At 41.0% G+C, this 57,671-nt stretch carries 48 protein-coding genes (2 of these 48 cut by a window edge); 27 read left to right on the forward strand and 21 right to left on the reverse strand.

Translation table 11 applies throughout. From position 1 onward, the window contains the following. Window positions 1-359 carry the 5' portion of a DeoR/GlpR family DNA-binding transcription regulator gene (locus ACWICE_RS18220; protein ID WP_175486313.1) on the reverse strand. Its footprint begins 406 nt before the window's first position, so only the first 359 of its 765 coding nucleotides appear in the window; it begins with the start codon at window positions 357-359; the stop codon falls past the left edge of the window. Between the two features lie 153 nt (window positions 360-512). Here ACWICE_RS18220 and ACWICE_RS18225 point away from each other — a divergent pair, with 153 nt between their 5' ends. The 10 genes from ACWICE_RS18225 (at window position 513) to ACWICE_RS18270 (ending at window position 13,822) form a co-directional block, all read left to right on the forward strand. Next, a complete protein-coding gene (locus ACWICE_RS18225; protein ID WP_313259936.1) occupies window positions 513-1,781 on the forward strand; it encodes an MFS transporter in 1,269 nt (422 codons plus the stop codon). A 28-nt stretch (window positions 1,782-1,809) separates the two neighbouring features. Further along, the gene (locus ACWICE_RS18230; RefSeq protein WP_185210472.1) at window positions 1,810-3,204 is read left to right on the forward strand and encodes an FAD-dependent oxidoreductase; all 1,395 of its coding nucleotides are present in this window, start codon (window positions 1,810-1,812) and stop codon (window positions 3,202-3,204) included. Between the two features lie 10 nt (window positions 3,205-3,214). Beyond that, window positions 3,215-4,141 carry an endonuclease/exonuclease/phosphatase family protein gene (locus tag ACWICE_RS18235; RefSeq protein ID WP_313259934.1) on the forward strand — a complete coding sequence of 309 codons (927 nt, stop codon included), beginning with the start codon at window positions 3,215-3,217 and terminating at the stop codon, window positions 4,139-4,141. Window positions 4,142-4,284: 143 nt separating this feature from the next. Beyond that, entirely contained in the window at window positions 4,285-5,538 is a 1,254-nt protein-coding gene (locus ACWICE_RS18240) for an MFS transporter (RefSeq protein WP_454298948.1), read from the forward strand. A 35-nt stretch (window positions 5,539-5,573) separates the two neighbouring features. Further along, window positions 5,574-6,584: an NAD(P)-dependent oxidoreductase gene (locus ACWICE_RS18245; protein ID WP_454298949.1), complete on the forward strand. Its 1,011-nt coding sequence runs from the start codon at window positions 5,574-5,576 to the stop codon at window positions 6,582-6,584. Between the two features lie 2 nt (window positions 6,585-6,586). Then, window positions 6,587-8,035, forward strand: a complete 1,449-nt coding sequence (locus ACWICE_RS18250) for an FGGY-family carbohydrate kinase (protein ID WP_454298950.1) — start codon at window positions 6,587-6,589, stop codon at window positions 8,033-8,035. Next, complete coding sequence (locus tag ACWICE_RS18255; protein WP_454298951.1) at window positions 8,036-9,469, forward strand: FGGY-family carbohydrate kinase; 1,434 nt, start codon at window positions 8,036-8,038, stop codon at window positions 9,467-9,469. Next, entirely contained in the window at window positions 9,470-10,066 is a 597-nt protein-coding gene (locus tag ACWICE_RS18260; protein WP_454298952.1) for a histidine phosphatase family protein, read from the forward strand. Between the two features lie 24 nt (window positions 10,067-10,090). After that, on the forward strand, window positions 10,091-10,966 hold the full coding sequence (locus ACWICE_RS18265; RefSeq protein ID WP_454298953.1) for a glycerophosphodiester phosphodiesterase family protein: 876 nt from the start codon (window positions 10,091-10,093) through the stop codon (window positions 10,964-10,966). A gap of 186 nt (window positions 10,967-11,152) precedes the next feature. After that, on the forward strand, window positions 11,153-13,822 hold the full coding sequence (locus ACWICE_RS18270) for a DUF3857 domain-containing protein (protein ID WP_454298954.1): 2,670 nt from the start codon (window positions 11,153-11,155) through the stop codon (window positions 13,820-13,822). Between the two features lie 236 nt (window positions 13,823-14,058). Here ACWICE_RS18270 and rimK read toward each other — a convergent pair whose 3' ends face one another. The 5 genes from rimK to purH form a co-directional block, all read right to left on the reverse strand. Next, complete coding sequence (gene rimK, locus ACWICE_RS18275; RefSeq protein ID WP_185210464.1) at window positions 14,059-14,994, reverse strand: 30S ribosomal protein S6--L-glutamate ligase; 936 nt, start codon at window positions 14,992-14,994, stop codon at window positions 14,059-14,061. Between the two features lie 39 nt (window positions 14,995-15,033). Further along, complete coding sequence (locus ACWICE_RS18280; protein ID WP_185218196.1) at window positions 15,034-15,465, reverse strand: ATP-dependent zinc protease family protein; 432 nt, start codon at window positions 15,463-15,465, stop codon at window positions 15,034-15,036. An 8-nt stretch (window positions 15,466-15,473) separates the two neighbouring features. Beyond that, window positions 15,474-16,652, reverse strand: a complete 1,179-nt coding sequence (locus ACWICE_RS18285) for an AIR synthase related protein (protein WP_454298955.1) — start codon at window positions 16,650-16,652, stop codon at window positions 15,474-15,476. Window positions 16,653-16,793: 141 nt separating this feature from the next. Continuing rightward, window positions 16,794-17,405, reverse strand: a complete 612-nt coding sequence (locus ACWICE_RS18290; protein WP_185210461.1) for a hypothetical protein — start codon at window positions 17,403-17,405, stop codon at window positions 16,794-16,796. A gap of 121 nt (window positions 17,406-17,526) precedes the next feature. Next, complete coding sequence (gene purH, locus ACWICE_RS18295) at window positions 17,527-19,053, reverse strand: bifunctional phosphoribosylaminoimidazolecarboxamide formyltransferase/IMP cyclohydrolase (RefSeq protein ID WP_185210460.1); 1,527 nt, start codon at window positions 19,051-19,053, stop codon at window positions 17,527-17,529. Between the two features lie 140 nt (window positions 19,054-19,193). Between purH and ACWICE_RS18300 the strand changes: the two genes are divergently transcribed. Further along, entirely contained in the window at window positions 19,194-20,381 is a 1,188-nt protein-coding gene (locus tag ACWICE_RS18300; protein ID WP_454298956.1) for an esterase, read from the forward strand. A 242-nt stretch (window positions 20,382-20,623) separates the two neighbouring features. Here ACWICE_RS18300 and purN read toward each other — a convergent pair whose 3' ends face one another. After that, complete coding sequence (gene purN, locus ACWICE_RS18305; protein WP_185210444.1) at window positions 20,624-21,199, reverse strand: phosphoribosylglycinamide formyltransferase; 576 nt, start codon at window positions 21,197-21,199, stop codon at window positions 20,624-20,626. A 135-nt stretch (window positions 21,200-21,334) separates the two neighbouring features. Between purN and ACWICE_RS18310 the strand changes: the two genes are divergently transcribed. The 3 genes from ACWICE_RS18310 (at window position 21,335) to ACWICE_RS18320 (ending at window position 23,205) form a co-directional block, all read left to right on the forward strand. After that, a complete protein-coding gene (locus ACWICE_RS18310) occupies window positions 21,335-21,832 on the forward strand; it encodes a TlpA family protein disulfide reductase (protein WP_454298957.1) in 498 nt (165 codons plus the stop codon). Window positions 21,833-22,327: 495 nt separating this feature from the next. Next, on the forward strand, window positions 22,328-22,756 hold the full coding sequence (locus ACWICE_RS18315) for a helix-turn-helix transcriptional regulator (protein ID WP_185210442.1): 429 nt from the start codon (window positions 22,328-22,330) through the stop codon (window positions 22,754-22,756). A 74-nt stretch (window positions 22,757-22,830) separates the two neighbouring features. Continuing rightward, a complete protein-coding gene (locus ACWICE_RS18320) occupies window positions 22,831-23,205 on the forward strand; it encodes a RidA family protein (protein WP_185218191.1) in 375 nt (124 codons plus the stop codon). A 337-nt stretch (window positions 23,206-23,542) separates the two neighbouring features. On the opposite strand, the gene ACWICE_RS18325 is transcribed toward ACWICE_RS18320, so the two are convergent. Genes ACWICE_RS18325 through ACWICE_RS18340 form a run of 4 tightly spaced genes read right to left on the reverse strand, consistent with a single transcriptional unit; the run spans window position 23,543 to window position 27,664 of the window. Continuing rightward, window positions 23,543-24,979, reverse strand: coding sequence for a serine hydrolase (locus ACWICE_RS18325; RefSeq protein WP_185218190.1), 1,437 nt, complete (start codon window positions 24,977-24,979; stop codon window positions 23,543-23,545). A gap of 20 nt (window positions 24,980-24,999) precedes the next feature. Further along, window positions 25,000-25,743 (reverse strand): LytR/AlgR family response regulator transcription factor, encoded by a 744-nt coding sequence (locus ACWICE_RS18330; protein ID WP_185210439.1) that lies wholly within the window; start codon window positions 25,741-25,743, stop codon window positions 25,000-25,002. Beyond that, entirely contained in the window at window positions 25,740-26,780 is a 1,041-nt protein-coding gene (locus tag ACWICE_RS18335; protein ID WP_185210438.1) for a sensor histidine kinase, read from the reverse strand. Before ACWICE_RS18335 ends, ACWICE_RS18330 begins: the two co-directional genes overlap by 4 nt. A gap of 8 nt (window positions 26,781-26,788) precedes the next feature. Next, window positions 26,789-27,664: a LiaF transmembrane domain-containing protein gene (locus ACWICE_RS18340; protein WP_185210437.1), complete on the reverse strand. Its 876-nt coding sequence runs from the start codon at window positions 27,662-27,664 to the stop codon at window positions 26,789-26,791. Window positions 27,665-27,933: 269 nt separating this feature from the next. Here ACWICE_RS18340 and ACWICE_RS18345 point away from each other — a divergent pair, with 269 nt between their 5' ends. From ACWICE_RS18345 to ACWICE_RS18395, 11 genes are all read left to right on the forward strand, one after another. Continuing rightward, on the forward strand, window positions 27,934-28,272 hold the full coding sequence (locus ACWICE_RS18345) for a DUF3276 family protein (RefSeq protein WP_093098970.1): 339 nt from the start codon (window positions 27,934-27,936) through the stop codon (window positions 28,270-28,272). Between the two features lie 259 nt (window positions 28,273-28,531). After that, the gene (locus tag ACWICE_RS18350; RefSeq protein WP_454298958.1) at window positions 28,532-30,652 is read left to right on the forward strand and encodes a DPP IV N-terminal domain-containing protein; all 2,121 of its coding nucleotides are present in this window, start codon (window positions 28,532-28,534) and stop codon (window positions 30,650-30,652) included. Between the two features lie 116 nt (window positions 30,653-30,768). Beyond that, the gene (locus ACWICE_RS18355) at window positions 30,769-31,557 is read left to right on the forward strand and encodes a hypothetical protein (protein ID WP_185218188.1); all 789 of its coding nucleotides are present in this window, start codon (window positions 30,769-30,771) and stop codon (window positions 31,555-31,557) included. Between the two features lie 13 nt (window positions 31,558-31,570). Continuing rightward, window positions 31,571-32,731 carry a 1-deoxy-D-xylulose-5-phosphate reductoisomerase gene (locus ACWICE_RS18360; RefSeq protein ID WP_254529859.1) on the forward strand — a complete coding sequence of 387 codons (1,161 nt, stop codon included), beginning with the start codon at window positions 31,571-31,573 and terminating at the stop codon, window positions 32,729-32,731. 38 nt (window positions 32,732-32,769) lie between these two features. Further along, window positions 32,770-34,080, forward strand: coding sequence for an RIP metalloprotease RseP (gene rseP / locus ACWICE_RS18365; RefSeq protein ID WP_185210433.1), 1,311 nt, complete (start codon window positions 32,770-32,772; stop codon window positions 34,078-34,080). Between the two features lie 287 nt (window positions 34,081-34,367). Next, window positions 34,368-35,468 carry a glutamine-hydrolyzing carbamoyl-phosphate synthase small subunit gene (gene carA, locus ACWICE_RS18370; RefSeq protein WP_254529861.1) on the forward strand — a complete coding sequence of 367 codons (1,101 nt, stop codon included), beginning with the start codon at window positions 34,368-34,370 and terminating at the stop codon, window positions 35,466-35,468. A 317-nt stretch (window positions 35,469-35,785) separates the two neighbouring features. Then, window positions 35,786-37,084 (forward strand): phosphopyruvate hydratase, encoded by a 1,299-nt coding sequence (eno, locus tag ACWICE_RS18375; RefSeq protein WP_454298959.1) that lies wholly within the window; start codon window positions 35,786-35,788, stop codon window positions 37,082-37,084. A gap of 220 nt (window positions 37,085-37,304) precedes the next feature. After that, window positions 37,305-37,610, forward strand: a complete 306-nt coding sequence (locus tag ACWICE_RS18380; RefSeq protein WP_185218184.1) for an FtsB family cell division protein — start codon at window positions 37,305-37,307, stop codon at window positions 37,608-37,610. 639 nt (window positions 37,611-38,249) lie between these two features. Further along, a complete protein-coding gene (locus ACWICE_RS18385; RefSeq protein ID WP_185218183.1) occupies window positions 38,250-41,432 on the forward strand; it encodes a SusC/RagA family TonB-linked outer membrane protein in 3,183 nt (1,060 codons plus the stop codon). Window positions 41,433-41,449: 17 nt separating this feature from the next. Then, window positions 41,450-42,949, forward strand: coding sequence for a RagB/SusD family nutrient uptake outer membrane protein (locus ACWICE_RS18390; protein WP_313259901.1), 1,500 nt, complete (start codon window positions 41,450-41,452; stop codon window positions 42,947-42,949). 112 nt (window positions 42,950-43,061) lie between these two features. Beyond that, entirely contained in the window at window positions 43,062-43,211 is a 150-nt protein-coding gene (locus ACWICE_RS18395; RefSeq protein WP_185210427.1) for a hypothetical protein, read from the forward strand. Between the two features lie 441 nt (window positions 43,212-43,652). Here ACWICE_RS18395 and ACWICE_RS18400 read toward each other — a convergent pair whose 3' ends face one another. The 6 genes from ACWICE_RS18400 to ACWICE_RS18425 form a co-directional block, all read right to left on the reverse strand. Further along, window positions 43,653-44,354 (reverse strand): FkbM family methyltransferase, encoded by a 702-nt coding sequence (locus ACWICE_RS18400; protein WP_185210426.1) that lies wholly within the window; start codon window positions 44,352-44,354, stop codon window positions 43,653-43,655. A 46-nt stretch (window positions 44,355-44,400) separates the two neighbouring features. Beyond that, complete coding sequence (locus ACWICE_RS18405) at window positions 44,401-45,765, reverse strand: pyridoxal-phosphate dependent enzyme (protein WP_185210425.1); 1,365 nt, start codon at window positions 45,763-45,765, stop codon at window positions 44,401-44,403. Between the two features lie 49 nt (window positions 45,766-45,814). Beyond that, window positions 45,815-46,654 carry an AMP nucleosidase gene (locus ACWICE_RS18410; RefSeq protein WP_185210424.1) on the reverse strand — a complete coding sequence of 280 codons (840 nt, stop codon included), beginning with the start codon at window positions 46,652-46,654 and terminating at the stop codon, window positions 45,815-45,817. A gap of 68 nt (window positions 46,655-46,722) precedes the next feature. Continuing rightward, on the reverse strand, window positions 46,723-47,973 hold the full coding sequence (clpX, locus tag ACWICE_RS18415) for an ATP-dependent Clp protease ATP-binding subunit ClpX (RefSeq protein ID WP_185210423.1): 1,251 nt from the start codon (window positions 47,971-47,973) through the stop codon (window positions 46,723-46,725). Between the two features lie 5 nt (window positions 47,974-47,978). Then, on the reverse strand, window positions 47,979-48,680 hold the full coding sequence (gene clpP / locus ACWICE_RS18420) for an ATP-dependent Clp endopeptidase proteolytic subunit ClpP (RefSeq protein ID WP_093098991.1): 702 nt from the start codon (window positions 48,678-48,680) through the stop codon (window positions 47,979-47,981). Between the two features lie 41 nt (window positions 48,681-48,721). Next, complete coding sequence (locus ACWICE_RS18425; protein ID WP_185210422.1) at window positions 48,722-49,192, reverse strand: type I restriction enzyme HsdR N-terminal domain-containing protein; 471 nt, start codon at window positions 49,190-49,192, stop codon at window positions 48,722-48,724. 72 nt (window positions 49,193-49,264) lie between these two features. On the opposite strand from ACWICE_RS18425, the gene holA reads away from it, so the two are divergent. After that, entirely contained in the window at window positions 49,265-50,272 is a 1,008-nt protein-coding gene (gene holA, locus ACWICE_RS18430; protein ID WP_185210421.1) for a DNA polymerase III subunit delta, read from the forward strand. Window positions 50,273-50,276: 4 nt separating this feature from the next. Next, window positions 50,277-50,843 carry a hypothetical protein gene (locus ACWICE_RS18435; RefSeq protein WP_185218180.1) on the forward strand — a complete coding sequence of 189 codons (567 nt, stop codon included), beginning with the start codon at window positions 50,277-50,279 and terminating at the stop codon, window positions 50,841-50,843. A 335-nt stretch (window positions 50,844-51,178) separates the two neighbouring features. Here the strand turns inward: ACWICE_RS18435 and ACWICE_RS18440 are convergent, their stop codons facing one another. The 4 genes from ACWICE_RS18440 to ACWICE_RS18455 form a co-directional block, all read right to left on the reverse strand. Beyond that, on the reverse strand, window positions 51,179-51,502 hold the full coding sequence (locus ACWICE_RS18440) for a hypothetical protein (RefSeq protein WP_454298960.1): 324 nt from the start codon (window positions 51,500-51,502) through the stop codon (window positions 51,179-51,181). 456 nt (window positions 51,503-51,958) lie between these two features. Further along, window positions 51,959-55,129 carry an efflux RND transporter permease subunit gene (locus ACWICE_RS18445; RefSeq protein WP_185210419.1) on the reverse strand — a complete coding sequence of 1,057 codons (3,171 nt, stop codon included), beginning with the start codon at window positions 55,127-55,129 and terminating at the stop codon, window positions 51,959-51,961. A gap of 28 nt (window positions 55,130-55,157) precedes the next feature. After that, the gene (locus ACWICE_RS18450) at window positions 55,158-56,312 is read right to left on the reverse strand and encodes an efflux RND transporter periplasmic adaptor subunit (RefSeq protein ID WP_185210418.1); all 1,155 of its coding nucleotides are present in this window, start codon (window positions 56,310-56,312) and stop codon (window positions 55,158-55,160) included. Window positions 56,313-56,357: 45 nt separating this feature from the next. Next, window positions 56,358-57,671, reverse strand: the 3' portion of a protein-coding gene (locus ACWICE_RS18455; RefSeq protein ID WP_185218179.1) for a TolC family protein. Its footprint extends 18 nt past the window's final position; 1,314 of the gene's 1,332 nt are visible here — the last part of the coding sequence; its start codon lies beyond the right edge, outside the window; the stop codon is at window positions 56,358-56,360.

Raw genomic sequence — 57,671 nt, forward strand, 5'->3', positions numbered from 1 at the left:
ACCGTAAGCATGTGTGTGGATTCAATGTTTTTGGCTAGGGTGAACACGGTTGTGCCGGATCCGATCATGATGGAGTCGTTGTCTTTGATCAGTTTGATCGCGGCCTGTGCTATGCGCTGTTTCTCCTCGCTGTTGATGGATTCCTTCACCATGATAGGGCGATCGATAGCGTAAGGATTGCTGTTGGAAGCTCCTCCTTTGATCCTGAATAACAGGTTTTTGTCTTCTAGTACTTTAAGGTCCTTTCGGATCGTTACGCTGGAAACCTTCATGGTTTCGCAGAGCCAGTCTATCGTAATTTTCCCTTTTTCCTTTAAGCTTTTTAGAATGAATTCGTGTCTGTCTGTGATATTCATCATAATTCATTAAAATAAGTTAATATAATAGCAAATATAGTCAGCATTTCTGTACTTGCCTATTCTTTTTTTTTATTTAAAAATGTTTTTTTTGTATTCATTTATTCCTACATTTGAATTCATAACTGGTATTATTTTAATAACCGAATCTAATTTATGTCGAAATTTACGTTGCCTATTCCAGCCACTAAAAGGAGATGGTATATCATAATTGTCATTTTTTTAGCCATTGTCTTCAATTATTATGATAGGCAGATTGTGTCGATCTTGAAGCCTATGCTAAAGGACGAGTTTGATCTGGGTGACGATGGATATGCCTTGGTGATCAATGTTTTCACGGTGTTCTATGCCTTGATGTATCCGGTGTCTGGTTGGTTAGTGGATAAATTCGGCGAACGGAAGGTGATGTTGGTCGGCATATTGGGGTGGTCAGTTGCATGTTTGGGAGGTGGTTTTTCAAGGACTTTTGGTTCTTTCCTGTTTTTCCGAGGGATGCTCGGCGCTGCAGAACCTACAAACTTTCCCGCTCAGTTGAAGGTGATCACGGTTTGGTTTTCAGGAAAATTGCGTGCTACGGCAAATAGCTTATGTGTTGCGGGAAGTTCGATAGGGGCGATCATTGCGCCGCCTTTGGTTGCTTGGCTCGCCATGCGCTATAATTTCCATACGGTATTTATCGTTGCCGGGGTTGTAGGCTTGATCATTGCCCTTTTATGGTTCCTGATCTATACGGAACCGCCAGCAGAGATCCGTAAGGAAGCGATCGGTGAGGCGGATGCTCAATCTGCCGGATACGGTTTCTCATGGGGGCAGTTATGGAAGACCAAGACCTTGTGGGGGATCCTGTTGATTCGTTTTGTGAGTGATCCCGTTTGGTATTTCTGTCTTTTCTGGTTGCCCGGCTATCTACAGGAAGAAAGTGGATTGACCTTGGCGCAGATCGGTATGTTTGGATGGATTCCATTTTTGGTGGCCGATTTAGGAGCTATTGGCACTTCTGCATGGTCGGATAAAATGGTCCGCAAGGGCAAGGAGCCTTTGTTGGCCAGAAAAATTATGTTGAGTAGCATTGCAGTATTGGCACCATTGTGCTGTTTGACGGCCTATGTTTCCAATCCTTATCTCACCATTCTGATCTTTTCCTTGGTTGCCGTGGCTTGCTTAAGCTGGTTGTTTACCATTTCAGTGGTGATAGCCGAGGCTTTCCCTGTAAAGAATGTAGCTTCTGTTTTAGGGATCGCAGGTGGTTTTGGTGCATTGGGAGCAGTTCTGTTCAACTATTTCGTTGGTCAGATGATGGGATCGCTGGGTGCAGGGACCATTTTTATAGCAATGGCATTTATGCATCCCATTGCGGTATTGATTCTTTGGACCATGGTCAAAAAGGAGAAGCCCAAGGAGGCTGTATTAGTAGAGAATAATTAATTAAAAAATATTACAACATATTATTGTTATGGGAGAAGTTAAGAACATTTTGGAGCCTGCAAGAGAGACTCCTGTTCGTATGGAAGTTGATGTTTTGGTTGTTGGCGGCGGTCCTGCCGGTATTATTGCTGCTCAGGCTGCTGCATCAGACGGGTTAAAGGTTGCCTTGATTGACAACCGTAGCTTTGTTGGTGGGAATATGACCATCGGTTTACCGATCCTGGGTTTCTTGGGACAAAAAGGAAACCAGATCATCAAGGGTCTTCCACAGAAGTTTATAGAACGCTTGAAAGAAGTGGATGCAGCCTCAGAACACCGTCCATGTCCACTGCACATGAGCTTGACCTTAGTGGAACCGGAAGCAGTGAAAAATGTTGGCTTGAAGGTTTTGGAAGAAGCTGGCGTGAAAGTACTGCTTTATGTTTTCTCTGCTGGTGTTGTGATGGAAGGCGATGAGCTGAAAGGTGTAATCATTGAGAGCAAATCTGGAAGAGAGGTCATTTTGGCGAAAACGGTCATTGACTGTACCGGAGATGCTGATGTTGCCTATAAAGCAGGGGTGGAATGCGAGCAAGGAAACGATGTTGGTGGTGCCCAGCCTCCGACCTTGATGTTCTGTATGGCTGGAGTGGATACCGATAAATTGCGGATGTCCATTGCTGAAGAGCCAAGAACTTATTTGACTGACTTTATACCAGCGGAATACTTTGGGCAAAACCATCAGTTTATCGTGGTTGGTCTTAGGAGTGTGATGGAAAAAGCACGTCAAGCTGGCTATCACCTTCCGGTTGAACGTACGATTTTGATCACCGGTCTTCGTGAAGGAGAGGTTTGGGTAAATATGTCCAGGATCAATGGAGTAGATGGAACTAATCCAGAAAGTTTGACTTTTGGGGAGATTGAAGGTCGCAGACAGGTGGAAGAGATTCAACGTTATTTGGTGGATTTCGTTCCCGGGTTTGAAGACGCACATTTCACTAAAATGGCTCCATTCCTGGGAATTCGTGAGACTCGCCGTATCGTTGGAGATTATGTGATGACTGCAGATGATATCTTGACCTGCCGTCGTTTTGATGATGCCGTTGCTGTGGCAAGTTATCCATTAGATATCCATCATCCTGAAGGTGGTGGCTGTACCTTGACCTGGTGTGGCGATAGTTATGATATTCCATACCGTTCTTTGGTACCTAAAAAGGTAAAGAATTTATTGGTGGCTGGGCGCTCGATTTCAACGACGCATGAAGCTATGTCTGCCATCCGTGTGATGGCCCCATGTATGGCGATGGGGGAAGCGGCGGGGCGTGCGGCTAAACTAGCGGTTCGTCATGGCGTAAGCCCGGCAGATGTCAATGTGGAAGAGCTGAGGGCAGAATTGATCAATTCAGGGGCATATTTAGGAGAAGACCTAACGGCTACCGTTTAAAAATAATACAATGAAACGTTCCGAAATATCCAATCGCAGGGAATTCTTTAAGAAAGTAGGTTTGTTGTCAGCAATGCCATTATTGGCGAAGCTGGATTTACAGGCTGCTGTTGCTCCTGCACAGGGTGATCAGATTAAGGTGCTGACTTGTAATATCCGGGTTGATCTAGAGGAAGATGCCGCAAAAGGCTTAGGCTGGAAAGATCGCCGAGATGCCTGTTTGGCAATCATTAAAAAGGAGAAAGCAGATTTAATAGGTTTTCAAGAGGTTTTGAAAGGTCAGTTTTTGGATCTCAAGGAAAACCTGAAAGATTACTTTGCTTTTGGATTTGATGGCCCTGAAATGGATCAGTTTAAGGAAGGTTATCATGGCATTGCCAAGAACCCTATATTGTTTTCCAAAAAGAGATTTGATCTGTTGACAGCCAGTACCTATTGGCTGTCGGAAACCCCCTTAAAGGCAGGAAGCCTTTCCTGGGGTTCAGCAAGAGCGAGGAACGCAGTGTTTGTAAGGTTGCTGGATAAAAAAACTAATAAGGAAATCCGTTTAACAAACCTGCACTTGGACCATGTCAGTAATGAAGCCAAGGAAGGGCAGATCAAGGTGGTGCTGGATGAGGCTGCGCAATATCAAACTGACTTTCCGCAGATCTTGACCGGGGACTTTAATGTGGGGATGGATTCTAAGGTTTATCAGGATGTTATTGATGCGGGATGGAAAGATTCTTATGTGCAGGTCCGAGGAAATGAAGTCCCTGAGGGTACAACCCATGGATTTAAGGGAAATGACCCGAACAGGAAGAAGTCCAAGAAAATTGACTTTATCTTCCTGAACGGACCTTTGAAGGCCGTAGACACAAACATCATCAAGGATAGCTATAAAGGCGTTCTGCCAAGCGATCATTATTTTGTGAGTGCCGTATTGGCGTATCAATAAAGAAACGATTCAAATAAACAGCAAAAAAAGAACAGTTCATGGTACTGTTCTTTTTTTAGGGTGAATAGGTTTAATTATGTTATATTTTGTTTATTTTTATTTTACTTAAACACAAATTTCAATTTAAACCTTAACTAAATTTAATGGCACAGCAAAGCACAATGGATAGACTAGGTATACCTAGTCATTTAAAATGGGGTTACCTTGGTATACTTATCTTCATGATGGGTGATGGGGTAGAGCAGGGATGGCTCAGTCCTTACCTTGTCAGTCATGGCATGAGTATGGAGCAGTCGGCGGCTCTCTTCACAGTATATGGAATTACCATTGCAATCTCTTCCTGGTTTTCTGGCGTATTGGCAGAGAGTTATGGACCGCGTAAATCCATGTTCATGGGTTTGCTGTTGTATCTGATCGGGACCGTAGGTTTTGTGTCCATGGGAATGGCCAAATTGGATTACAATGCCATGCTGTTATTCTATGCCATCCGAGGCTTTGGCTATCCTCTGTTTGCCTATTCCTTTATGGTCTGGATCAACTACCGTAGTCCAAACAATATGTTGGGCAGAGCAGTAGGTTGGTTTTGGTTTGTGTTCACTGGAGGGCTGAATGTGCTGGGAGCCTACTATTCGAGTTGGGCATTGGACAAAATGGGTTATGAAAACACACTTTGGTCTTCTATACTGTGGGTCTTGATAGGTGCATTTTTTGCACTGGTCCTGAACAGGGATAAGTTTGAAACAAAAGCTTCCAAAGGTTCAAAAGCTCAGGAGTTGATGAATGGACTGACCATTGTCAAAAAGGAGCCCAAGGTATTGATCGGAGGAATTGTGAGGGTAATCAATACGACTGCCCAGTTTGCATTTCCGGTGTTCTTGCCGATGTATATGGCAGAACATGGATTCAATACCAAAGAATGGTTACAGATCTGGGGAACCATTTTCACGAGTAACATTGCATTTAACTTAATATTTGGATTTGTAGGCGATCGTTTAGGCTGGCAACGCACCATTATGTGGTTTGGTGGCGTTGGCTGTGCGATTACCACGGTCCTTTTCTATTATTCGCCGGTATGGTTCGGAGGAGCCTATTGGGCGGTAATGGCGGCAGGTATAGCTTGGGGAGGGCTTTTGGCCGGCTATGTTCCTTTATCCGCATTAGTGCCTTCATTGGTGAAGGAGGATAAAGGAGCAGCAATGGCCATCCTGAACCTTGGAGCTGGACTGCCAGTTTTTGTGGGGCCAGCGATCGTAGGATTGTTGATCGGCACCATTGGAAGTGAGGGGGTGATTTGGGTATTGGCTGTATTATATCTGATCAGCGCAGTATTGACAAAATTTATCACGATTCCAGAAGGAGAGCTGAGGGAATCGGAGAAAGAATTGAATACCGTATAATTAAAGAATTTAGATTAAAAATAGAATAACAACCTATGAAAGTATTGCTAACTGCGCCTTATGAGAACGAAAAAGCTTTGAATGAATTGAAAGGTCTTTTTGATGAAGTCATTTACCGTTCATGGAAACCAAATGGACGCGCCTATAATCCAGCAGAACTAAAAGCGTTATTGAAGGAGACAGGGGTTGATGCCTTGATTTCCGAACATGATGAAATCTCAGAGGAGGTATTGCGTGAGAACCCGAACTTGAAATTTGTCGGCATATGCCGTGGTACCCCATCGAATATCGATTTGAAGGTCGCTACAGAATTAGGTATTCCCGTATTCAATACTCCGGCAAGGAATGCACAGGCAGTCGCAGAGATGTTTATTGCTAATGTCATCACTTTGATGAGAAATACCGTTCCGGCTATCGATTGGTTAGAAGGAAAAAACTGGGGAGAAGGCGCACATACTTCTTATTTACAGTTCAAAGGAAATGAGCTTGCAGGGAAAAAGGTCGGTATGGTCGGATTTGGTGCCGTAGGACAGCATATTGCAAGGATGTTGGTCAACTTTCCTTGTGAGATCTATTATTTCGACCCTTATTTTACAGACCCTAACAGAGATTTCAAAAAGGTTGAATTAGAAGAACTGTTCGCTACATGTGATGTGGTAGGAATCCATTTGCCCGTTACGCCAGAGACTACAGGAATGATAGACAAGAAATATCTTTCATTGTTGAATAAAGATGCGATTTTTGTGAATACAGCGCGTGCGACGGTTGTCAATCGTGAAGATTTATTGGAAGTGATCGAAGGTGGGCAAATCCGTGGTGCCGTTTTGGATGTATTCTACAATGAGCCACCCGATGAGATTGACTACAAGATGATCCTGAACAAGAATGTCATTGCAACGCCGCATATCGCTGGTGCTACCCATGAGGTAGAAGACCACCACGCATTTATCATGAACAACAACCTTAGGGAGTTTTTCCATAAGGGTAATAAATCTATCAAACAGCTTGTCAACAAAGCAGTTTTAGAGAACACATCAATTAGCTAAACATGGCAACAAAAGAAGCTTATTTAATCGTCGACATCGGCACAGGAAATGCACGCGTTGCAATCTGTGGTATCGATGGCGAAATATTAAGTATCAAAAGAGAAAACGTTCATTACGAAACGGATACTCAATATGAAGACTCCATCTTCTTCAATCCTGAAGAGCTGTGGTCACAGATCCTGAAGCTTTCGAAAGAAGCAATGGCAGAATCTGGAGCGGTGAAGATCAATGCTATCACAGCAACTAGCCAAAGGGAAGGTATTGTGGTGGTTGACCAAGAAGGAAAGCCATTGCTCGGCATGCCTAATATCGACCATCGAGGAAGAAAATGGGAAATCGACTTACAAGATAAAGATCTGGTCTATGATCTTTCTGGTCGTTACCCTACATCATTATTTTCTGCTTTCAAGCTTGTCGGAGTAAGGGAAGTATATCCAGAACTATTTGAACAGATTGCCTGTGTCATGAGCATCAGTGACTGGATCCAATTCCAGTTTTCAGGGGTTGCAGGATACGAGCATTCTCAAGCTTCTGAAACCTTGTTGTACGATGTGGCAAAGAAATCATGGTCCCAAGAATTATTGGATCAATTCAACCTTTCCTCCAGCATCTTACCAGATTTGAAAGATTCAGGATCGATCCTGGGCGATATCAAAACAGACGTCTCGACCGCTTTTGGTATCAATCCAGCGGCAGTAGTAGTTGTTGGTGGAGGGGACACCCAATTGGCCATCCGTAGTATGGAACCTTCGGCTAATGACGTTGTCATCGTTTCGGGTACGACTACACCAATCATTAAGATAGTCGGTAGCTATGAAAAAGATGCCGAGCAGCGGACTTGGACCAGCAGGCATATCGATGCGGATAATTTTATCCTAGAGGCCAATGCCGGCGTGACAGGGCTTAATTATCAACGTCTGAAGGAGATTTTCTATCCGAATGAGGGCTATGATGTCATTGAAAAAGAATTAGAAGATGCAACCTATTCGCAGTGTGTGGCTTCGTTAGGTTCTTTGATTGCAGATGAAGAAGAACCCTTGACCAAGGGAGGTTTTATCTTCAATGCACCGGTATCCCATCAATTAACTCGCGGGAGCTTTGTTTTTGCGATTTTATGGGATATTGCCTGCAGTATCTATGAGAACTATAAGTTCCTGAGTGTGGTCTCTCCACACCAAGAGTCCTACATCTGGGCTTGTGGCGGCGGGGTGGAGAGCCGCAAACTGCGTCAGTTTATTGCCAACCTGTTTGGAAAGAGCATCAAGATCAGGGATACCTTCCGCCAAGCTTCCGTGCTGGGTGGTGTTTTCCTCTGCAATGATGCTTTAGGTGTCAAGAACGTGAGTCCGGAGTTATTGGAAGAGATACACCCGAAAGACCATGAGGAGTTTGAAAAACTATATCAAGAGTGGAAAAATGCTCGTAAAACCTTTAAAGAAGTAGTTTCCTAGATGAGTACATATTTTTTTGGATTAGATGTCGGGACCCAGGGAGCGAGGGTCGTTTTGGTGGATGAGAAAGGTGAATTGTTAGCTTCTGATTCCCGAAAATTCCAATTGGATGATAAATTCCGTGAGGAGCAATCGCCGCAGCTATGGTGGAAAGATTGTAAGGAGATGTTATCCAAGCTGATCCAGGAACTTCCAGATAACATTGACAAAAAAGATATCCTTGCTATCTCCGTTACCTCAACATCAGGAACGGTCATACCTTTGGATAACCAGAACCAACCCTTACATTCCGCCATCATGTACAGCGATCCCCGGTCAGCTGAACAGGGAAAGCGAATCAAAGCGATCGCAGAAAGAAACGTGCCACATGGCTATACCGGATTCAATGCATCCAGCGGAATCAGCAAAATGCTTTGGTATATCGAAACCTATCCTGAAAAGGTTCAGGATATCGCACAATGGATCCATGCTTCAGATTTCCTCGTAGGGAAACTTTGCGGAAACTACCAAGTGACCGACTATACCAATGTGTTGAAATCCGCTTATGATCTGGAGAAACTGGAATGGCCTACTTATGTAACCGAAGAGATCGGCCTAAAAGGAGAGTGGTTACAGGAAGTAGTACCCTCAGGAACCGTGGTGGGATCACTATTGCCAGCCTTGGCTGAGGAATGGGGCATTCCCGAAATCAAGGTGGTCGTGGGCATGACTGATGGCTGCGCTACACAAATGGCTTCAGGAGCTGTCAAGCCTGGTACTTGGAACAGCACGATTGGAACAACCCTTGTAATCAAAGGCGTAACGAAAAACAACGTCGTAGATCCATTAGGCAGATTATACAGCCATAGACATCCAGAAGGTTATTGGATGCCAGGAGGAGCCAGCAACACCGGTGCAGATTGGATTTCTCTACAGTTTGCAGAGGGGTTAGAAGAACTCAACCAAGAAGCTTCGCACCTGATCCCGACCAATGAGTTGGCTTGGCCACTACTCCAAGAAGGAGAGCGATACCCCATTATGGCTTCCCATGCCAAGGGATTTGCTCCCGACAACATCAGTCGCGAGAAGCTGTTTGCCGCAAATCTGGAAGGAGTAGCTTTTATAGAAAAATTAGCATACGATATTATCGAAGAGCTTTCAGGAGAAAAGATCGATGCGGTTTATTCTGCAGGAGGAGGCAGTAACAGTGATGTCTGGTTAAAGATCAGGGCTTCTGCGCTGAATGTGCCCATCTACAAGTGCAAAGAGGCAAGCGGTGCCTTTGGTGCAGCTATCATGGCCGCTTCCAATACCTTTTACCAGACCTTGACCGAAGCATCAGAGCATATGACAGCCATTGAAAAAATGGTGGATCCAGATCCTCAGTTGCATGCTTCCTACCAAGTACAGTACAAAGACTTTAAAAATAAATTGAAAGATTTAAACTATTTATAGATGATAACAATCTGTCTTTTGAGACACGGAGAAACTGCCTATAATGCAGAGGGTAATAAATATTGCGGACGGACTGATATTCCTTTAACGGAAAAAGGTCTTTCCCAAGCCAAGCGTATGAATGAGCTGCTTAAGGAATACAGTTTTGATCAGATCTTTTGTTCTCCATTGCAACGAGCGAAAAACACCGCGGAGATTGCTTCCGGAAGACCCGATGTGGTTCAAGTCGATGAACGCTTGATTGAAGTCGATTTTGGCCAATGGGAAGGCAAGCGATCTGAAGATTTCATTGCCGAAGATCCAAATTCATGGTACAACTGGTTGTCAGATCCAGCAAGCTTTGAAGCTGGAAGGACGGGTGAAAATGCAAGCCAAGTGATCAATCGTTTGGAGAGTTTCTATGCTGAGCTGTTGGAGAAATATGATGGGCAGACCATTTTGGTGGTCGGACATAATGGAGTGAACAGACTGTTCATGGCGCAACAGCTGGGTATGCCTTTAAAGAACTATAGAAGGATCGTGCAAGAGAACTCTGCATTGACCTTGATAACATTAGATAAACATTCAGGTTTCAATTTGTTAAAATTGAATGCTTAATTTTAGAGCTTCAACAAAAACCCTATGAAGAAATCCCATTTAGTCCTATTTACTTTGATAGCTATGATGCAGGCTGCTCCTGCATTTTCCCAAAAACTGCACAAACTCAATTTCAAAACTGTTGAGGAAATGTATGAGTACTTCAAGTATCAACCAGGAAAGAAGATTATCTCCGGACATCGGGGGACCATTGAGGACCAGATGCCAGAAAATTCCATTCCTTCCATGGAGGCAGTCCTAAAGCATACCTCCGCGATCTTTGAGGTTGATCCTCGTTTAACCAAGGATGGCGTGCCTGTCATGGTACATGATGCCACGTTGGAACGTACGACCAGCGGAAAGGGAAAAGTAGCTGATTTCACATGGAAAGAGCTTCAGGCATTAAAATTAAAGGATCATCAAGGCAACCCTACCAAGTATAAGATCAATACTCTGGAGGAAATGATCAAATGGGCTAAAGGCAAGACGATCTTAAATCTGGACAAGAAGGATCTCCCGATGGAAATGACGGCTGAAATCATCCGCAAGCATAATGCCTATGCTTGGGTTTGGGTTACAGTTCACAATGTGGAGCAGGCCAAGTTCTATTTGGATAAAAATCCCAAACAATATCTGTCCATGCACATCAAGACAGAAAAGGATTTAGAAGCCTTTAAGGCCTCGGGGCTTCCTTACGATCGAATGATCGTTTATATCGGACCTGAGATCAAACCTTCGAACCAAGCCATGTACACTTTCTTTAAGGAAAAGGGCGTGTTATGCATGATATCAACAGCACCTACATACGATAAGTTGGCAACGGTTGAGGAGCGTGCTGAAAAGTATAGGGCTGTTTTTGCAGACGGAGCAACTGTTTTGGAATCCGATCTGCCGATTGAAGTTAGCAAAGCCTTAAAATAACCTAGGATTAATTAAGTTTATAGATTGAGGAAACCGGTACTGGTTTCCTTTTTTGTTTTATAATGATTCTAGCGCTTATTGATAATTAAACCTGTTTAAGTTGTTGTTTATCAGTCGTTAATAATTTTTGTTTACCGGATGAAGCATCTTGAATAATCAGTATCTTCGTTTACTGATTATTAACACATGAGAAAACCAATTTTTTTAACCGTTCTCCTATTACTGGTTTGCAGCACTGTTTTATGGGCCCAATCGGCAGTAAGCATTAGCAAGGCCAATCTTCCTACTTGGTTGAGAGCAAGCCAAATGAAGCCCCAATCCATCGATTTGAATGATATCAGTATGGGCTATTATTTTGAATTGATCGAAAACCAATATAATCTGCAGAACCAGACCCATTTCAACAGGACCATCAAAGTCGTTAGCGAGGCAGCGGGAGCCGAAAATGCGGGGCAGGCGAGCGTCAGCTTTGATCCCACGTACCAGAAATTGGTTATCCATGAACTTAATGTTATTAGAGATGGTAAAGTATTAAATCGCTTGGATCTTTCTAAATTCAAGACTGTAGCCGTCGAGACTGAACTTTCGAGAATGATATACAATGGTATTTATTCCGCAGTTGCTGTTTTGGATGATGTCAGGAAAGATGATAAGATTGTGTTTTCCTATTCCCTAATCGGTTTTAACCCCGTATTTGAAGGGAAATTTGCGAACACCTATTATTTAGAAGGTACCGAACCAAATGGTCTGTTACACCTAGTTTATATTGTTCCTGAGGGCCGTATACTAAATATCCGAAAACAAAAGGGTGCAGCAGTCGAGAAAAAGCAGATAAATGGTAATTTAACCTATTATTATTGGGAGCAACCCATGAATGCGTCCGAAGAAACGGGATTGTATACACCCAGCTGGTTTGATAATACCCCTCGTGTTGAGGTTTCTGAATTCTCTACTTGGAGGCAAGTTGCAGATTGGGCGAAGAGGATCAATCCGATCCCTAATATTAAAACCGGCTCAGCTTTGGATAAGGAGGTGCAAAAACTTTGGCAGGAGGCTGGAGGAGATAGTCTGAAATATTTTGAGAAAAGCCTGGACTTCGTTCAGAACTCCATCCGTTATATGGGAATTGAATTGGGCGAACATTCCCATCGTGCTCATCTTCCTGAAGTGGTCTATAATCAACGATATGGGGATTGTAAGGATAAATCACTGTTATTGGCTTCCATGCTCAAGAGCAAGGGAATAGGGTCTTCTTTGATATTAGCTAATACCTATCAGGACAAGGAATTGGATAAAGTACAGCCGAACCCATTTGCGTTTAACCACATGGTATTGGCAGCAGTGCTGGACGGTAAAATGATTGCTGTCGATCCAACGATCAGTGATCAAGGAGGATACATTCTGAATCGATATTTTCCCTATTACGGTAAAGTCCTATTCCTTGAAAATGGAACTAAGCTTTCCGAAGTAAGAAAGCCGATACCTAACAATGCTTATTTTGTGAAAATTGTTGATGTCATTCAGATCTTGGATGATGGTAAAGCCAATCTTAAGGTCACAAGTACCTATTATGATCATGAGGCAGAGCGTATGCGCACATTACTGAAAAGCTCCGCAAAGAACCAGTTGCAACGAGAATATGAGGACTATTTCCAAAAAATTTATAGAAAGGCTAAAAATATCAGCCCATTGGACATAAATGATGATCTAGCCAACAATATCTTGACTATTAAAGAAGAATACCTCTTGGAAGATTATTTCCTGCAAGAGGACTCACAAAATGCAGCGCCAGCATATTCTAAATACATTTATGATCGTTTGCCAAACGTAGAAGATGGCACACTGGAACCAATTTCATTGAACTTTCCTATGAATGTGAATCATGAAATCAAGATTGTCAACAAGAACAATAAACCCTTAGGCTTTTTCCAACGTGAAGAAAAGGTGCTTGATCGGCAAGCTTATTGGTATTCAAGATCCCAGTCTTTCGATAAGGATACCCTCATGGTTTCAATTACCTTTCGCAGTAACGATTCTTTTGTTCCCATGGACGAGGTTCAGCAATACGTGGATGATTTCAAGGTCATGGACGATGGATTGAGTTATTCCTATTTTGTGGATAATAATGATGAGCTTGTGATTGGCTCAACGGGTGCCATTCAATTTGTCAAGATAAATTTTGGGGCACTTTTGATGTTTATTGTCATCCTTGCTGGTACAATTTACTTTTTGTTGAAGAAATTGGTGAAAACAAAACCAACTGGATTAATCAATCTATATCATGAGTATGAACAGAGAGAAATTGGCGGTTGGTTAATCATTCTGGCAATCAAGCTCGTTGTTGCGAACTTTGTCTTGCTAGGGTTGTTCTTCGTCAATTTTTCTCCAATCAGTAATTCGCTATGGGCTATGCTTGAAAATGCAGGGAATGCCTATACTTATTTACTGCTCTATTTAATGTTTTACCTGGCTTTTTATGCTGTATATTTAGCTTCTAATATCTATTCCTGTATATTGTTTTTTCAACGAAGAGATATCTTTCCACAGACCTATTTTATCGTGAATATTGGAGGGTTGGTCATCATGATCTTATCAAATTTCTCATTTTCCCTTATTTATCCAGATGGCTTGGTCTGGGGCTTTATGAGTCCTGGAGACCTCTGGACAATTCTCATAGTCATGGCTTGGTCTATTTATCTGGTGGTTTCAAAAAGAGTTAAACGAACCTTTACGGTACCTTATCAAAAAGATAGATATTACTACTTAGGTGAAAATGAAACATCCAATTCGGAGCCATCATCTGAATCAGAAAATCCATCCCCGGAAAACTATGGACCCCATCCCTTGAATAGTTAGAATAGGAGAGTTTAATATGCGTTATAGGGGTTTGTAATTTTTGGTTAATGTTGCGGGCGTATGCGATAATCCCCCAAGAAGGATAATGCATTTATTGTGCAATATCCCCCTCAATCTTGGCCAATCCTCATATCCCTTTAATCCTGGTTCATACCTCGATCTTGGTCCATCCTCTTATCCCATTAATCCTGGTTCAAAAGACATAGGTCTATTGTCTTTTGTCTCTTGTCTTATGTCTAAAGATTACTTTCCTTTTTGATTTTCCTTCTGGTCGTAATCGGTTTAGCCAATTGTTTGGCTTCATACTGTCTTTCCAGATATTTAATGATCTCTCCGGCGATATCCTTTCCGGTTGCCTGTTCGATTCCTTCGAGGCCAGGGGAGGAGTTTACCTCTAAGATCAATGGTCCACGTGCTGAAGGTAGCAAATCCACACCCGCCACGGTCAATCCCATAGCACGGGCAGCTGCAATAGCAGTTTCCCTTTCTGTCCTGGTTAATTTAACAACTTCAGCGGTACCACCACGGTGTAGGTTCGAGCGGAATTCACCCTCTTTGGCCGTTCTTTTCATGGCACCTACAACCTTGCCGTCTACTACGAAAGCACGGATATCGGTACCTTTAGCTTCTTTGATATATTCTTGGATCAAGATATTGTTTCCGAGTCCGTAGAAAGCTTCAATTACTGATGAGGCAGCTTTTTTAGTTTCGGCTAATACAACTCCGATCCCTTGCGTCCCTTCCAATAATTTGATGACCAATGGAGCACCTCCAACCATGGAGATCAGGTCGTCCACATTTGAGGCTGTCCTGGCGAAACCCGTGATCGGTAAACCAAGGCCAGCACCTGAAAGGATCTGCATGCAGCGCAGTTTGTCCCTTGAGCGAGTGATCGCTTGGGACGGGTTGGCTGAAATGACACCCATGACCTCAAACTGGCGGACAATTGCCGATCCATAGAAGGTTACTGAAGAACCAATTCTAGGGATGACAGCGTCAACCTCTGCAATATCTTGACCTTTATAATGAATGGATGGTTTTGCTTGTTGTATGCCTACATAGCATTTGCTATGGTCGATCACTTCGCATTCGTGACCTCTATTTATGGCGGATTCTACCAGTCTACGGGTAGAATATAATGACCTATTAGTCGATAATACAGCTATTTTCACAATTCTTTATTTGTTAAACAGATAACGATGTTATGAGTTTTATATGATGTTTGTTGCTAAGTTTTTTTTAGATACATCGACCAAGAATTTCCCCGTAATAAAATTACGTCCCAATAGCATGGGGTAGGACATGGCGGATCGATTTCGAAAGGACAATTTGATATCATATAGCTCGTTAAACATACGAATCTTGGTCAAAAAGATATAGCGTATCTCCGATTGTCCAAAAGAACTTTTTACTGTCCTTTCTCTGTGTACAGGGAAAGTCAGTTTCAGGGTTTTTTCACTGTCTTCGTTTGGCCTGATATAGGCGGTAATGTAAAGGTGGCCAGCTTTTTTTACCACTTCCATTTCTTCGCAATGTAGAACAGAGGTTTCAGCGCCGGTATCCGTCTTTGCGTGAATATTGTATAGACCTAGTTCCGGTAGGTCAATGGTTTCTGTTCTGCCAATGGTTTTTTTACCTCTCACTGCCTAGTCTATTCGTATACAAATTCTCCAAAAGGTGAACGGATGGTCACTTTTTTCTTGTCTGCAGCTTCCACACGACCAATAATCTGGGCAGGGATACCAAAAGATTCAGAGATCTTGATGATATCAGCAGCGATTTCCTCAGGAACATAAAGTTCCATACGGTGACCCATATTGAATACTTTATACATTTCTTGCCAATCGGTGTTGGATTCTTTCTGGATCAATTCAAACAGTGGCGGAATTGGAAAAAGATTGTCCTTGATAACATGAACATCGTCTACGAAATGCAGCACCTTTGTCTGAGCACCTCCTGAACAATGTACCATACCATCAATCTGGCTACGGTATTTGTCCAAGATCTGTTTGATCACCGGTGCATAAGTGCGCGTAGGCGAAAGTACTAATTTTCCGGCACTTACTTCTTCTCCTGTTTCAGTTTTAACCATGTCAGTCAATGCCTTACCTCCAGCAAAGACTAAGTCATAAGGAACAGCAGGGTCAAAACTTTCAGGATATTTCTCGGCAATGTACTTACTGAACACGTCATGGCGGGCTGATGTCAGACCATTAGATCCCATACCACCGTTATATTCTTTTTCGTAAGTAGCCTTTCCATAAGATGCTAAACCGACAACCACATTGCCATCTTTGATCTTATGATTAGAAATAACATCTTCACGCTTCATGCGGCAGGTCACGGTGCTATCTACGATGATAGTCCTCACCAAATCGCCCACATCAGCTGTTTCTCCACCTGTAGAGTAGATGCCGATACCCAATTCACGTAATTCAGCAAGGATTACCTCGGTACCATTGATGATTTCGGCAATCACTTCACCTGGAATCAGGTTCTTGTTTCTGCCGATGGTCGATGAAAGAATAATATTGTCAATAGCCCCAACGCATAATAGGTCGTCCAAGTTCATGATAATGGCATCTTGCGCAATGCCACGCCAAACGGATGCATCTCCGGTTTCTTTCCAATAAACATAGGCTAAGGAAGATTTTGTTCCGGCACCGTCTGCATGCATAATGTTGCAATATTGCTCATCAGCTGCTAGAATATCTGGAACAATCTTACAGAAAGCTTTCGGGAATAATCCCTTGTCAATGTTTTTGATTGCGTTGTGTACATCCTCTTTCCCTGCGGATACACCTCGTTGGTTGTATTTTAAATCTGACATCTTGCTGCAAAAATAAGCAAACCTCCCGATTATAGCGAAAAATTTTCGTTTAGAGAGGTTTGCAATTCGACATCTTCCTTTTAATGCCCGATAATCATAGTTGACAGAAGCTTCCTGAGACCTGTAAATACCTTAAAAACCTTATTCCGAGATCCCTTTCGGGTCGTAACCATTGTCCTTGACCTTGATTAATTGATTGAACAAATGCAACATGAGTGTATCTGTCCTTGGATCTTCCTTCAGGTATTTTTCATTTTCCTTATCGGTTGCAATGAGATTGAACAATTTATCGTTCATAAAATAATACCGTACCTCGCCCGCCTTTTTGGTTTTGTCCATGTCAAATTTCGGGTCTATGATATGTGTATTGTAATTGTACTGCTGCTCAAATACGAAAGACAGCTTATCATCTTTCAGGTACATGTCCTGCAAGGAATAACCACCTTCACCATAGTTCCTCGCCTTGATAAGTTCTAATTTGTTGTTCTTGAAGTAATATGTGGCCACACCGCCTTCAGTTGACTCATGTACTTGTGCAGAGTCTATTTTATCCCAATCTTTGATAGCATTGATCCTTTCAAAGTTTTCTCGGACCAGCAATGTCGAATCCGTGCTTGCTGCCACTGAACTGTCATTCCCATCCGTATTTGCTACCAAACTGCTATCTGAAAGTGTATTCCCTGAATTTTTATTTCCTTGGCAAGCGGATAAAGCTAGGACCGCTGCCAGTGAACATATTGCTAGTTGTTTCATATAATTTTTTAATAGTCTGCCTATGGAAGTACAAAAATAATTCCAAGGATATGCAGCAACAAAAAAGCCCTTCGTATGAATTACGAAGGGCTTTTGTATCAGCCTGAGCTTAATTTTTTTATTAATGTTTGAAGTGACGAACGCCAGTCGTTACCATAGCAACTCCTTTTTCGTTGGCCATATCAATTGACAATTGATCTTTGATTGATCCGCCTGGTTGCAAAACTGCTGTTACACCAGCTTCTCCAGCAATTTCAACACAGTCAGGGAATGGGAAGAATGCATCCGATGCCATAACGCTGCCCTTGATTTCAAAACCGAAAGATTGTGCTTTTTCGATCGCTTGCTTCAATGCATCCACACGTGACGTTTGACCAACTCCTGAAGCGATCAAGGTACCATCTTTAGCGAATACAATAGTGTTCGACTTGGTGTGTTTAACAATCTTATTTGCAAAGTATAGATCTTTCAACTGTTCTTCACTAGGTTTTACCTCCGTTACAGCAGTCATCTGTTCAGGACCTTCTACGGTATTGTCCTTATCTTGTTGGATTACTCCGTTCAATAGAGTTTTGAATTGCTGCGTAGGTAATTTAACCTCTTTGCGGCGAAGGATAATTCTGTTTTTCTTAGCAGTCAAGATCTGTAAAGCTTCTTCAGTGTACGAAGGAGCGATCAATACTTCAAAGAATAGGTTGTTGATTTCTTCCGCGGTTGCTTTATCCACTTCGCCATTGGTAATCAATACGCCACCGAAAGCTGAAACAGGGTCACAAGCTAATGCTGCTTCCCAAGCTGCCTTGATAGTAGGTCTTGAAGCTACTCCACAAGCATTGGTATGCTTAAGGATAGCGAAAGTAGGTTCGTTGAATTCATCGATAATGGCTACAGCAGCATCTACGTCAACCAGGTTGTTGTATGAAAGCTCTTTACCGTTCAATTTATCGAACATAGCGTCAAGGTTACCATAGAAAACACCTTTTTGGTGTGGATTCTCTCCGTAACGAAGAACTTGTGCATTTTGTTCCGATTGTTTGAATACGTCTAGAGGCTCTTCTTGATTGAAGTAATTGAAGATAGCAGTATCGTAATGCGAAGAAGTATTGAATGCGCGTTTAGCGAATGATTTACGTTGTTCAAGAGAAGTTGCACCTTCTTGTGCCGCTAAGATTTCTTCCAGTTCGGTATAGTCGTTTTTCGAAGAAATAATGACCACATCATTGAAGTTTTTTGCCGCAGCACGGATCAATGAAATACCACCGATGTCAATCTTCTCGATGATATCTTGCTCTGATGCACCAGAAGCTACAGTTTCTTCAAATGGGTAAAGATCTACGATTACTAAATCGATCTCTGGGATTTCGTATTCCTCTAATTGTTTTTTGTCGTCTGCCAACGGACGGCGAGACAAAATTCCACCGAATACTTTCGGGTGAAGCGTTTTTACACGGCCACCTAAAATGGAAGGGTAACCGGTTAAATCTTCAACACGTTCTACTGGGATATCTAAATCACGGATAAAGGACTCAGTACCGCCAGTGGAATAAAAAGTAACTCCGAATTTGTTTAGTAGTTGAATTAGAGGTGCAAGGTTATCTTTATAATAAACTGAAACCAATGCATTTTTAATCTTAACAGGATGATTCATTGCGTTTTGTTTGGAGCCGCAAAGATAATTATTTAAAATATAATTTTCTTGAATTTTATCACTTAATTAAAATGCCTCGGCTAAACAGTTTTAAATTATTAGTATATTGGATTATCCAATTCTAAAACAAAAAATTGACCATGAAAAATCACCTTATATTTCTAATGACCTTGTCCCTCGTCCTCATCGGTTTGGGCGGAATTGCTCAGGAAAACATTGGCGCTAAAGAGACCAAAGTCAGTTCCCCTATCGTTGCAGCAGACAATACGGTAACCTTTAATTTGGTTGCACCTGACGCAAAAACTGTTTATTTGACGGGAAATTGGATGGTTCAAAAGCCGCAAGAACTGCCTAGGGTTGCTATGAAAAAGGATGCTTCTGGGCTATGGTCGGTTAAACAGGATAGTTTAGGGTCAGACCTATTTCTCTATAATTTTATTGTTGATGGCGTGCGAATAAATGATCCTTTGAATGTGTACCAGGTGAGGGACGTGGGTAGTGTCTTCAATTACTTCATAACCAATGATGGGAATGCAGATTATTATAAGACCATGTCCGTGCCTCATGGTTCCATGATCAAGCAGTGGTATCCCTCTCGGATCAATAAATCCGAACGTAGAATGACCGTTTACACCCCGCCAGGTTATGAATCTTCCAAGGAGAAATTTCCAGTGCTGTATTTATTACATGGAATGGGAGGGGATGAAGATGCATGGCCAACCCTCGGTCGGGTCGCGCAGATCATGGACAACTTGATTGATGAAGGTAAGGTAGTGCCGATGATCGTGGTGATGCCTAATGGCCATACCAGCAATTCAGCGGCCCCTGGTTTTTCAGAAAAGGGAGAGTATAATATCGAGTTTTTTACGCCCGATGTAGGTTCTGGAGATATGGAATCCAATTTTGATGAAGTCATTAACTTCGTGGAGTCGAATTATAGGGTCATTAAGAATAAGAAAAACCGTGCAATAGCTGGTCTGTCCATGGGCGGATCCCATGCTATGTTTATATCCAGTTTCTATCCGAATACATTTGGATACGTAGGTTTGTTTTCCGCTGCCTATAGAATCAATGATAAGATAAAAAGAGAGGTCTATGATAAGTTTGATGAAAATCTGCTGAAACAAAAGGAAAATGATTACGAAATATATTGGATAGGTATGGGAGAAGATGATTTTCTTTATGACACTGGAGCTGATTTTAGGAAGAAGTTGGATGAGATAAAATTGGATTATATTTACCATGAATCCAAGGGTGGTCATACTTGGTCTAATTGGAGAGATTATTTAGTGGAATTCGGTACCTTCCTCTTCCGAGATTTTGATTAGACTAGGAGCAATAATATCCTAAGTAAAATAAGAGTTATTTGATAGGAAATCTTTGGGTTTCAGTTTGACCTCATTCGAGACACATTCGGAAAATTCGGAATGTGTCTCGAATGAGGTCAAGATGTATCCTAGGAAATTTTGAGTTTAATGGAATGCTGGATCAGGTCTCGAAGATAATGAAAAAGAAGCTTTTCCTAAGGTAGCTCCTATATTATATTTTATGATTCTAAGCTTTGTAATCCTTAGTTGTATTTTTTCAACAGGTTCTCGATCACTTTAGGGTAATGGGCGTGTTCAAGTTGTTGGCCATTGAACTTTAGTATTTCCAAAGTATCTCCTGGTTCTACCCGGAAGCGTGCCTGATGAATGATCTCTCCTTCATCGAAATTTTCATTTACAAAGTGAATGGTAATTCCGTGTTCGTCTTCACCGGCTGCCAATACTGCTTTATGCACTTTATCCCCATACATGCCTTTTCCGCCAAATTTTGGCAATAGGGCAGGATGTATATTGATAATTTTGTTTGGAAAGCTTTTTAAAAGGTTTTCAGGAACTAACCACAGGAATCCAGCTAATACTACTAAATCAATTTCAAGTCTTTTTAACAAGTCAACGATTTCATCTGTTTGGTAGAAGTCGTGCTTATCAAAAACATGCGTAGGGATTTCGAAATTATCTGCACGTTGTAAAACATATGCATCTGGGTTGTTACTTAGGACTAAGGCAACTTCGGCGCTGTCAGAGTATTTAAAATGCTCCATGATCTTTTGAGCATTCGATCCAGAACCAGAAGCAAAGATAGCAATACGCTTTTTCACAGTGTGTTATCGTTTGAAAATTTAACTTTAATTTTTCACAAATATAGCTGATTTTTTCCAATAAAGGGCGGTTTGACCTCCATATTGGGGTATTTTTTGTTAGATTTAGGGACATTAAGCTCAAAATATCAGGTTATGAAGAATATTATCTTAGTCCTATTGGCTGTTTTTGCAACCGTTGGCTTGTCGGTAGGGCAGGTTCCGGAGAGGATGCCTTCATTTTCCAAGTTTAGTGATATGAATACGGGGTCGAAGTTTACTTCTGACTCATTAAACCATAAGCATACCCAGGTATTTATCCTGTTTGATCCTGGCTGTGGGCATTGCCAAGAGCTTGGTCAGGGCATTGCCGAGTCCTTGGGTACGATTCGGGATGATGTAGATTTCTACTTTATATCCATGCAGGAAAAACCATTGGTGGATGGGTATATCAATATGTTTGCAAAAGGTTTGCGAAATGACAAGCGTGTCAAATTCCTCTACGATCCTGAAGGCGAATTTATTTTAAGTTTTAATCCCAAAAATTTTCCTTCGACCTATATCTATGAGGCCGAATCTCTACAAATAATCAAACAATTCGACGGTGAAAACCGTGTAGAAACGCTACTTCCGTACCTTCAAAAACAGGACTAGAGCATTAAAAACCTTATATTTCCTATATTTTACTTTATATTTCTAAAATTTTCCTAATAAAATAAAGTGATATTACTTATTTAATTGTTTTCATATATTTACATATTGAAAGTTTTTAAGGAAAAAACTGTCCTTGATTGGTAGTAGATAGTAAATTCTAACAAAAAGGATCTTGGTTTTGGAGATAACATAGATGCAGGCAACGATTTGTGCGAATGTGAAGACCTAAAAGAAAGCTGAAATCAAATTTTAAAAACATTTTTGAACAAACAATTGATGATATTTGAATTTTACGGGGCGATAAATTGCTGGAAATGAATGGTATTTATTTCTTTGGGGGTAATTTAACTCAAGGTTCGTATAAGTGGAAAATATATTTTCAAGCCGCATTAAACATTTTCAAAATTCTTTAGTCTTTGCGAATATCAGCCAGTCGATAATAAAATATTGTAATGGCCAAGAAATTACAATTGGGGTTGAAGTATACATTTATTTATGATTAACATTTATAAGGAATTAGCTTATCGCGATAAGGAATCTTTTATGGCGGTAGAAACTTTGATTATGTCACTTGATTTAGGACCTCAGAAGCAATTGGTGCTGAGCCAATTTCCGAACTGGGTAAATATTGCCAAGGATTATATCAAAGAACATTGGAATAAACACATCACTCTGGAAGAGTTATCCAATCTGTGTGCGGTTCATAAAGTAACAATATCGAAATATTTCGAAAAATATGCAGGTAGTACAGTACTCCTGTACCAGCGGAAAATTAGGATTATTCGAGCAGTTGAATTGATGCATTTTAGCGGTTATTCGCTAACAGAGATAGCTTTTTTGTGTGGTTTCTCGGATCAAAGCCATTTTACGAGGTACTTTCGTCAAATGATTGGATTCTTGCCTAAGGAGTTACAGAAGAACTGACGCTAATATCGTTCTATTTTAAATTTTAAGCATAGGTTTATTTTGTAACAAGCGAATAAAATCAATTGTTTAACATGAAAATATTACAGGGAAACCGACTGCCAAAACCAAATGGACATTATAGTACAGCCATAGTATCAAATCATTTTCTGTTTGTGTCGGGTCAGTTGCCCATATCGGCAGATGGAAAACATCACGAACAAGATGATTTCGAAAGTCAATTTACTGTTGTATTTCAGAACATTGAGAATATTCTATTAGCTTCTTCGAGCAGTATGTCGAAGATTGTCAAGGTTACAGCCTATGTCTGTGATGTGAAATATTGCCCCCAATTCAATGCTCTGTTTGCCGATTTTATTGGTAAACATAAGCCTGCCCGGACAGTTGTTCCGGTTGCTGAATTACGTCATGGATATATGCTCGAGGTAGACTTGATCGCAGAAGTTTAGTGTTGCACACATTTATTAAACCCGTATATTCCTTTTCATTCGAGTAATTGAGTTTAGTAGCGTCCCTGAAGGAAAACTAGTTTATTTTCTTTCTTAGGAGGTTCCGGATAAGGTTAAAGATGAAAAAGCGATTGGTTTTTTTCTTCATTTTATCTCCAATGTAAATTTTTATCCCAGGATGGATCTTGAAATTGGAATGTAAATTAATAAGAGAACTAAACAATGAAAAAGGGAGGTTTCCACTGGAAATCTCCCTTTATTTTTATTTTATCTAACGCCAGTTAATTTTGGCGATTGGCATGGTGAATCTAAGTGTTAAAGCTAATACTCAGCAAGGTTATTTCGTAGAAAGTACTTTTTCCAATAAAGCTGTGCCTACCTTTCCCAATTCATTGCTTGAGTTGGAAAGCATAATCACCACCGATTTTTCATCGGGTACAAAACCTACAAATGCATTTGAACCAGCTGTTGCTCCAGTATGGTGGTAGTAAATAACGCCATCCAACATGTTCATGTGCCAAGCCAGACCGATGTCACTGTTAGGTGGCACGAAGAAGGTGAACTGTTTGGTCAGGTTCATGGCTTTTTGAACATCAGTTTCCGGGTAGGTCAATTGTGCAATGGTATATCGTAGAAGGTCATTTACACTTGATTTCAGGGAGCCTGCTGCGGTTATGGCCTGGAAGTTCCAGAAAGGAACCTGTTGGCCTTCTCCATCAAATGGTGGAGCGATGTTTTTTTCCTTCGGGTTCAATTTATCCGTGCTGTTTGTCATTTCTAAGGGGGTCAAGATCATTTCCTTGACCATGGTCATATATGGCTTTTTCGAAATGGTCGATAAGAGTTCGCCTAATAAGCCATAGCCTAGATTGCTGTACTCGTAGACCGTTCCTGCCTCTTCTTTGGATTTGAAGCCTTTTAGGAATGCATACAGTGCTTTTTTATCATATGCAGCATAGGGATCACTGCTGGAGAATTTAGGAACCTTATTCCAGTTATCTGCAAGCCTTGGTAGTCCTGAGGTATGGTTTGCCAACATCTTGAACGTGATTTTTTGCACATCAGGATTTTGAGCTACGGAATCTGGTAGAAATTTTGCGATGCTGTCTTCCAGGGAAATAGTTCCTTTATTGACCATCTCTGCCAATAAGGTAGCCGTAAAAGTTTTAGTTACCGAACCGATTTCATATAAGGTATTGGCATCAGGAAGCGTGTTGTTTCCCGGAGTGGTTTCACCATAGAAAAATGTATTGATCTTGTTTTGATGAATGACAGCAACCGCAAGGGAATGCGCATTTCCATTTTTCGCATAATTGCGTGCTACCGAGTCGATGTATTGATCCAAAGGACTTTTAGCTTCTACATTGGAAAGGATTTCTTCCTTTTTTGGTGCCTCATCAGGGGAATAAGGTTTTATTAAAAAGGTATTGTACCTCATGTTGGAGTCAATGGCAAGTTGCATGGTCAGGGTTTCCTGTTGCAATTCCACTTTATAGGTTGCCAATCCTCTGCTAAACCCTGTTTTAGTCACATTCTCGATGCGGCCTAGGATAAAAAGATTGTCCAGTAATTCAGCCATCTTTTCCTTGCTGATGTTTTGTTTAAAATCATCGCTGGCAAGATTGTAGATGGAGTCAACTTGCTGGGAATTGAAGAAAAATTCAATTCTATTGAATACGGCTCTGTTGTTATTCTCGTCAACCGTCTGGGCTTTCACTGTGCCCAAACAAGATAAAACTAGGATAATGAGGAGGTTGATCGCTTTAATTCTCATGCCCAAAAATACAAAACAAATTATAAACCTATAACTTGCTTTAATCTTGCATAGCCAGACTTGCTGATATTGACCTTTTCACCGGTTAGGAGGGTGGCAATATAGCTGTCCTTTTCCATGGGTTCTATCTTTTGGAGTTGATCGACTTTTACGATAAAGGAACGGTGGACCCTGACATATTGTTTAGCATCCAGTTGTTTCTCAAAGGAGCTCATGGTCTTGTTCTTTAAGAACATGCCGTCAGGGGTATGGATTTTCACATAATCATCATAGGCTTCCAGGAAATTGATCTGTTGGACCGGGATAATCTTGATTTGGTTACCCGTTTTAACCACGATGCGTTCCAAGGAAGTATCCTCTTCCATGGATTCTTGGAGCTTGGCAGAGTCTATTTTTGGTGCTTGATGGCTATTGAAAGAGGCCTTGAATTTGTCAATAGCCTTTTGAAAGCGATCCGGTCTAATTGGCTTCAACAGATAGTCCACGGCGTTTTTCTCAAAGGCCTTGAGTGCATATTCATCAAAAGCAGTCGTAAAAATGACATGGGGCTGGTTGTCCAACAGTTCCAGCATTTCGAATCCGGTCAATTTAGGCATTTGAATGTCCAGGAACACCAAATCAGGTTGGAATTGCTGTATAGCCTTTACGCCTTCGAATCCATCATTGCATTCGGCCAATACTTCAAAATCTGGGTGTTCTTTTAGATATTCAAGGACCATGCTTCTTGCCAATGGTTCGTCGTCTATAAGGATTGTCTTTATCATAGTTGAGGGATTCTTAGGGTGGATATAAATGTATTTCCATCGACAGCTGTTTCCAATAGGTCAGTCCTGCCAAAAAGGAGGTACAGTCTTCGCTGAATGCTGGTCAAGCCAAAGCCAGTTCCTTTTTTCTGTTCAGGTTGATCCTGTTCGAAGGGATTGCTGATTTGGATGGTTAACATATTGTTTTCTAAATGGATACTGGTTCTAATGGTTACTTGGTCCGTCACATTGTAAAGGCCGAATTTAATGGCGTTTTCTACCAATGGCTGCAGGATCATTACAGGGATCTTGCCATTGAGAACGCTTTCATCATAATCAAATTCGGTACTCAGTCGATGTCCGAACCTTACTTTTTCAATATCCAAATATAAGCTTAAATGATTTATTTCTTCTTCTACGGTGGTAAACTGTTTTTCATCCTTTCTCATGGTACCACGAAGGAAGTCTGAAAGTTGGAAGACCATGTTCCGGGCTTCCGTAGGTTTGCTGCCGATTAAGGCGATAATGGAATTTAAGCTATTGAATAGAAAGTGGGGTTGCAGTTGCTGTCTTAAGTTGTAGAGCTCGGCATCGCGAACCATGCGCTCACTTTCGTCCTTTCGTCTTTTGTTGAATACGAGTTCTTCCTGGATATTCCAGAAGATATTGATGGTCATGACGCAAGTAATGATCAAGAAGTTGATCACAAAGCGAAACGGAAGGCTAAAATCTAAATAGACCAGGTTTTCATCGGGGGAAAGCTGAATAATCAAAATGCGGATGATGAGAACACTGATGGCTGAGAAGATTGCGGCCATGGAAAAAAGCTTCCAATAGTTCTTGTTGTTCGGAAGATAGAACTGGAGGGTACTATAGATCAGATAGGAGATTCCGGTCATGGTCAAGGCGCCAATGACTGCATCGTAAGCAGCAGTGACCTTGGCAATGTTTGACCAAAGCAAAAGTCCATAAACAATAAGGAAATATAAAACACAAATAATCCACGAGGAGGCATGGATTACATAGCGTTTGGATTGTTCACTAATGGGTTTTTGCATGCCTTAAACTAACTGTTCTTAATGGTTAATCCTCCGAATAGGGATGTACCAGTGATATAGATCTTTTTGTTCTCATCCGTAACGACTTCGATCATGGGTCTTCTGTCGTCTACCTCTCCAAAAATAGAAGATACGTTTGAATAGACTTTCCAATTGGTAGGGACGATGATTTTGGTGCTTCCAAACAATTGGAAGGTATCTATCACAACAGGTTGTTTCAGATCTGCCTGTAGAAAGTTCAACTGAGTGCTTCCAAATACCGATGTGATATTGCCACCCAAGAAATTTTTGCTCAGGATGACCTTTTTGGTGTCACTGAAGAAGTTATCTACTTTCAGGTAGTTTTCGAAATCGGGCAGGAATTTTCTTCCGTATGGCCTATGCTCAGTACCGGTGGCCTGAGCATAGGAGTCGTTAGGGTTTTGGGTACCAGGGTTAGTTGGTCCTTCGGTATTCCCTTGATAGTCTTGGTTTACGCGTTTGTCCCAGTCGTACTCATCGTTGCGTGGAGGAGTCGTTGGAGGCAATTGCGGGGTGCTTTTGTTACGATTGATCAAGTAGAAGCCCAGTGCAATAGCAGCAGCAGGGATCAAGAACCTACCTAAGTGGATATCCAATTCGTTCTTTAGTAAGAATACTGAACCGATAATGATCAGGACGATAGAGGATTTCTTTTCAAATTTTGAATTGACCCCGATTACCAGACCGATGACGATCAAGATGGTTTCCCATCCGAACATCCAATTCGGGATGATATTGCCCATGTTCAGGTTTTTGAATAGGATGGCTACTCCTAAAAAAACAATGATAAATCCGACTAAGTTGGAAGATTTGTTGTTTTTAGGTGGCTTTTCGTAATCTGTTTTCGTTGTTTGATTATTCATGATATTGTTTCCTTTTGAATTAGTTTACTCAAAAGTATAGCGAATATAAGCATAGCCACAGAGCAAATAGGTCTCTTGGGCATTTTTTTCGGTGAATAACTGTATTTAATCGGTAAAAATCCGAATTCAATTTGCGATCTCTTCAAATCTGGTGCAAATTTTTAATTATTATAACAATAATTTTTAAATAAAATTTGGATGATTGAAATTAAATATTATATATTTATGACTGAAAATAGAGGGTTAAACTTAAATTTTATATTAATCTAATGGGAGATTTTGACAATAAAGAGCGTGAAGAGGTATTTTCAAAAAAGGTGAGAGCGGGCAAACGTACTTATTTTTTTGATGTGAAAGCCACTCGCTCGAACGACTATTATGTGACAATTACAGAAAGTAAAAAGCGTTTCGAAGACGGACAGTTTATTAAACACAAGATCTTCCTTTATAAAGAAGACTTTGAAAAGTTTGCAGAAGGCCTTCAGGATGTAGTTGAATACATTAAAGCTAACCAAGAAGTTGTTGAAAAAAGATATGAGCCAAATCAAGACGAAAATGGTTTTGAGAACAATGGCGAACTAGTACAAAAAGACAATTACTCTTTTTAATTTAGTTTTGAATACATAATTAATGGGCCACTAAAATTTAGTGGCTCTTTTTTATTGGCAGCTGCATCGGCTTTGCATTTCCATTATTGACGGACAGCATGATGCTCTACATGATAATCCCCCAATAATATCCGTTTGACCCCATTGTATTTTATGCTATCGATTTCGTTAAATATGTTACAGGTATTATTTAACTAGATCGGTTAGAATTTCCTATTTTCGAAGATTTATTGAAACAAATTACTAATTACGAAATCATATGAACAAGTTGTTTTCAGCGGCTTGTCTTACGCTGTTTATCTTGTCGACAGCAGGGGCAGAGGCACAAACGAAAAAATTATCCTATGAACAGGCTTGGAACCAAGCACCTTCATTAACCAAGACGATCAGTCGTTTTGAAGGTTGGGCCGATGCCAATCATTATATAGAAAGGGCAAACAATCAGCTCTTCAAAGTCAATGTAAAGACTGGAAAAAAAGAAAGTTACAGCTATCCTGTGAACAGCTCGACGCAGGTTTTTGTAAAGGACAAGGATGTTTTTATCCAATATCCGGAAGGAGAGGCCAAGAAATTGACGAATTCCCCGGATATGGAAGAGCAAAATCCAACCCTGTCGCCTGACGGTAAATATGTAGCTTTTACAAGGAAAAGCGATTTGTATGGTTTGGAAATATCCTCTGGTAAAGAGGTTCGCTATACCACAGATGGGACAGACGTAATCTACAACGGTTGGTCTTCTTGGGTCTATTATGAGGAAATCTTAGGTCGCCCAACCAATTATAGGGCTTTCTGGTGGTCTCCTGATAGTAAGGAAATTGCTTTTATGCGCTTTGATGACAGCAAGGTTCCCATGTTCCCGATCTATGTTTCGAAAGGTCAGCACGGCTACCTCGAAGAAACTCGATATCCTAAAGCAGGCGACCCTAACCCTGAGGTAAAGGTAGGGTTTGTGAAAGTTGAGGGTTCTCCAATCGTTTGGGCTGATTTCAACGAGAAAGATGATCAATACTTTGGACAGCCTTACTGGAGCTTTGACAGTCAATCGATCATGGTGCAATGGATGAACAGGGAGCAAAATACCTTGAAGTTCTATGCAGTAAACCCTGATAATGGACAAAAAACGGAAATCTATAATGAGGAACAGCCAACATGGATCAATTTAGACCATGATGAGCGAATCACTTATTTGGCAGATAACAAACACTATATCCTGAAATCGGATAAAACGGGATGGGCACATTACTACCTATATACCTTGGATGGTAAATTGCTTAACCCTATTACACAGGGGGATTGGCAGGTGACTTCCATTGAGCGTATCGATGAGAAAGGTAAAGTCCTTTATTTTTCTGCGAGAAAAGAGAATTCAGCAACCAAGGATCTATATAGAATCGGTTTTGATGGCAAAAATATGCAGCGTTTGACCTTTGGTGACTATACGCACAATGTATTGGTGTCGCCAGATGGAAAATATTTCATCACGAACTATTCCAATATCCACACGCCAAATAAGGTTGCCCTTTTGGATAACAAAGGAAAGGTTTTGAAAGAATTGGCGGATAGCAAAGCTGATGATTATGCAAACTATAAAGTGGCAAAACGCGAGTACATGACTATCCCCTCGGAAGATGGGAAGTTTAATCTTCCATTGATCATCACTTATCCTACGGATTTTGACGAAACGAAACAGTATCCTGTGATCATGAGTATCTATGGAGGCCCTGATGCGGGTACCGTGAGAAATACCTGGAAAGGTGTGAATGGTGAATATTGGTCTCAAGAAGGGATCATTCAAATTGAAGCGGACCATAGGGCTTCTGGCCATTTTGGAAAGCAGGGTGTGGCATGGATGCACAGAAACCTAGGAAACTGGGAGCTGGTAGATTATATCACCGTTGCCAAATGGTTGAAAGCTAAGCCTTTTGTAGCTAAAGATAAATTGTTGATCACCGGACATAGTTATGGTGGTTACATGACCTGTCTGGCGTTGACCAAAGGTGCCGATTACTTTGACTACGGAATTGCGGGTGCACCGGTGACGAGTTGGGAATTATATGATACCCATTATACCGAGCGTTGGATGGATACCCCTCAATCTAACCCTGAAGGATATAAAAATGGTTCTATTTTGCCTTATGTAAATCAATACAAAGGTAGGTTGCGTATCATGCATGGCGATATGGATGATAACGTGCATATGCAAAATACAATTCAGTTGGTGGATGCATTGACCGATAGGGCGGTTCCATTTGAACTGATGATCTATCCTGGAAGCAGACATGGATTCAATCGTTCGAAAAGCGCTTATGATTTCAAGGAAAGAACAAGGTTTTATTACCAATACCTATTGGACAAACCTGTTCCAGAAAATTTAAGGTAAGAATTGTCGATAAAAGGCTAAGAATATAAAATCTTAGCCTTTTTTTATAACATATAGCGCTTCAAAAAAATTGATTCCACCGAAAAAATTATCATATTTGCAATATTATTTATGCCATGCTAGATTTTCTAAAAGACATTACATTTAAAGCTAACGACGTTGTTTTAAGAGCAATAGATATCCTCATGAGGAATTATATTTCTATCGCTGGGCTATGTTTTTTAATTTTTGTAACCTCTAACCTTTCATCTTTTCTAGCGATGTATTTGGATTCTTCGAATCTGATCGTGAAAGTGCTTTTGTTGCTGCTGTTTGTGGCTATCTATTTTGGTCTGCAATTGGTGCTTTTAAAGAAGGCTATTTTCTTGGCTAAAGATGAGAAAAGCCATGGCTTGATGGACTACCTGCCGACCATGTCTCAATTTTGCTATTACATCTTGGGATTATTGCTGTACAGTTTGATCGCATTTGTGGTTTACATCGTTATGTATGTGGCATTATTCCCTCTATTGTATTTAGGTGTGAACATGAATACGGTTCAGACCGAGATTCACCCATTCTTGACAGGTGTAATCATGTTGTTCGTATTGATCAGGACCACTTTCTTTCCATTCTTCATCGTGGAGAATGGCTTCAATACCTTTAAGTCATATCGGTTCAGTCTGGCGATGACGAAGGGGAATGTTTTGAGGCTATTGGCCATTATCTTTATTATTGCATTCACTCATCTACTACAATTAGGTACTGAATACATGGGGTATTCCCTGGTTTCAAAGATCTTGAGTCTTATCAATTCCTTTGTGATTATTCCTGTGGTCAGCGTTGTTATGTCAATTGTGTATATTGACATGATTAAAGCCTATAAGGGCAGTTCTGATCCTTCCCTTATGGATAACATTATATAAAATCATTTAAGTTTTGAGTAAAAGGAAATTAGCCATATTAGGTTCTACGGGCAGTATTGGGACACAGACCTTAGAAGTAGTAGAACAATATCCTGATCATTTTTCGATTACTGTACTATCTGCCGGAAGAAACGCCGATTTATTGATTCAACAGGCTCTTAAGTTCAGGCCAGCTGCAGTGGTCGTTTGTGAAAAGACGGCTTTTGAGAAGGTAAGCGATACTTTGCAGGGCAAGGGCATCGAAGTCCTGTTCGGTGAAGATGCACTGGTGGAGACCGTGCAGCGGGATGATATAGATATCGTCCTGACAGCGGTAGTTGGTGCGGTTGGGCTAAGGCCTACCGTTGCGGCTATTGAATCGGGTAAGGATATCGCTCTGGCCAATAAAGAGACTTTGGTGGTTGCTGGGGAACTGATTACAGGCTTGGTTGAAAAACATCAGGTTAAACTGTTGCCGGTTGACTCAGAACATTCGGCTATATTTCAATGCCTGGCCGGTGAGGAAGCTAACCCTATAGAGAAGATTATCCTTACAGCCTCGGGAGGTCCCTTCCGTGGGAAATCAATCGAAGATTTAAAGTCGGTGACGAAAGCGCAAGCTTTGAAGCATCCGAATTGGACAATGGGAGCTAAAATAACCATTGACTCGGCTTCTCTGATGAATAAAGGATTGGAAGTGATTGAGGCCAAATGGCTGTTTGGTTTAGAGTATGACCAGATCGATGTCATTATCCATCCGCAATCCATTATCCATTCGCTGGTGCAATTTGAAGATGGTTCCCTGAAAGCTCAGTTGGGCTTGCCGGACATGAAGCTCCCTATTCAATATGCCTTGACCTATCCGCAGCGATTTGAAAATAACTTTAAGCGCTTTAGCTTCTTGGACTACCCAAATTTGACTTTTGAACAGCCCGATATGGAGGTTTTCAGAAACCTGAAGTTGGCATTTCAGGCCCTTGAAGCTGGTGGTAATGCAGCCTGTGTGCTGAATGGTGCCAATGAAGTTGTCGTAGATGCTTTTTTGAATGACCAGGTTGGTTTTTTACAGATGAGTGAAATCATTGAAGAGACATTGTGTCAGGTGAAATCACAAAAAACGTTAAGTTTAGAGGATTATTTACAGTTCGATTTGGAAAGCCGGACTGTGGCACGAAGTTTAATAGAACGTATTTAAATAATTAAATAGTAAATAAAATAATAAAAATATAATCAATGGGAATTGTAATCATGATTGGGCAAGTACTTTTAGGCTTGTCATTATTAATCATCTTGCATGAGCTCGGGCACTTTCTAGCTGCTCGGGCATTCGGAATCAAGGTGGAGAAGTTTTATCTTTTCTTTGATGCCTGGGGTGTGAAATTGTTCAAATTCAATTATAAAGGCTGTGAGTATGGTGTGGGCTGGTTGCCATTGGGTGGTTATGTGAAGATTGCAGGTATGATCGATGAATCGATGGATACCGAACAGATGAAAGGCGAGCCACAGCCATGGGAATTCCGTTCTAAACCGGCTTGGCAACGTTTGATCGTCATGCTGGGCGGTATCATTGTCAATATTATCGTGGGTATCGTGGTTTTCTGGATGTTGACCTTTAAATATGGAACTACCGACTTTAACAACACGCAGCTTTACGGTGTAAAACCGGGCATTATCGGTGAAAAGGTTGGCTTGAAAGAAGGGGATAAGATCCTTGCCGTAAATGGTAAAAAAGCGAATCTATTCTATCAAGATCTGTTGACTTCGGACGTGTTGATGGGTGATGCGGTGTTGACGGTTGATCGTGCAGGTCAGCAAATGGAGATAAAATTGCCCAGCGATATCCTGAATGATGTCTCTGAACATAAGAAGAACGAGTTGGTTCAGCCTATGTTCAAGATGCTTCCCGTAACGATGGTCGAGAAGAATAGCAGGGCGGAGAAGATGGGATTGCAAGTAGGGGATAGCATTGTTTCGATCAATGGGGTTCAAGTGCAGCAATTGGATCAATTCAAATCTGAATTGGCAGCGAATAAGAATAAGGAAGTAAATTTGGATATTGTTCGTAAAGGAAGTCCAATGGCTTTAACAGCAGCTGCAGATAGTTCTGCTACCCTAGGTTTCCTAAACCTTCCGGTAGTTCAGCATAAATATGGCTTTATGGAGTCCTTGCCGCTGGGTGCAAGCAAAGCTTTCTCGGTGATTACGGATAACATCAAAGGCTTCGGAAAGATTTTCAAAGGTGAGGTGCGTGCTGACAAAGCGCTTTCAGGCCCGGTAGGGATTGCAACCATGTTCGGTACTGAGGTGGATTGGTTAAGGTTCTGGAGTCTGGTAGGTATGCTTTCCATGGCCTTGGCCTTTATGAATATCTTGCCAATCCCAGCATTGGATGGTGGACACGTGATCTTCTTGTTGATTGAGATGATTCAAGGGAAGCCATTGAGTGATAAGTTCTTGGAGAAAGCCCAGATCGTTGGGTTCTTCATCATTATCGCACTGATGATATTCGTTTTTGGAAACGATATTTTCAAATTGACGAAGTAATCTATTCAAAGATATAGGAAGCCCTGCGGTGTATAACCACAGGGCTTTTTTAATGGAAATAAGGTAGAGAATAAATTAAAAAACTATTGTTTGCGAATTAAAATAATTTGTACCTTTGTCTCCCGATAAAAATGAAAGAGACCTTCTACCCAATAGCATTTCAAAAAGTAGTTTCTACTTCTCGTCAATATATTAATTGATCTGTTAGCCCGTTTGGGCTTTTTTTATGTTTAGGAGTTAAGGAAATCTATCAGTAAATTAGTGATACGTTTTAACTAGAAATAAGAATGACCAACTACAGCAAATTGCCAGCAATTTTAGTCCTAGAGGATGGAACAGTTTTTCATGGTAAGGCCGCAGGAAAGATCGGTACTACTACAGGTGAGATTTGTTTCAACACTGGTACGACTGGCTACCAAGAGATCTTTACTGATCCTTCCTATTATGCACAGATTATGGTTACGACCAATGCGCATATCGGAAACTATGGTATCGATGATGAGGATGAAGAGTCTAAAGAGATTCAGATTGCAGGTTTAGTTTGTAAGAACTATAACATCAACTACAGCCGTAAAATGGCTGACCAATCTATCCAGAATTATTTCGAGGAAGAGAATTTGGTGGGTATCTCTGATATCGATACGCGTTCTTTGGTTCGTCATATCCGTAGTAAAGGTGCGATGAATGCGATCATCTCTTCTGAGAACCTAGATGTAGACTCCTTGAAAGCAGAATTGGCTAAGGTGCCTTCTATGGACGGTTTAGAACTTTCTTCCCGTGTTTCTACTAAGGAACCATATTACTATGGTGAAGAAGGTGCTCCTACTCGTATCGCTGTATTGGATTTAGGGATCAAAAAGAACATCTTAAGGAACTTTGATTCTCGTCAGGTGTATGCAAAGGTTTTCCCTGCAAAGACTACATTTGCAGAAATGCAAGAGTGGAACCCTGATGGATACTTCATTTCAAATGGTCCTGGTGACCCTGCTGCAATGGATTACGCGATCCAAACCGTTAAAGATATCTTAGCTGCTGATAAACCAATGTTCGGGATTTGTCTTGGTCACCAAATCTTGGCACTTGCAAATGATATCAGGACGCAAAAAATGCACAATGGACATAGAGGTATCAACCACCCTGTAAAGAATATTATCGCTAATAAATGTGAGATTACTTCTCAAAACCATGGTTTTGGTGTTGTAGCGGAAGATATTGAAAACTCTGATAAAGTAGAGATCACGCACGTGAACCTAAATGATAATTCGATCGAAGGTATCCGTGTAAAAGGTAAGAATGCATTCTCGGTACAATATCACCCTGAATCTTCTCCAGGTCCTCACGATTCAAGATATCTGTTCGATGATTTTATCGCTATGGTAAAAGGATAATTTCAGATAAAATATAAATCAGGTCGCATCTTTAAGTTGCGACCTTTTTTGTGCTTTTAAATTCGATGGATAAGGATAGGAGGCTGGACTGGTTAGTTTTGTCTATTTCAAAAGATGCTGCGTCCTGGATTTTTGGTTGAGTTTTACGATTTTCATAATATTCAATTTAGCAATGATTTAATTTTTCCAAGCATTAGGCCGAATCACTTAGATTTTTCATATTTTTGATAAAGTAAGAATTATTGTTATATTAGTGTCTTAGATACACTAAGTAAGGTAGCTAACGAAGTAAGATATTTAAATAAACCACACATAAAATGAGCTTGATAATTGACGTACATGCGCGCCAGATTTTAGATTCGCGCGGAAATCCTACGATAGAAGTTGATGTAACAACGCAAAACGGTTTTGTTGGCCGTGCAGCAGTTCCTTCAGGAGCTTCTACAGGTGCACACGAAGCGGTAGAATTACGCGACGGTGATAAAAAGAAATACTTAGGAAAAGGTGTTTTGAAAGCTGTTGAAAACGTAAATACAAAGATTGCAAAAGCTTTAGAAGGTGTTGACGTATTTGAACAAAATGCAATCGATAAATTGATGATCGATTTAGATGGTTCTGAAAACAAAGGTAAATTAGGTGCTAACGCTATCTTAGGTGTTTCTTTAGCGGTTGCTAAAGCTGCAGCTCAAGAAAGCCGTCAGCCTCTATATCGTTATATCGGTGGAGTAAATGCCAATACTCTTCCTCTTCCAATGATGAACATTGTAAACGGTGGTGCTCACTCTGATGCGCCTATCGCTTTCCAAGAGTTCATGATCATGCCAGTAGGTGCTGAGTCTTTCTCGGAAGCTCTACGTTGGGGTGCTGAGGTTTTCCATAGCCTTAAGAAAATTCTTCACGACCGTAACTTATCTACTGCTGTAGGTGATGAAGGTGGTTTTGCTCCAACTTTTGAAGGTACTGAAGATGCTATCGAAACTATTTTGGAAGCAATTAAAAAAGCTGGCTACAAACCAGGAAAAGAAATCTGCCTTGCGCTTGACTGTGCTTCTACTGAGTTCTTCGTAAAAGGTAAATATGATTACGCTAAGTTCGAAGGTAAAGGTGGAGCGGTTCGCAGTATCGAAGAGCAGGTAGATTACCTAGCTGAATTGACTACAAAATACCCTATTATCTCTATTGAGGACGGTATGGCAGAAGATGATTGGAAAGGCTGGAAATTATTGACAGAGAAAATCGGTGACCATGTACAATTAGTTGGTGACGATTTGTTTGTTACAAATACAAAACGTCTTCAAGAGGGTATCGATAAAGGAATTGGTAACTCCATCTTGGTTAAAGTTAACCAGATCGGTTCTTTGACAGAGACTATCAACGCTGTTCATTTGGCTCAAACCAATGGATATACTTCAGTAATGTCTCACCGTTCAGGTGAAACCGAAGATACTACCATTGCTGACCTTGCGGTAGCTCTAAACTGTGGTCAGATAAAAACTGGATCAATCTCTCGTTCAGACCGGATCGCTAAATACAATCAATTGTTGCGTATCGAAGAAGAATTGGGCGAGAACGCAAAATTCATCGGAAAAGATTTTAAATACGCTCCGAAAAAATAATTGACTTTCTAGTCAGGGAAAAGGGGACCTTTGGGTTCCCTTTTTTTATGGCTTCTGTTTTAGCAGATCAGTTTATGGCTTCTAAGGGTCCTTAGGTTGTTAAAATATTTATTTTTCCACAATGGTTAATTTAATTATTCCAATATGCTGTTTCTATACTTGTATAGTTCATCTTAAAATAGTTATCTTTAACCGAATTTTAATTGCTTTGGTCTAGCCTATGGAACGTTTCATTAATACTATCCGTAATCAATATCTTATCGCAGGAGTTGCATTCTTAGTCTGGATGTGTTTTTTCGATCGTTACGATATTACTACCCAGTACAATTTTCAAACTGAGAAAACCAAATTGGAGCAGGAGAAAGAGTATTACACGAATGAAATTGAAAGCATATCTCAATCCATCAAAGATGTGCAATATAACCAAAGTGAGATTCAACGTATCGCCCGCGAAAAATACAAAATGAAGAAAGACCAAGAAGATGTCTATATCATTACCGAAATAGACGCACCGGAGTCAAAATAGTTACAATCCCCTTTCCTGTTTTCCATTTCTCTCCTTGATATTGCTCTGCAATTATCACGGTTTTGTCATTTAACTTGACCGTCAGTTCAATCCTATTTTTCTGATTATTCCTCTGTGTTTTCAATTGAAAACATGTGTTTATAGTCTCTAAAGGCTGTTTTTTCAATTATTAAGGCTAAATGAAATCAAATAAATCATACTGCAACTAAATAGTATATGAATTGAAATAATTATTCTTATAATGATTATTTCAGATTCTATTTGGAATTGCCATGATAGTTATATTTTGCCCTAATAATTGTAAATAATTATAAAAAATAGCTAAATATGTTTTGAATATCATGGAATAATGAAAGTAATTTGAAAATATTAAAATATTATGTTTCGTTTATTTTATAAATAAGTTATGTTAATTATTATCTGCAAGAATTATATATAACTATAAATTACATATATGAAATATTACTACATGTAATTTTAAAAATACCCACACTAATTCTGTTCAATAAATAAAATTACTTAAAACGCTTTATATAGATAAAATATTGACTTTTTTAATATTTTTACGCCATTAATAACTATTTATTTAGCCGTAAGTCTAATTTTTATTAACAATTACAATTAAAAGATCAATTTTTTATGAAACAAAAATTACTCTGTCTTCTTTTTGTGTTTACATGCCTAATTGGGCAAACGTTTGCACAAAATCAAAATCTGAGTGGTACTGTGACCTCAGCGAATGACGGGCAGGCCTTGCCTGGTGTGTCGGTTCGTGTGTCTGGTTCAACGAATGCTACTCAAACAGATGCAAACGGGAAATACACATTAACCAATGTGGCTTCTGGAAGTAGCATCACATTCTCATTTATCGGTTATTCGTCTCAAACGGTAACTTTTAACAACAATGCAGTTATCAATGTTCAATTAAGCTCAGCAGGTGAAGAACTTGATGAGGTGGTTGTCGTTGCCTATGGTACAGCTAAGAAATCTGAAGTAACAGGTTCCATGGCTACCATGAGTGCTGAAGATTTGGACAAACGTACCGTATCCAACGTTTCCAATGCATTAGCTGGTATGGCTCCAGGTATCTCTGTTTCTTCAGGAAACGGTCAGCCAGGGTCAGGTGCTAGCGTACGCTTGAGAGGTATCGGATCTATGAGTGCATCAAGTTCTCCATTATATGTGGTAGACGGTGCTGTATTTGACGGTAACATCGGTGATATTAACGCTGATGATATCGAAAGCATCTCCATCTTAAAGGATGCGACTTCAGCTGCTCTTTATGGATCTAGAGCTGGTAACGGTGTGATCATGATCACAACGAAAAAAGGTCGCGGTCCGGCTAAATTAAATGTTGGCTTAACGCAAGGTATTACTGAAAGAGGTATCAAAGAATACGAAACAGTAGGAATCAATGATTATTATCCTGTTGCATTCCAGGCTATCAAAAACTCAAGAATGTTCCCTGCTAGCGGAGCTCAAGGTGCTTCAGAAGCAGATGCGAATAAATATGCATTCGATAATATCAAGAGATTCCTAGCTTACAACCCATTCAACGTTGCGGACAATGAAATCGTTTCAATGGACGGTACCATGAATCCAAATGCAGGTTTGAAATACGATGATTTCAACTGGTTTGATGCCATTCAACGTGTTGGAAAAAGAACTGATGCCAATATGAACATCGGCGGTAGCAACGAAAAAACTGACTACTACGTTTCATTGGGATATTTGAATGATGAAGGTTATATCTTAAACTCAGATTTCCAACGTTTCAACGGAAGGATCAATGTAAACTCTCAGATCAAAGATTGGTTAAAAGCAGGTGTTAACATTTCTGGTGCTATGTCTGAAGGTTCATTAGCTTCTGATGCTTCAACAGGTAATGGTAACTCCTACATCAACCCATTCTCATTCATCAGAGGTTTAGGTTCGATCTACCCAGTTCATGCATTTGATGCAACTACAGGAGCTCCAGTTGTTGACCCAGTTACTGGAGAACAATACTACGACTACGGAATGCATCCAGGCGCTGTAAACAGACCTTCAGGAGCAAGTCCGGGTAGACACGTTATTTACGAGACTATCTTGAATACTCGCCTGAACAAACGTACGATGTTAGGTGGTAGAGCTTTCTTGGATATTAAATTCTTGAAAGATTTCACATTCACACCTTCGGTTAGCATTGACCTTTCAAACAGAAACTTCGATTACTCTTGGAACAACCAAGTAGGTGATGGTGTTTCTTACAATGGTTTAGGTTCAGCTGAAAACTACATTACGAAATCATATACTTTCAACCAAGTATTGCAATATAGAAAATCATTTGATTTACATAACGTATCTGCAATAGCGGCTCACGAAAACTATGATTATCAATTCAGCAGCAGAAATGCGACCAAAACAGGACAGATTATTTCTGGAATCACTGAATTAGATAACTACGTAACTCCACTTTCTTCAGGAGGATACAAAAACGTGAACCGTCTTGAATCTTACTTCGCTAAGGCATCATATAACTACGATGAGAAGTATTATGCAGATGCATCATTCAGAACGGATGGTTCATCGATCTTCGATGATAGCAAAAGATGGGGTAATTTCTTCTCAGTAGGTGCTGCATGGGCTATCAACAAAGAAGACTTTATGTCAAGCGCTACTTGGATCAACGACTTGAGATTAAAAGCTTCATACGGTCAAGTTGGTGTCAACCACCTATTGGATGTAAACGGAAATACAATCTATTACGGATATCAAGCGCTTTACAACCTTGGATGGTCTAATGGTGGATTGCCAGGAACTGTTCTTAGTTCATTACCTAACCCTAACCTGACTTGGGAGTCTTCAAATACATTCAACCTAGGTGTGAACTTCGCTTTATTCAACAACAGATTAAGAGGTGAGGCTGAATACTACAAGAGAGGTTCAGACCAGTTATTACTATCCGTTCCACGTCCTCTTTCTTCTGCAGTTAGTACAGAATTCAGAAACGTTGGTTCGATGTACAATACAGGTTTTGAATTGTCATTATCAGGTGATATCGTAAGAAACGATAATTTCACTTGGACAATGACCAAAAACTTCACCACCTTCAAGAACGAAATCACGAAGATGCCGGTTGAATCTCCAGTTATTACTGCTGGAAACAAAAGAAGAGAAGTTGGAAGAGATTACTACTCTTTCTGGTTGAGACAATACGCTGGTGTTGACCAAGCTGATGGTGCTGCCCTTTACATCCCTGCAGAAGGTACTGCACAAGAGAACATCCGCGTAGTGGATGGTAAAGAATATGTAACCAACCAAAACTATGCGAAATTCGATTATTCAGGTACTTCAATTCCTGATGTAATGGGATCCATCATCAATACCTTCAACTATAAAGCATTCACATTGTCTTTCTTGTTGAACTACCAGATCGGTGGAAAAATCTATGATAGTAACTACGCTGGTTTGATGAGTACAAACTCATATGGTAAATCATACCATGTTGATGCGATGAAAGCATGGACTACATCAAATACTACAAGTGATATCCCTAGATTAGACCAAGCGAACAGCAACAACATCAATGCTGCTTCTACAAGATGGTTGACTAGCGCGTCTTACTTTAGCATTCAAAACGTAAACTTCCAATATAGATTACCAAGTAGCTTGTTGAACAAGATCGACCTGTCTACTGCACGCGTATTCTTAACTGGTGAGAACTTAGCCTTATTCTCAAAACGTAAAGGTATGAATCCTACAGAAAGCTTTGATGGATCTGTATCATCTACTTATTTGCCGACTCGTATTTTCAGCATCGGTGTAAATGTTGGATTTTAATTAGCAGCTGAATTATTATGAAAAAAAGAAATTTAACGATATATGCTTCCGTTTTACTTCTAGCCCTGAGCGGATGTAAAAAGGACTATTTGGAAACCGCTCCAACTGACAAAGTTTCTCAAGATGAAATCTTCAGTTCGATTGCCAATGCTAATACAGCATTGAACGGTATCTATAGATTTATGTTTGAGCGTACAACCGTAGTGGATTGGAATGTTCAAAACAAACCAGGTGTTGGTGGTATCATGCTAGGTCTTGACTTTATGGGTGAAGACTTAGGTATCAGTGATGCAAACTGGTTCGGTTCTACCGGTGAAGGTAACTGGCAAGGTGGTCGCAATGACAACCATAAATTGACTGAATACTATTACAGAACCTTTTACAAAATCATTGGTGACTCTAACTTTATCCTGGATAATGTAGATGGCCTTCCAGGAACTGATGAAGAGAAAAACAACCTGAAATCTCAAGCTTTGACGCTTAGAGCTTATGCTTACTCCAATCTGGTTCAGCTTTACGCTAAGAGATATGATGCAAGCACAGCTAACGATCAATTAGGTGTTCCTTTGGTATTGAAATCTTCAGATGGTGCGTTGCCAAGATCTACCGTGAAAGAAGTGTATGCTTCAATCATCAAGGATTTGGAAGAAGCGATCAGTTTGAATGTTGAATCAAGAGTTAACAAGTCTCATATCAACCTATATGTGACTTACGGTATACGTGCTAGAGTTGCTTTGACCATGCAGGACTACCCGAATGCAATCAAATATGCTCAATTGGTTATCGAATCAGGAAGTTTCCCATTGATGAACCAAGATACGTACATGAAAGGATTCAATGATGCTCCTTCTATGTCTGAATTTATGTGGGCTTCTATGCCGACACAGGATCAGATGGATGCATTCGGATCTTACTTTGCACAGATCGCTTACAATGCAAATACCTCTTTTATGCGTGCGAACCCTAAGAGAATCAACTCTGCATTGTATGACAAAATCTCTGAAACTGATATCAGAAAGAAACTATGGGAACCAAAACCAACTGCGGCTAACTTCCCATTGCCATTGGCATCTTTCGCTCGTCAAGAGTATATGACTAGGAAATTCTCTATCAAATCACCAGGTGGTGCTTTAGGAGATGTTCCTTTGATGAGATCGGCAGAAATGCACTTGATCTTGGCAGAAGCTTATGCAAGCTCAAATCAAACAGCTAATGCACAAGAAGCATTGTTCAACTTTGTAAAAGTTCGTGACCTTGAAGCGAAGAAATCAACCAACGCGGGTGCCGCTTTATTGGAAGAGATCTGGACCAACAGAAGAACAGAGCTTTGGGGTGAAGGTTTCAGGTTCTACGATTTGAAACGTTTGAACCAGCCTTTGGACAGAACTGTCGTTCCTAACTATGCTCCTGGAAGTGTAAATGGAATCGTAAAGGTTGCTGCCGGTGCTAAAGATTGGCAATTCTTGTTCCCATTGGCGGAATTGAATGCTAACGCGGAAATCAAACAAAACGATTAATTCGGTTTGTAAATAATAATCTGGAAGAGGTTGTCTGAAGAGACAACCTCTTCTTTTTTGAGGGAAAGGGAGAAGAAGGGGCATCGGCTCTGCTCTGCCAATGGGATGAAAGGTGGATTTGAACCAGGATGGAAGGGATAAGAGGATAGACCAAGATCATGGCATGAACCAGGATTGGGTTCCGCTCCGCTCACCCAACGAGGATGGGAGGATAGACCATGATTATGATCAACATTTCGCTGGAAAGTCCATCATACTGTAGGGACGTATCGAATACGCCCGCCCCCCAATGACTCTATTATCCTTATCCGAAGGTCACGGAAAGTACGCCAATTCTAATAATACTGTTTTTAATTAATCTATTTGATTTTTGATGTTGTTCTGAGATCCTTCCTGCGTACACAATATTGTCTTTTTTGCAACATACTGCCCTAGCAGGGCAGAATTATTTTAGAAAGGGTCTTGAACAAAAGAGGTGGTAACGAAAAACCGATGTTCGATTAATCGAACATCGGTTTTTCCCTAATTCCAGGCTATCATGCCGCGTCGGGTAAAATAATGAAACCCCTATAGGGTTCCATTTCTAAAATTTCAAAAACCAATGCTTTTTGCCAGCCTGCTGCTATCTTTATTTCTTCTGTACATTGTGGGCTGATGCTATTTAGAAATGCTTATAGATGGTCCATTAATAAAAACAATCCTTTTACCCTTTCACTAATGAAATTTCCTGGTAGGTATCAGAAATGGCAAAGATCCTATAGCCATGGTCATACAAAAGCTTAAAGAATTTCTGTCCTTTTTCCTTACCATTGGGAAAGAACCTTTCGTGGGTTTCAACGAGGATTTGCTTGATGGGGATGCCAGAGTTTAATATCCCTTCCATGACAGCGTATTCAGAGCCCTCTATGTCCATCTTTAACACATCAATGGATTGGTGCCCCAAATCGTTGGCAATCTCTTTAAACTCCTTTAAAAGCACGTCTACAGAATCGTGTTCATCGACAAGGCTATGGTCGTAAACACTTCCGGAAACATGCTCCTTGTTTTTGGGAAGATGGAAGGTAACCATCTCCGTTTTTTCGCCCAAACCAAAAGGATGGAAATAAAACTGTTCTGGAGTTTCATTATTACGCACGTAATTGATAGACTTTGGGGTAGGATCGAAACCAAAAACCTTGGCTCCATGTTTGGCTATGATGGCTTTATCAAATGAAATATCCTCACCAATGCCAAATGAATATACGATCGCATTATCGGGAACCAAGCTTGGATCGACATAAAAGCCGCCATATCCATTGCCATACCATTCCTTTGCACGTTTTTCCTCTACGTCAATAAAAGCAATCTTTCCAATGCGCGCTTTAACCCAATATTCTAATCTTTTAAGTTTGTCGTTTCTTTCCATTCTTTGTGGTAGATTAATTTAAATATACCCAAAAAATGGAAAAATCCTAAACTTCTGAAATTGCGTTGATGATATCGTATTGGGTGATGATATTGATCCTTCCAAAATCATCTTCCACCAATACCGCTTGGGTATCTTTATTGATCAATCCAGAGATCTTATCAATGGAGGTGTTCAGGTCAACAAATGGAAAAGGTTTGGATGTAATCTCTTCCACTGCAGATGACTTTAACGATGGATTTTCGAGCAATGCCGAAAGAATATCCGATTCTGTGACCTTTCCGATTACCATACCCTGTTGGGTGACAGGTATTTGTGAAATGTTCAGCGATTTCATGATATTGAAGGTTTCCACAACAGTTTGGTTTGCATCTGCCGTGATGATGGCCTGTTCGCCACGTTTTTTGAGAATTGATTTTGCCGTTAGCTTCTCATCTTTTAAGAATCCTCTTTCCCGCAACCAATCCTCATTGTACATTTTTCCCATGTAACGAGATCCATGGTCATGGAAAATCACAACGACTACATCATCTTCTTTCAGGTCTTTTCCTAATTGTAACAAACCTGCCAATGCAGCGCCGGCAGAATTTCCGGCAAAGATACCTTCCTTGCGCGCCAGGTCCCTGGTCATCAAGGCTGCATCTTTATCAGTGACCTTTTCAAACAGGTCTATCAGTGAAAAATCAACATTCTTCGGCAAGAAATCCTCACCTATACCTTCGGTGATATATGGGTAGATTTCATTCTTGTCAAATATGCCGGTTTCCTTATATTTCTTGAATACGGAACCATAGGTGTCAATCCCCCAAACCTTGATGTTCGGGTTCTTCTCCCTCAAATATTTTGCGGTACCCGAGATAGTACCACCGGTTCCGACCCCTACGACCAAATGCGTAACCTTTCCTTCGGTCTGTTCCCAGATTTCCGGACCGGTCTGCTCATAATGGGCTTTAGTATTGGAAAGGTTGTCATATTGATTGGCCTTCCAGGCATTGGGAACCTCTTTCTCCAATCGGCTGGAAACCGAATAATAGGAGCGAGGATCCTCTGGATCTACGTTGGTAGGACAGACGATCACTTCAGCACCAAAGGCACGAAGGGCATCGATCTTCTCTTTCGACTGCTTATCCGTGGTGGTAAAAATACAGCGATAACCTTTTACTACGGCCGCCATTGCCAATCCCATTCCTGTATTTCCCGAAGTCCCTTCGATAATGGTGCCTCCAGGTTTCAGTAAACCGGCTTCTTCAGCATCCTCAATCATCTTCAAGGCCATACGGTCCTTGATGGAGTTTCCAGGATTGCTTGTTTCGATCTTGGCTAAAATAGTTCCCTTTAAATTCTCAGTTATCTTATTTAGTTTGACCAAAGGTGTATTTCCAATGGTTTCTAAAATGTTATTATACCACATAGGTGAAGTTTTGTGTCTGTTTGTTGTCTACCACAAAAGTAGATATTTTTTAGAACTTCAAGTGTTTTACCGTTAAGCCATTGTTGATTAATTGCTTTAAGGCATCAATTCCAATTTTCACATGGGTTTCCACATAAGATTTGGTAACCGTCACATCAGATTTGTCTGTTTTAACGCCTTCCGGTACCATTGGTTGGTCTGAAACCAATAATAGGGCACCAGTAGGGATCTTGTTGGCAAATCCTACCGAAAAGATCGTTGCAGTCTCCATATCTACGGCCATGGCACGGATGCTCTTTAGGTATTTCTTAAACTGCTTGTCATGCTCCCAAACGCGACGGTTGGTGGTATAGACAGTTCCGGTCCAGTAATCACGGGAGTGGTCCCTAATGGTGGTGGAAATGGCTTTCTGCAGAGCGAAGGCAGGTAGTGATGGTACTTCAGGTGGCAGATAATCATTGGAAGTCCCTTCTCCACGGATCGCAGCGATCGGAAGGATCAGTTCACCTACATCTATTTTCTTCTTTAATACCCCTGTTTTACCTAGGAATAGCACTGCTTTCGGGTGGATGGCTGTCAATAGGTCCATCACGGTTGCAGCAACGGGAGAACCCATACCAAAATTGATGATGGTAATGCCGTCTGCGGTACAGGTCTGCATCGGTTTGTCCTCGCCCATGATCGGCGCATCGCCATGCATCTGCGAAAACAACTTCACATAATTGCTGAAATTGGTCAATAATATATATTCCCCAAATTCTTCCAAGGGTCTACCCGTATAACGAGGCAGCCAATTGTTCACGATATCTTCTTTTGTCTTTAATCCTGCTTTAATAGGGGAGTTTACCTCTTCGATATTTTCTTGTTTTTCGTCTTTTTTCTTAGTCATAATTTCATCCTTTCTTAATAATTTCCTAATACAAAAAACCCTCGCGTGATTGGCGAGGGTTTAGATTTTTATGCGACTTGCAGTTTCTTAAAGTCCGTCTTAGCAAACTTGTTCTTTGCATAATCCAGACTGATCTGCAAGGTCTTGTCTTCTGAATTTTCCTTATTGCTCGGAGTTTCGAACATGGCATCCAGCATGATTGCCTCACAAATGCTCCGTAACCCACGGGCCCCTAATTTGAATTCCCAAGCTTTGTCAACGATGAAGTCATAAACCTCTGGCTCGAATGACAGCTTGATCCCTTCGTACTCAAACAACTTGATATACTGTTTTACCAAGGCATTCTTAGGTCGGGTAAGGATATTCAATAAAGTTTCCTTATCCAATGGGTTCAGATGCGTTAGAACTGGCAAACGACCGATCAACTCAGGGATCAATCCGAAGTTCTTAAGATCTTGCGGAGTGATGTATTTATATAAGTTGTTCAGGTCAATTTCCTGATCCTCATCTTTCATTTTATATCCAACAGTTTGAGTTCTCAATCTGTTTGCGATTTTCTTTTGGATACCGTCAAATGCACCACCACAGATAAACAGGATGTTGCTGGTGTTTACCGAGATCATTTTCTGATCAGGGTGCTTACGGCCACCTTGAGGTGGAACATTGACATTGGTTCCTTCCAAGATCTTCAATAATGCTTGTTGAACGCCTTCTCCTGAAACATCACGGGTGATCGATGGATTATCGCTTTTTCTAGCGATCTTGTCAATCTCATCGATATAGATGATTCCACGTTCTGCGGCAGCGACGTCATAGTCTGCAGCTTGCAGTAATCTGGTCAAGATGCTTTCCACATCTTCACCGACATATCCTGCTTCTGTCAAAACTGTAGCATCCACGATACAGAATGGCACGTTCAAGATCTTGGCAACGGTCTTTGCCAATAAGGTTTTACCTGTTCCGGTCTCTCCGACGATAATCAAGTTGGATTTTTCAATCTCGGTCTCATCCGACTCAACACGTTGGTTTAAACGTTTGTAATGGTTGTAAACCGCTACAGAGATGACTTTCTTCGCATCATCTTGTCCAATCACGTATTGATCCAAATGTTCCTTGATTTCCTTTGGACGGATTAATTTAAGAGCAGTTTGAATAGATTTATTCTTGCGTTGCTTAAGCTCTTCCGCCAAAATCTCCCCAGCTTGTTGCACACATCTGTCGCAGATATGCGCACCATCACCCGCAATAAGCATTTGCGCTTCATTTTTACTGATTCCGCAAAATGAGCAATGGATATCTCTATTGTTCGATTTACTCATTGTTATTATTTTGTTTCTTTCTTCTTCGGTAGCAATACCTCATCTATCATACCAAATTCTTTGGCTTCAGCGGCACGCATCCAATAATCACGGTCTGATGACTTCTCAACCCAGTCATAAGTCTGGCCAGAGTGATCAGCGATGATCGTGTATAATTCTTCTTTTAATTTCAACATTTCACGCAGGTTGATCTCCATATCTGCAGCTACACCTTGTGCACCTCCAGATGGTTGGTGGATCATCACACGGGAGTGACGCAATGCTGCACGTTTACCTTTAGCACCTGCCACTAATAATACAGCACCCATAGAGGCTGCCATTCCTGTACAGATCGTTGCTACATCAGGAGAGATGTACTGCATGGTATCATAGATGCCTAGCCCTGCATATACACTGCCACCTGGTGAATTGATATAGATCTGTATGTCACGTTGCGCATCGGTCGATTGCAAGAACAATAACTGTGCTTGAACGATATTTGCAACCTGATCATTGATGCCATCTCCTAAAAAGATGATACGGTCCATCATCAAACGTGAAAATACGTCCATCTGAGCTACATTCAGTTGTCTCTCTTCTATGATGTATGGCGTAAGATTGCTCGGAATTTGTTGTTGTAGTCTAGAAATGTAACCATCTACATGTTGGCTTCCAATTCTATGATGCTTGATAGCATACTTTCTAAATTCGTTTTTATCTATATTCATGTGATTCTTTCTGTCTTTATGCTACTAATATAATATTTATTTTAATATCCAAAATTTTCCTGCCCAAAAGATGGCAGTTCCGTTATAAATGTAAATTTCTCCTCCTCGAAATCTATCCTGCAATAATAATGCTCAATTCCATTACTGACCAAAAGAAGGGGGATTTTATAAATACTGTTGTAATTTGCGATCTGTTCGAATGTTTTTTCGGTAATTTTGACAGATGGAGCCTTGAATTCTGCCAAAAGTACGCGCGATCCTTCTCGGTCATAAATCACCAGATCACTCCTTTTCTGCAGGCTGTTCAGGGATAGGCCGCCCTCGATCTTCATTAAGGACATCGGGTACTGATAGTGCCTGTTCAGATGACTGACCCAATGTTGTCGTACCCACTCCTCCGGTGTCAACAAAAGATGCTTTTTCCGCAGCTCGTCGAAAATATAATACTGATCCTGTTTTTTGCTGATTTTTGCCGGAAAGGGCGGTAAGTTCAAAGGAACCGGTCTAAACATTTACAAAATTACGAAATTTTCCAACCTTTTCCAACAAGCAAAAGTCTATGTATTTTCGTACTTTCGTACAGCATGAATGTCCAATCCATTTTATCCGATATCAAGAAAAAAAAACTCGCCCCAGTTTACCTACTGCATGGTGAAGAACCTTACTTTATCGACCTGATTTCTGATGCCATAGAACATACCGTCCTCGACGATGCCCAAAAGGGTTTCGACCAGTCGGTCGTGTACGGTAAGGATGCGGACTTCTCCAGCATTATCAGCATGGCCAAACGCTATCCCATGATGAGTGACCATCAGGTCATTGTGGTCAAGGAAGCGCAGAACCTGAAATGGAAGGATGATGAACTCCTGCAAAAATACCTAGAACAGCCAACTCCTTCAACCGTATTGGTTTTTGCCCATAAATACAGCAAGTTTGATAAGCGGAAAAAATCCTTTAAATTATTGGAAAAGGCAGGAGTGGTGCTGGAATCCAATAAGCTCTATGAAGATAAGGTGGCAGCCTGGATCAATGAGCAGCTGAATGCTTCAGGGAGAAGGGTGCATCCGCAGGCAGCTGCCCTGATGGCCGAATACTTGGGCACCGATCTATCTAAGATTGCCAATGAAATCGAAAAACTGCAACTGAATATTCCTGCAGACAAAGAAATCAGCACTGTGGATGTGGAGCAGAACATCGGTATCAGCAAGGACTTCAATGTGTTTGAATTGAATACTGCACTTTCCAAACGGAATGCGCTGAAAGCTTTCCAGATCGTGGATTATTTTGCTGCCAATCCAAAGAGTAACCCGATGCCGGTGGTGATCGGTTCGCTGGGTACCTATTTTACCAAGATCCTGAAATACCATTACCTACCCGATAAATCTTCCGCCGTGGCTGCAAAGCAGCTTGGGGTACATCCGTTTTTTGTCAAGGAATACGAATATGCCGCTAGGAACTTCAATAGAAGGAAAACCTTTGAAATCATCCATCTGATCAAGGAATTCGACCTGAAGTCAAAAGGAATGAATGTGGGACACCTGACTGAATCCGGTGATCTATTGACCGAACTGATCTATAAAATATTAAACTAAAAACATGCAAAAGCTATTTTCTCTTCTTTTCCTGATGCTGATCAGTAGCGTGGGTTTTGCCCAAAGCTCCTATTATACCTTAATTCAAGGTGGTGGAAATCTGGGCCTCCGTAATCCCGGTTATGAAGGCACCTTCAATGGATATTCCCTACATTTTATTTTCGGAAAGAACTTTGATGATAAAGCCTATTTAGGGCTAGGGATTGGAAATGAAACCCTGAAAGGAGATTACAGCAAATCTGGGGAAGTAGCAAATACCGATGGGAGGAAATCCAAATATGACCGTAACCTTTTTCCAATATTCATTGATGCAAGATTGCCAGTGAAGGATTTTGGACAAGCATCCAGAATCGGTTTCTTGGCTAATGCTGGTTATTCCGCGAGTATCGGTCCGGTCTATGATAAAGGCTTTATGGGCAAAGCAGGTGTCTTTTACCTTTTTGACTCCCTGAGCAAAACCAAATTCACGGTTTCAGCCACTTATGCCTACCAACAACTGCATGGTAGTTTTTATACCAGCAATTTCGATCATCAACATCTGAACCTTTCCGTGGGGATTATGCTGAAGTAAGGTGTTTTCATGCTGAGGTCCATTCGAAGGAACTTGGGGAGAATGCACTCCTTTAATATCAATCTACATGGATAATATTGGGTGTTTTCCTGTTCCTTCGGTTTCCCCTTTTTTGTCATGTTGAGGGTTAAAAATTTGAACTAAATTTATTGGAAGGTGATGACAGCATGTTGGCAATGAAAATCTATTAGCTCTTTTATTTTTAAATATAGACCCCCTTTTGGGGTTCCATTATTTTAGCTGGCATAGCACGTTAGCCTGAAAGTCGCGCAAAAACGATGTTCGATTAATCGAACATCGTTTTTGCATTAGCCCTATATTGTTTACCATCCATGCTAAAATAATTCATCCCCTCCAGGGATGTATGGCGGATAAAAAATATTCTCCTGGAAATTTAAGATAGGTCTAAATACCTCGGAACACAGTTCATTGGTAGGAACGAAACATCTCGGAACAGTACATACTTTTACCTGAACAGAAAAAAATGTATTGGCGTACATTTCCTGTACCGAAGCTACAAGAAAACAGAGTCTTTGGGGGCGGGCGTATTCGATACGCCCCAACAGTATGATGGACTTTCCAGCGAAATGTTGATCATAATCTTGGTCTATCCTCCCATCCTCGTTGGGTGAGCGGAGCGGAACTCCATCCTGGTTCATGCCATGATCTTGGTCTATCCTCTTATCCCTTCCATCCTGGTTCAAAACCAACAACCATACAAACAGCCCCTTCTACGTATTCAAAATTCCTTAACATGGAAAACTCGCTTCTTCCTTAGAAATTGTATAGATTTAAAGCATCGCACTTCACAATGAATTTTCCGATTCCATTTTTGTTGAAATCAAAAATTAAAAATTTTTAAGATCCATTGGACTTCAATCGGACCTTATTCGAGGCATATATTGAAAATTCCGAATATGCCTCGAATGAGAGTAAAAGGAATCCCGAAGGTTCTTGCCAAAAACTTTCATTATTTTTTTAACTTTCTTCCCCTCATCTAGTCTAGTACGTCCTATGTGTCGGATGGCATATGCCTAAAATCTTGGGAAGATATCAAACAAAAAAGGCTCGTTCATTGCTGAACGAGCCTTTTAAAAATATGGAGTTAAACTAAATTAGTGCGCACTTAGGCTTTTCTTTTTCTCCTCATCGAAACTAGCTTCCAATTCTGCTAATTTCTTTTTACCATAAGCCATTCGTGTAATCACTACGAAAAGCACCGGTACGATAAAGATGGCAAGGAAAGTTGCTGCGGTCATACCCCCGAATACGGTCCAACCGATAGTCTGTCTTGATACAGCACCTGCACCTGTAGACAACATCAATGGGATAATACCTAAGATAAATGCCAATGAGGTCATGATGATCGGACGCAGACGAAGTTTGACAGCGTCTAGCGTTGCTTCAACCAGGTTCATTCCGATATCCACCCGTTCCTTGGCAAATTCCACGATCAAGATCGCGTTCTTGGCCGCCAAACCGATAATGGTTACCAAACCAATCTGTGCATAGATGTTATTGTCCAAGTTAGGTAATAAGGTCAATGCCAAGATCGCTCCGAATATACCTAGAGGTACAGATAACAGGATGGAGAATGGTACCGACCAACTTTCATATAATGAAGCCAATAACAAGAACACGAAGAGGATACAGAGTGCAAAGATCTGGATGGTTTTGCTACCCGACTGTTTCTCTTGCAGGGATAGTCCTGAGAATTCATACGAATATCCATCGGAAAGGGTCTGAGCAGCTACTTCCTCCAATGCGCGGATGGCATCACCGGATGAGTAACCTGGACCAGCCTCTCCAGAAATCTGGATCGAACGGAAAATGTTAAAGTGGTTGACGATCGAAGGGTTTGTTGTCAGTTCATATCGCACTAAGTTTGAGATAGGCACTGGTTGACCCTGAACGTTTTTCACATATAATTTATTGATGTCTTCGATATGCATACGGTAGCTGGTATCTGCCTGTGTTACTACACGGAAGTTACGGCCGTATTTGGTAAAGTCATTCACATAGCTACTACCTAAGTAAGAAGATATAGTGCTATAGATATTGGAAACGGGAACACCCATACGTTTAGCCATTTCACGGTCTACCTGTAATTTGTAGTTCGGTGAATTACTGTTGAAAAGGGTATAGGCCATTCCAATTTCAGGGCGTTGGTTTGCAGCAGCCAAGAATCGGCCAACCATTGCTTCGAAATCTTTGATATCGACGGTCTGTCTATCCTGGATCTCCATGGTGAAACCACCCGCGGTACCCAAACCAGGGATTGGCGGCGGAGTTGCAGCAATTACAGTAGCCTTCGAATAGCCTCGATATTTACCCATGATGGCACCTGTGATATCAGATACGGTTTTCTGTCTTTCATCCCATGGTTTTAAGGATACGAAAAGGGATGCACCGTTTGGTTTTGCAGAACGGTTCAATAAGTTCATACCGTTGATGGAAGTCACATAGTTGATTTCTGGGAATTCCTTACGAAGATCGTTCGTCAATTCCGTCAAGACTTCTTCGGTTCGTGCACTGGATGCCCCTTCTGGTAAGCTGACTCCCATAAAGAAGATACCACCATCCTCATTAGGGATAAAACCGGCTTTCTTAGCGGTAAACATCCATCCGGTTCCTACGAAGATACAGACCAAGATAATCAATACCAGTGGAGCTGACTTAATCGCTTTTTTAACACCTTTGGAATAGCGGTAGGTCACCTTGTCGAACCAAACGTTGAATTTATAGAAGAATTTGTTCAAACCCTTGGAGTCCTTTGTTGTTGCCGAAGGTTTCAACATGATCGAACATAAGGCAGGCGTCAGGGAAAGTGCAATAAATGCCGAAAGCATTACGGATACAGCAATGGTAATCGCAAACTGTTGGTACAGTTTACCAACCATCCCTGGGATAAATCCTACCGGAACGAACACCGCTGCCAAGATCAGGGCAATGGCAATAACGGGCGCTGTAATATCCTTCATGGCACGCATGGTCGCTTCTTTCGCATCCATCTTATAATGGTCGATATAATGCTGGACGGCCTCCACCACTACGATGGCATCATCCACTACGATACCGATGGCGAGTACGAATGCCAACATCGTTAAGTTGTTGATCGAGAAGCCAAATAAGGTAAAGAAGATAAATGTACCCACAATGGATACTGGAATCGCCAATAATGGGATCAAGGTTGCTCTCCAACTTTGTAGGAAGAAGAATACCACTAAGGTTACCAAGATCATGGCTTCGATTAGGGTATGGATTACGGAACTGATGGAAGCGTTTACCACCGATACAGTTTCATAACCTACAACATAATCAACACCTGTAGGGAATGACTTCTTCAATTCCTCCAAGGTCTTATAGATACCATCGGCAGTTTCCACCGCATTACCACCAGGGGTTTGGGAAATCATCATACCCGATGCTGTATTTCCATTTACCTTGTTGGTAATACCGTAGTTAAATTGTCCTAGTTCTACTCTAGCTATATCTTTCAAAAGCACGATGGAACCATCTGCATTTGTTTTTACTACGATGTTTTCAAATTGGTCCACTTCCTCCAAATCGGAGTCCATTACGATTGGGTATTCAAATACCTGCATGTTTTCCTGAGGACGGGCACCTACCGAACCACCCGGCATACGGGAGTTCTGTTCTTGGATAGCTGTATTGACATCTGCTGGAGACATACCGATGTTAGCAAGTTTATTGGCATCTAACCATACACGCATGGCGAATGGTTGACCGAAAGCTTGCACATCACCCACACCAGGGACACGCAATAAGGCGTCTTTCAGGTAAAGGTTGATGTAGTTGGATAGGAAGTTGATATCGCGGCTACCATCTGGGGATACCAAGGAAACCATCATCAAGATATCGGTATTAACCTTACGCGTGGTTACCCCTAAACGGCGTACAGCCTCTGGTAATACGGGTTCTGCGATACTCACACGGTTCTGTACGTCCAGGGTTGCGATATCGATATCGGTACCTACTTCAAAAGTTACCGTGATACGGGAACCACCATCGGAGGTTGAGTTGGAACTCATATAGATCATTCCGGGAGTACCGTTGATCTGACTCTCGATAGGTGTCGTTACTGTTTTTTCTACTGTTTGTGCATCCGCACCTGTATAGGTTGCTGAAACCGATACAGTAGGGGGCGCAATATTGGGATATTGACTGATAGGTAAGGTTGTGATCGCGATAACCCCAATGATCGAAATCAAAATGGATACCACCATCGCCGTTACCGGCCTTTTTATAAATACTTCTGAGATCATTCGTTAATTATATTTTGTGGAACAGCACTTATTTTTTCGGTTGAGCTTGAGGTTGTTGAGGAGCCATTGTGGCTTTGTCCACAACCTTTGCGCCTGGTTTCAATGAGGTTACCCCATCAACGACGATCTTCTCTCCAGGATTGATACCTTTTGTAATCACGACACGGTCGCCTAATTTTTGTCCTAATGTTACTTGTTTCAAGTCCACAGTACTACTGTCGGTTACCGTATAAACAGAGAATGAACCTAACTGCTCAAAGATGGCACGGTAAGGAATTACCACAGCTTCTTCTTTTGAAGTACTTACCACATTCAAGTTCAAGTTCATACCTGCACGTAAAGTATTGTTGGGATTGTCGAAAGTAGCTCTAACCTTTAAAGTACCTGTTTGAGGATCCACTGCACGGTCAATTGTTGAGATTCTACCATGAGAACCATAAGTACTTGCATCTGGCAATGTCAGGTTGATCTGGGTACTTGATTTACCTGATTGAAGGTTACTGAACTCCATGATCTCTTTTTCATTGATCTGGAATTCTACAGCAATTGGGTTTGTTGAACTGATGGTGTTCAATAAGGTTGTTCCGGCTGATACTAAAGCGCCATTACGCACTTGGGAGATACCAATGGTACCTGAGAAAGGTGCGACGATGCTAGAACGTTGCAAGTTAACTCTAGCAGTAGTTAAAGCAGCTTCGGCAGCTTGAACCTGTGCTTTTTGATTATTGACATCAGTGAATGCATAATCCAATGTTTGTTTAGCGATCGCATCTTTATCTGCTAGGGTCTGATAGCGTTGCAAGTCTTTTTCAACACGAGCTAGGTTAGCTCTAGCGATTTCCAGATTTGCTTTGGCTTGGTCGACTGCAGCTGCATAACGAACGCGGTCGATATCATATAGTTTCTGTCCTTTGCTGACATGGGCACCATCAGCAACGCTGATATTGGTGATATAGCCAGAGACTTCTGCTCTAATTTCAGTTTCTTGTAATGGAACAACGTTCGCTGGATAGCTATGCTGTCCTGAAACGATTTCATGTTGTACAACAGCCATGGTAACAGGCATGGCTTGCGCTTGCATCTGCCCAGGACCTTGTTGTTTTGATCCCTCTTTGTTGCCACAAGCTGTAAAGAACAGTCCAGAGCCTAAAAGTATTGTTGAAAATAAACGAGTTGTATTCATGTTTTCGTAGTTTCTTATGTGAATTGTATTGTGGATGTTGTTGTATTAATTTGCAAAATTGATTGTTCCCAATGCTTTTTGAATATCTAGTTTGCTTGACAGTACGGCATACAGCGAGTTCAAGTAATTCAATTGGCTTGTTTTCAAGTCTGTTTCCGCAGTCATCAGCTCTAGATAGGTCTTTACCCCTGCATCATATTGTAATTTGATCGTAGCGTATACTTCTTCTGAAAGCTCTACGTTTTCTTTTGCATTTCTCCATTCATTGATATTGGCACGGTAGTTAGCCATGGCAGCGGAATATTGAGCACCGATCTGGTTTTCTAGGTTTTCAATGTCCATATCAATTCTAGATTCCAACAACTCTGATTTTCGGATTTCTTGAACGCGTTTTCCTCCTTGGAAAATAGGGAAGGATAGGCTCAGGCCAAAGCTGGACTGTGGAAAGTTGTCGCCATACAGGTCTGCGAATGAATTGTTTCTATAGTTAAGACCGTAGTTTGCAAATGCTCCTAACTTAGGAAGGAATTGCCATTTTTGATACTGTGTGTTCAGTTTTTGGATGTCCTTCATGGTCTGCAATTGTCTCAATTCAACGCGGTTGTTATAGTTCAGGACATCTGTGGTATCCATCAGGACATTGGATTCCATGTTTTGGTTCTCGAATGATAGCGTCAAACCGTTTGTTGGGTTCATGCCCAACAAGGTCTTTAGATAATCATATTTATATTTTCTAAACTCCAATGCAGATTTTAATTCAGCTTTAGCGTTGTTCAAAGAAATCTGGGCTCTTTTATAATCTGTTTTATCGACCAATCCAGTTTCATAACGTGCATTGGCCTCCGTGTACTGGCGGTTCAGGCGTGCGATGTTTTCCTGGATGATGTTGATCTGTTCTTCGCTTGTTAAGATATCGTAATAAGCTTTGCTGACATCGACTACGGTATTGATTTTAGTGTCTTCAACGCTAAGGTCATTTTGTTGTCTGATGAATTTGGCAGCCTTAGAAGCTTGGAACAAGCCTGGGTTAATGATTGCTTGATCTGCTTGAAAGGTCAATGCGGAGGTATTGCTCTGTCCCATTGCAATGTTCTGGCCGTTGATATTGGCGGTTGGCAATTGCGTAAAGTGGGTGAGGCTACCGTTGGCATTGATTTGCGGGAACCAACCCGAAAGGGCTGAAGCGATTTCGCGTTCGCCGATTTCCTGGTCGATCTGTGCCTGTCTGATTTCGATTTTGTTTTCCAATGCATATTGGATCAATTCGTCCAAGGTGGCATTACTGTTCAGGTTATTTGTCGTTTGGGCAAATACTGATCCTACAGAGATCGCAGTAAAGGAAAGATAAACTAATAAGTC

This window comes from Sphingobacterium sp. NPDC055346, from assembly GCF_053645235.1.

What these genes read in the sequence shown, in the direction of transcription:
- clpP (WP_093098991.1), bottom strand. Translation starts at nt 48,680, where the DNA reads ATGAATATAGATAAAAACGAATTTAGAAAGTATGCTATCAAGCATCAT.
- ACWICE_RS18390 (WP_313259901.1), top strand. Translation starts at nt 41,450, where the DNA reads ATGAAAAAAAGAAATTTAACGATATATGCTTCCGTTTTACTTCTAGCC.
- ACWICE_RS18240 (WP_454298948.1), top strand. Translation starts at nt 4,285, where the DNA reads ATGGCACAGCAAAGCACAATGGATAGACTAGGTATACCTAGTCATTTA.
- ACWICE_RS18270 (WP_454298954.1), top strand. Translation starts at nt 11,153, where the DNA reads ATGAGAAAACCAATTTTTTTAACCGTTCTCCTATTACTGGTTTGCAGC.
- ACWICE_RS18330 (WP_185210439.1), bottom strand. Translation starts at nt 25,743, where the DNA reads ATGATAAAGACAATCCTTATAGACGACGAACCATTGGCAAGAAGCATG.
- purH (WP_185210460.1), bottom strand. Translation starts at nt 19,053, where the DNA reads ATGAATCATCCTGTTAAGATTAAAAATGCATTGGTTTCAGTTTATTAT.
- ACWICE_RS18245 (WP_454298949.1), top strand. Translation starts at nt 5,574, where the DNA reads ATGAAAGTATTGCTAACTGCGCCTTATGAGAACGAAAAAGCTTTGAAT.
- ACWICE_RS18290 (WP_185210461.1), bottom strand. Translation starts at nt 17,405, where the DNA reads ATGAAACAACTAGCAATATGTTCACTGGCAGCGGTCCTAGCTTTATCC.
- ACWICE_RS18400 (WP_185210426.1), bottom strand. Translation starts at nt 44,354, where the DNA reads ATGGAAAGAAACGACAAACTTAAAAGATTAGAATATTGGGTTAAAGCG.
- ACWICE_RS18450 (WP_185210418.1), bottom strand. Translation starts at nt 56,312, where the DNA reads ATGAATACAACTCGTTTATTTTCAACAATACTTTTAGGCTCTGGACTG.
- ACWICE_RS18440 (WP_454298960.1), bottom strand. Translation starts at nt 51,502, where the DNA reads ATGAACCAGGATGGAGTTCCGCTCCGCTCACCCAACGAGGATGGGAGG.
- ACWICE_RS18260 (WP_454298952.1), top strand. Translation starts at nt 9,470, where the DNA reads ATGATAACAATCTGTCTTTTGAGACACGGAGAAACTGCCTATAATGCA.
- ACWICE_RS18410 (WP_185210424.1), bottom strand. Translation starts at nt 46,654, where the DNA reads ATGACTAAGAAAAAAGACGAAAAACAAGAAAATATCGAAGAGGTAAAC.
- eno (WP_454298959.1), top strand. Translation starts at nt 35,786, where the DNA reads ATGAGCTTGATAATTGACGTACATGCGCGCCAGATTTTAGATTCGCGC.
- ACWICE_RS18285 (WP_454298955.1), bottom strand. Translation starts at nt 16,652, where the DNA reads ATGTCAGATTTAAAATACAACCAACGAGGTGTATCCGCAGGGAAAGAG.
- ACWICE_RS18380 (WP_185218184.1), top strand. Translation starts at nt 37,305, where the DNA reads ATGGAACGTTTCATTAATACTATCCGTAATCAATATCTTATCGCAGGA.
- ACWICE_RS18435 (WP_185218180.1), top strand. Translation starts at nt 50,277, where the DNA reads ATGCAAAAGCTATTTTCTCTTCTTTTCCTGATGCTGATCAGTAGCGTG.
- ACWICE_RS18255 (WP_454298951.1), top strand. Translation starts at nt 8,036, where the DNA reads ATGAGTACATATTTTTTTGGATTAGATGTCGGGACCCAGGGAGCGAGG.
- ACWICE_RS18325 (WP_185218190.1), bottom strand. Translation starts at nt 24,979, where the DNA reads ATGAGAATTAAAGCGATCAACCTCCTCATTATCCTAGTTTTATCTTGT.
- ACWICE_RS18225 (WP_313259936.1), top strand. Translation starts at nt 513, where the DNA reads ATGTCGAAATTTACGTTGCCTATTCCAGCCACTAAAAGGAGATGGTAT.
- holA (WP_185210421.1), top strand. Translation starts at nt 49,265, where the DNA reads ATGAATGTCCAATCCATTTTATCCGATATCAAGAAAAAAAAACTCGCC.
- ACWICE_RS18230 (WP_185210472.1), top strand. Translation starts at nt 1,810, where the DNA reads ATGGGAGAAGTTAAGAACATTTTGGAGCCTGCAAGAGAGACTCCTGTT.
- clpX (WP_185210423.1), bottom strand. Translation starts at nt 47,973, where the DNA reads ATGAGTAAATCGAACAATAGAGATATCCATTGCTCATTTTGCGGAATC.
- ACWICE_RS18310 (WP_454298957.1), top strand. Translation starts at nt 21,335, where the DNA reads ATGAAGAATATTATCTTAGTCCTATTGGCTGTTTTTGCAACCGTTGGC.
- ACWICE_RS18355 (WP_185218188.1), top strand. Translation starts at nt 30,769, where the DNA reads ATGCTAGATTTTCTAAAAGACATTACATTTAAAGCTAACGACGTTGTT.
- carA (WP_254529861.1), top strand. Translation starts at nt 34,368, where the DNA reads ATGACCAACTACAGCAAATTGCCAGCAATTTTAGTCCTAGAGGATGGA.
- ACWICE_RS18235 (WP_313259934.1), top strand. Translation starts at nt 3,215, where the DNA reads ATGAAACGTTCCGAAATATCCAATCGCAGGGAATTCTTTAAGAAAGTA.
- ACWICE_RS18335 (WP_185210438.1), bottom strand. Translation starts at nt 26,780, where the DNA reads ATGCAAAAACCCATTAGTGAACAATCCAAACGCTATGTAATCCATGCC.
- ACWICE_RS18425 (WP_185210422.1), bottom strand. Translation starts at nt 49,192, where the DNA reads ATGTTTAGACCGGTTCCTTTGAACTTACCGCCCTTTCCGGCAAAAATC.
- ACWICE_RS18340 (WP_185210437.1), bottom strand. Translation starts at nt 27,664, where the DNA reads ATGAATAATCAAACAACGAAAACAGATTACGAAAAGCCACCTAAAAAC.
- ACWICE_RS18445 (WP_185210419.1), bottom strand. Translation starts at nt 55,129, where the DNA reads ATGATCTCAGAAGTATTTATAAAAAGGCCGGTAACGGCGATGGTGGTA.
- ACWICE_RS18250 (WP_454298950.1), top strand. Translation starts at nt 6,587, where the DNA reads ATGGCAACAAAAGAAGCTTATTTAATCGTCGACATCGGCACAGGAAAT.
- ACWICE_RS18320 (WP_185218191.1), top strand. Translation starts at nt 22,831, where the DNA reads ATGAAAATATTACAGGGAAACCGACTGCCAAAACCAAATGGACATTAT.
- ACWICE_RS18405 (WP_185210425.1), bottom strand. Translation starts at nt 45,765, where the DNA reads ATGTGGTATAATAACATTTTAGAAACCATTGGAAATACACCTTTGGTC.
- rseP (WP_185210433.1), top strand. Translation starts at nt 32,770, where the DNA reads ATGGGAATTGTAATCATGATTGGGCAAGTACTTTTAGGCTTGTCATTA.
- ACWICE_RS18265 (WP_454298953.1), top strand. Translation starts at nt 10,091, where the DNA reads ATGAAGAAATCCCATTTAGTCCTATTTACTTTGATAGCTATGATGCAG.
- ACWICE_RS18315 (WP_185210442.1), top strand. Translation starts at nt 22,328, where the DNA reads ATGATTAACATTTATAAGGAATTAGCTTATCGCGATAAGGAATCTTTT.
- ACWICE_RS18385 (WP_185218183.1), top strand. Translation starts at nt 38,250, where the DNA reads ATGAAACAAAAATTACTCTGTCTTCTTTTTGTGTTTACATGCCTAATT.
- ACWICE_RS18345 (WP_093098970.1), top strand. Translation starts at nt 27,934, where the DNA reads ATGGGAGATTTTGACAATAAAGAGCGTGAAGAGGTATTTTCAAAAAAG.
- ACWICE_RS18350 (WP_454298958.1), top strand. Translation starts at nt 28,532, where the DNA reads ATGAACAAGTTGTTTTCAGCGGCTTGTCTTACGCTGTTTATCTTGTCG.
- ACWICE_RS18300 (WP_454298956.1), top strand. Translation starts at nt 19,194, where the DNA reads ATGAAAAATCACCTTATATTTCTAATGACCTTGTCCCTCGTCCTCATC.